The organism is uncultured Microbacterium sp. (genome assembly GCF_963521645.1).
GTDB lineage: Bacteria > Actinomycetota > Actinomycetes > Actinomycetales > Microbacteriaceae > Microbacterium.
In genome coordinates, this window is the sequence record NZ_CAUQVQ010000005.1 from 1 (window position 1) to 57,671 (window position 57,671).

Consider the following 57,671-nt stretch of genomic DNA (forward strand, 5'->3'; position numbering starts at 1 on the left):
AGTCCTCGACCTTCTCGATGCCGGGCTCGAGCACACCCACAGTGCGCTTCTTCTCGTCGACCTCGTAGTCGACGCCCGCCTCGAGCGTGCGCGCGATCTTCGCGAACTCGGCGAACCAGCGGTTGGCCTCGCCCGACGACGGTCCGGAGATGATCAGCGGTGTGCGGGCCTCATCGATCAGGATCGAGTCGACCTCGTCGACGATCGCGAAGAAGTGCTCGCGCTGGACCAGGTCCTCCTTGCGCCACGCCATGTTGTCGCGGAGGTAGTCGAATCCGAACTCGTTGTTCGTGCCGTAGGTGATGTCGGCGGCGTACTGCTCGCGACGCACAGCGGGGGTCTGGCCCGAGACGATGATGCCGGTCGTCATCCCCAGAGCGCGGTACACGCGCCCCATCAGCTCGGCCTGGTAGCTCGCGAGGAAGTCGTTGACCGTGATGACGTGCACGCCCTCGCCGGCGATCGCGTTGAGGTACGCGGGGAACGTCGCCACGAGGGTCTTGCCCTCACCGGTCTTCATCTCCGCGATGTTCCCGAGGTGGAGGGCCGCTCCGCCCATGATCTGCACGTCGTACGCACGCATGCCGAGAGTGCGCTTGGCTGCCTCCCGCACGGCGGCGAACGCCTCGGGCATGAGCTGGTCGAGGGTCTCACCTGCGGCGTAGCGGGCACGCAGCTCGACGGTCTCGTTGCGCAGCTCATCGTCAGTGAGCTTGGAGATGTCCTCTTCCAGGGCGTTGACGGCCTTCACCACCTGGTTCAGGCGACGGATGACCCGCCCCTCGCCGGCGCGCAGCAGCTTCTCAAGAGGATTGGCCACAGATGTCATCTCCCTGTCGATGGTTCCGGCAGCGCCACCGTTCGGGCGCGCACCAGGCATACCTTGTCATGTTACCGGCCCGTGACCTGCACGTCGCCTGCATGGCGGTCGCGCCGAAGTTTTCCGGGTATGTATATATTGATCGTCGACACAGGAGGTCGACATGTCAGTGCGCCAGAGTCTGCTCGCGATCCTCGCGCAGGGCCCCTGCTACGGATACCAGCTGCGCCACGAGTTCGACCGCCGCACAGGCTCGGTCTGGCCGCTGAACGTCGGGCAGATCTACAACACGCTCGAACGACTCGAACGCGATGGGCTCGTCGTCCGCAGTGGGGCCGACGAGCTCGGGCACGTCTACTGGGAGATCACCGACGCCGGTCGAGCGGATGCGGACCGATGGATGTCCTCCCCCGTGACGCGGACCCAGACGACGCGTGACGAACTCGCGATCAAGGTGGCCATCGCCGCGACCCTCCCCGGATCGGATGCCTCCGCCGTCATCGCCGCACAGCGCGACGCCTCCGTGGCGCATCTCGCATCGCTCCGCGGCGTGCGCTCGTCGCGAGACGACAGCAGTCCGGAGGGCCTCGCGTGGTCGCTCGTGATGGACTCGATGATCCTCGCCACCGAATCCGAGCTCCGCTGGCTCGATCACGTCGAGACCCGGCTGGGAGAGCACCCTCAGCACGCGCTCACGCTCGGACTCGCCGTCGATCGCCCCAAGCGCGGTCGCCCCGCGGGAGTGGGCAGCGCCGCATCCGCCTGATCCGTTCGCCTGGAGCGGATGCACAGCCAGTCGCCGCGCCCGGGAAACTAGGATCGACCTATGGCAGGCATATGGGGCAGACGCAAGCGCGAACAGGAAGCACTGGCGGCACAGGACGCCGATCTGGCACGCCGAGCGGAGCAGTCCCTGGTCGCCGCCGATGAGCGGATCCGGTCGACGTCCGACGAACTCGTCTTCGCCGAGGCGGAGCTGGGCGAGTCACTCACCGGAGACCTCCGCACGGCGCTCAGCGCCGTGCGCACGCATCTGCGTGAAGCCTTCCAGCTGCACCAGCTCAACCACGACGAGATCCCGGACACGCCGGAGGAGCTCCGGACGAGGAACGCGCGCATCATCCAGCTCTGCGAGTGGGCCCAGGATCTGCTCGACGAGAAGACCTCCGAACTCGCCGAGTCCATCGCCAAGGTGCGACGCGCACCCGAGATCATCGCGCAGGTCAGAGCCGACGCCGCCGCGCTGAGCCAGCGCATCCCGCACACCAACGAGACCGTGGCGCGCCTCTCCGAGCGATACTCCGACTCGGCGATGCATCAGATCACGGCGAGCGCCGCCGAGGCCGAACAGCTCATTGCGTTCGCCACGCACGGCGCGGACGTCTCGGAGCGCCGCCGGGCCGCGAAGCAGAACGAAGAGGCCAATCTGGCGCTCGAGACGGCGACCGAGGCCACACGGCGCGCCTCGTCTCTGCTCGACGCCGTCGAAGACTTCGAGATCGAGTCCCTTCGTGCCGAGTCGACCCTGGCAGAGGTCGTCGCCGACTCTCGCAGCGACCTCGTCGCCGCGAGGACCGCGCCGCAGACTCCGGCAGTCACCTCGGCCGTGGCGGCGCTGCAGCAGGCTCTCGCCGCACTGACGCCGGCGGGGACCCCCGGCGATCCGTTCGCCGAGCTCTCCCAGCTGCGCACGGCGAACAGCGCCCTCGACGACGCCATCGCGAAGGCACGGCACCGGGCTGAGAATCCGCTGCCCAGCATCCAGCAGGTCCAGCACGCGATCGATGACGCGGATCGGCAGCTCGGTGTCGCCCGTGGCCTGATCGCGGGGCATCGCGGGTGGATCGGAGCAGACGCGCGGACGCGTCTGGCCGAGGCGGAGCGCCTGCGAGTCGATCTGTCCGACCTCCTCCCCGCGGAGGACACGCGTGAGCAGGCCCTCGTGAGCGCGCGCCGCGTGGCGCATCTCGCCTCGGAGGCCCTGCAGCTGGCCCAGCGCGACATCGACTCCGCCCGCCCGCAGGACGACGGCTGGGGCGGCGGCGGCAACGGATGGGGCGGCGGCGGATGGGGCGGCGGTCGCCGCGGAGGCGGCGGCGGCGACATCGCCTCCGGAATTCTCGGCGGCCTCGTGATCGGCAGTCTTCTCGACGGGATGTTCGACTGAGGACGAGCGCACATGCCGACGGCCCGGCCCCTCTCAGGGGCCGGGCCGTCGGTGTGTTCCGGTCTCAGGACGCGAGGGCCTCGGCAGGCGGGGCCTGCGTGCTCAAGGCGATCACGCCGTAGTCCCATCCCTTGCGTCGGTAGACGACGCTCGGGTGATCGGAGCGGACGTCGACGAACAGGAAGAAGTCGTGCCCGACGAGTTCCATCCTGTCGACCGCCTCTTCGACGGTCATCCATTCCGCATCGAAGCTCTTCGTACGGATCACGACGGGAGAGTATGCCTCATCCTCGTCGTTCTGCACCGGCACGCTGCCTGTCGCCACCGCGTGCAGCACGTCAGCCGAGGCAGGCTCGACGTCGATGCCCTCGATAGCACCGCTGCCCTTCTCGAAGTGCGCGCCACGAGGATGCTGTCGTCCGTCGACACGCTTCTCCTTGGCTCGTCTCAACTGCTCCGACATCTTGTCGACCGCGAGGTCGAGGGCCACGAACTTGTCGCCGTCCGTGGCTTCAGCCCTGACCACCGGTCCCTTGCCGATGAGTGTCAGCTCGACGGTCTCATCGGGCACCCTGCCATTGCGGTACACCCGGTGAGTCACCTTCACGTCGAGCCGTTGCGCTCGAGACGCGAGCGTCTGGACCCTGGCGATCTTCTCCTCGACAACGGTTCGGAAGCGATCGGTGATACCCACTCCGACGCCAACGATGCTTGTTTCCATTGCTGCCTCCTTGTCCCGGTCCTCCCGGCCAAGGGCGGACCGTGGTCGCCTTAGATCCCCCACCGTAGTCGGCCCGAGTGCGGATGTCACGGGTCATTTGCTCCGTGTCCCCGATGCGTTCGCGATGCGTTCACTGTGACGTGGTGTGACCGCCAGCACGGCGGCGGCGATCACGTGGTATCCGGCTCGCACGGACGCGGCAGCCGCCTCGTCGAGAGTGGCGCCGGTCGTCATGACGTCATCGACGATCAGCGCCTTTCTGTCGTGACCGCTCCGACGCGGACGCATGGTCCCTCGCACGTTGGACACGCGCGCCGCAGCATCGAGTCCCCGCTGATCGCCTCGGGCTCCCCGCTGCACCAGGGCTCGAGTCACGACCGATCCCGAGCGCTCGAGCAACAGCTCGGGAACGCGGAAGCCCCTGCGCCGGAAGGCGGAGGAGGAGGTCGGCACCGGCACGATCGCGACCTCCCGACGCGAATGGGCCCCGGCGAGGAGCGCGGCGTCGACGGCTGCGTCGAGCGCAAGACCGAGCGGAGTCGCGAGCAGCGTCTCGCCGCCGTCCTTGAGACGGCGGATGCAGTTCGCCGCCGTGGACTCGAACGTCATCGCGGCGAACACGGGCAGCCCGGCCGGCGTCGTCCGCGCGATCACGCTCGGCTGCAGATCGGCGCGGCAGCTGTCGCACAGCACGGTCTCGGCCTCGCCGCACCCCGGGCACGAGGCGGCGAGCAGCAGGGCGAGCAGCTCTGAAGACAGAGTGCGCAGTCTCGAGGGATGCAGCATGCTCAGATTCTGCGTCGCCGACTGACGATGCGTCCTGCGCCCGCTGCGATGTCCACGGGGAAGACGCACTTCCCGATCGCAGCGCCACGTGTGCAGAAGCGCTGTCAGCGACCGGCGCGGGTGGCGAGGATGATCACCCCGTCCGTGAACTCGCTCCAGGCGGATCCGCTTCGCGCGTAGAGCGATCCCTCGGCTCCGAGCACACGGATGCCCGCAGCCGACCGAGAGCCCGCGATCGACACTGCTCCGCTCGGGGCGGACTCGGTCGTCCCGGTCCCGCCCACGAGCTGCGTCAGGACGACCCTGTCCTCTCTGTCGACGAGGAGTCCCAGGCGGTCGGCTCCGAGCCACACCAGCCCCGCGGAGGGTCCGTCGAGCTGCGCCACGCGCTCGGTCTCCCCCAGCCTGATCGGCACGCCGGAATCATCGCGGACGACCGCCGACACCGTGACCCATCTCTGGCCGCCGATCACGACGACGGCGGCGACTCTCGCGCCGTCCGACGACACCCGCACGGCAGACACCTCCGACGCCTCCGGCCAGGCGTCCGCTATGGGATGCGACACCACGTCGTCCCCGATCGCGAGCAGCGCCGAGGGCGCGTCGGCGGGGACCGACCATGTGTAGTCGTAGGGGTCGAGAGACGGGCGCACCAGAAGCGCACGCGCGTCCAGCTCATCGACGCGCCCATCGCCGGCGATGTAGACGTGACCGTTGCCCAGCTGCATCGCCGCATGCGAATCGTCACCCGCGACGTCGATGGCGAGGATGGGCTGGGATATCCCGAGGATCTCTTCGGATATCCCCGGGATCGGAGCGATCTGGTTGCCGACGATCGTGCCGAATTCGCCGTCCTTCAACACGATGCCGCCGCTGTCGGACGGAGTGTCGACGACCTCGACGATTCCTGCCTCGAGCGCGCGGCCGTCGACCGTGAACCGCACCTGATTGATCTGGACACCGGCCTGTGCGAGCGTCTCCTGCAGCTGAGTGCGCATGCGCGCGAGAGTCGTCGCATCGAGACTGAGCGCCTCGCGGTTCAGCGCCACGTCGGCGACCTGTTCGGCGTCGATCGGAACCGCGTCCCGCGCCATCTGAACGTCCGGGGGGAATGCGCTCTGCACGGCCGGGTCGAGCCACGGGCTGGGGGCGCCGCCGATCAACGACTGGGTGATCGTCGTCGCGATCGTGACCCGCCGTGGGAACCAGCGCACATCGGGAACCAGGCGTTCCCACGCCTGGTCGTAGTACTGCAGTGCGTAGTCGCCGTACACGCGTGGGAATCGCGATTCGTCGATGACGATCCCGTCGGGCGCTTCGGAGATCCGCCACTGCCCCTCGGCGAGGGTGACGACGAACGCGGAGTTCGAGGCGCTGACGGCCTGCGAGAACAGGCCCGTCCCGTCGACGCTCGCGACCTGATCGAACTGCACCCGTACAGACGCGACATCACCGTCGGCGGTCTCCGCGTCCTCATCCAGATCCGAGGTGAACGAGCGGGTGTCGGCGCTCACATCGATCGACACCCCCGTGTTGGGGCGCCAGGTCGCGGCCATCTCCGGCGTGAGGAACTCCCGTGCCGTCTCCCAGTTGTCCGCCGGCGTGATGGCGGCCTCCATGAATCCTTCGACGATCGCCGCAGGACCCGCTCCGTCGATCGGCCCGGACGCGAGCGGCAGGAGGTCCGGATCCTCCGGGGATGCGCCGAGCGCCAATCCCGACTGCACGTCACCGGTCGTCGGCAGTCCCGTGCAGGCTGTCACGATCAGCAGAGATGCCGCCGCGGCGATCGCTCCGAGCACACGTCGAACGCGGAAGGTCATTCCAGGCTCCGTTCGTCGAACAGCTCCGCGGGCACGTCCGCGAGCCGGATCGGCTGAGTCGCATCGCCGAGTTCGTCCAGCGGCTCCTTCGGCTCCAGCGGGATGGGCGAGGGTCCGTCGATCGCACCGTCGCGACGAGGAAGGGTCAGCACGAAATTGGTCCCCACGCCGAGCTCGGACCACACGGCGAGAGTCCCGCCGTGCAGCATCGCGTCTCCGAGCGCGATCGACAGCCCGAGACCGGTGCCGCCGATGGTGCGCTGCCGGGAGGGGTCGGCGCGCCAGAAGCGATCGAAGACCCGTTCCACATCGGCCGGATCCATGCCGAGACCGAAGTCGTGCACGCCCGCCGCGACCGCATGCTGATTGCTGTCGATCGTGACGACGATCGGCCGCCCCTCGCCGTGCTCGATCGCGTTGCCGACGAGATTGCGCAGGACACGGCGCACGCGCCGCGGATCCATGTCGACGGGCGAGTATCCCCCCGGGGCGACGAGGCGCAGTTCGCTGCCGCGTTCGTCGGCGAGGGGCTTCATCTGCTCGATGATGTCCTCCGCGACGTGGGCGAGGCTCGTCGCCTCCAGCTCCAGCTGCACCGATCCGGCGTCGTAGCGACTGATCTCCAGCAGGTCCGAGAGGAGCGTCTCGAACCGCTGCACCTGGGTGTGCAGGAGCTCTGTCGTGCGCGCCGTGGTCGGATCGAACTCGTCGCGCTGATCATTGAGCATGTCGGCGGCGAGGCGGATGGTCGTGAGCGGTGTGCGCAGCTCATGCGAGACGTCGGAGACGAAGCGCTGCTGCACGAGCGACAGCTCCCCGAGCTCCTTGATCTGCGCCTCGATGCTGTCGGCCATCGCGTTGAACGATCGCCCGAGCGTCGCGATCTCGTCTTCGCCGTGCACGTCGATGCGCACGCCCAGATCTCCGGACGCGAGCCTGGCGCTGGTCTCCGCGGCCTCGACGATCGGCGTCGAGACCGAGCGCACCACGATGAAGGAGATGATCGAGACGATCGCGACGAGACCGATCCCGGCGATCCAGAGGGTGCGCTGCACGAACGTGAGCGTGTTGTCGGCATCGGCGAGGTCGTAGGCGAAGTACACCTCGAAGGGTCCGGCCTCCGGGACCTGCAGCTGCTGCCCCACGATGATGCCGGGCACCGCACGTCCGCCGATGTCGAGGGAGACGGACTGCCAGGACTGCCGGTCGTCGAACTGGACCACCCGGTTGCGCAGCGCGGGGCTGATGGTGTTCAGGCTGAGCCCGGCCGTGAAGCCGTTCAGCGAGACGGCATCCGCATCGGCGTCCTCGACCCGTATCCCCGCGAAGCCTTCGGCCGTCGAGTAGCGACGCAGGTCCGCCTGCACGCTGTCCCAGAGCTCCTGCAGCGCGACGGGATCGTCGCTCAGCGCAGCGGAGTCGAGCGTCATCTGCGCCAGGTTCACCGAGCGCACGCCGTCTTCGAGCGCTTCGTTCTTGCGGGACTCGAAGAGGTCGTTCTGGATGACGAGAGCCATCGTCACGCACGTGATGAGGATGGCGGTCGCCGTGAGCAGAAGAGTGATGCTGAGCGTGCGGAATCGCAGCGATCGCCGCCACAGAGCGCCGAGGACCGTCGGCCAGCCGCGCCAGTCGCGAAGCACCGCGACCGCCGTGGTGGTCGCTGTCGTCGCGGCCATGATGCGCCTAGCCGGCGCTGCCGGCGCGATAGCCGACGCCGCGCACCGTCATCACGATCTTCGGGTTGTCGGGGTCGAGCTCGACCTTCGCGCGCAGTCGCTGCACGTGCACGTTCACGAGCCGCGTGTCGGCCTTGTAGTGATAGCCCCACACCTGCTCGAGCAGCATCTCGCGGGAGAAGACCTGCTGCGGCTTGGATGCGAGCGCGACCAGCAGCTGGAACTCCAGCGGCGTCAGCGCGATGGGCGAGCCGTCACGGCGCACCTCGTGCGCATCCACGTCGACCGTGAGGTCGCCGACACGCAGCTGCTCACCGACCGTCTGCGGCGTCGGCCGAAGCCGGGTGCGGATCCGCGCGACGAGTTCCTTGGGGTTGAACGGCTTGACGATGTAGTCGTCGGCGCCGACCTCGAGGCCTCTCACGACGTCCGCGGTGTCGCTGCGGGCGGTGAGCATGATCACGGGGACGCCCGACTCCGCACGGATCCTCGTGCAGATCTCGATGCCGTCCATACCCGGGAGCATGAGATCGAGCAGCACGAGGTCGGGCCGCTGGGTGCGCCATTCCTCGACCGCCCGCGCACCGTCAGCGCAGAACACCGGCTCGAAACCCTCTGTGCGGAGAACGATGCCGATCATCTCGGCGAGCGCGATGTCGTCGTCGACCACAAGAATACGTGAGGTCATAACTGTTACCTTATGGCACTCAGTACCACGAGCCTCATGTCTGCGCTCCGCCCGAGTGTTGTGACACGATGGGAGCGCACGACGGAGGGAGTGCCGGTGACCGGCCAGACGTGGACCCCTGCCCCGAAGAAGGGCATCATCCCCCTGCATCCTCTGACCTTCGGGATGCTGTTGAGCAGATCCTTCGCCGCGTTGCGCCACAATCCGAAGGTGCTCTTCGGGTTCGGCGTCGTGATCCAGCTGGCGGTCGTCGTGCTGAGCGCGGCCGTCATGGGATTCGTCTTCGTCACGACCTTCACGAGACTCGATTCGCTCTCCCCTGCGTCCGCCGACTTCGAGGCGGTCTTCGCCGGCACGATCGCGATGAACATCGTGGCGGGACTCGCCGTCGGCCTCGCGTCGATCGCGTTCACCGCACTCATGCAGGGAGTGGTCGCTGCGGAGATCGGATTCGCCTCGATCGGGGTGAAGGCCTCGCTCGGTGTGCTCTGGCGGAAGATGATCCCCTCGTTCTGGAGGCTGGCCGGGTTCGCCTCGCTGTCCGTCGTCTTCATCTTCGGTGTGATCGTGATCGTCTTCCTCGTGATCGCGGGGTTCGTCGCGGGCGGCCTCGGCGGATCCGGCGAGGCGATCGTGGGCGTCGTCATCCTCATCGCGCTGATCGTGATCGCCACGATCCCGCTCGTCGTATGGCTGACGACGAAGCTCCTGCTCGTCCCGTCGATCCTGGTTCTCGAGCGAGCGACGCTCCGCGGTGCGCTCGTGCGCTCGTGGCGGCTGACTCGCGGCCGGTTCTGGGTCGCGTGGGGAGTCACGTTCCTGATCGGCGCGATCATGGGCATCGCGATGCAGCTCGTCAATCTGCCGGCGTCGATCATCGGTGCCATGCTCGGCAATGTCCTCGCCCCGACCGGGTCGATGGACTCGTCGGAGATCATCGGATTCCTGTTCGCGCTGTTGGCCCCGCAGATCCTGCTGCTCGTGCTCCAGGCGATCACGATCGTGGTGCAGAGCACCGCGGGGACCCTGGTCTATCTCGACAGTCGTATGAGGTACGAAGGACTGGATCAGGCCCTCATCAGTCACGTCGAGCGCCGCGATCTCGGCTGGACCGATGCGCAGCTCGGCGATCCCTTCGCCGTCGACCCCGAGCGGGCCGTCAGCAGCGCTCCCCCGCCTGCGCAGGTGCCGGAGTGGGCGCTCATGACGCAGGCCGGAAATGTCCCGGCGCACGGGTACCCCGCACCGTACCTCCCTCCGCAGCCCTACGCAGCCACGGAGCAGCCCACCCAGACATACCCGGCACCGCCCTATCCCGCGGCGTCGTATCCCGCACCGTCGTATCCCGCACCGCCGTATCCCGCACCGCCGAACGTCGCATCGCCGACGCACGCCGCGCCGCCTCCATACCCGGCCGCGCCTCTCCCCTCCGCGGGCCCGTTCACCCCGAGTGCGGACCCCGTCGCGCCGCCGCCCGTCGCGCCGTCATCCCCACTCGCTCCGCCACCCGCGACGGAGCGGGAGGAGTCCGCACCGCACCGTGACGGTTCGGCATGATCCCTCGTCTCGACGACGGACTGATCCCGGATGGCGACGAGGCGCGCCGGTGGGCCGAGGAGGAACTCTCCCACGCCCGGTACGCAGACGCGAAGCCCACCTGGTTCGATCTGGCGGCTCGTGACATCGGACGATTCATCGCCGACCTCTTCAGCAGCGACAACAGCGCCGGTGTGGGTCCGTCCGCGCTCATCGTGGTGTGCATCATCATCGTCGCGGCTCTCGTCACGGCCCTGATCATCTGGGGACGTCCGCGGCGTTCCCGGGCGCTGGGGCGATCGGTCGGATCCCTGCTGGGCGCAGAAGACGACCGCACGGCCGCTCAGCTCCGGGCCGACGCGGAGCGGAGCGCGCGTGCGGGTGACTGGGATGAGGCCACGGTGCTCCGCTTCCGAGCACTCGCTCGCGGTCTGCTCGAACGCGATCTCATCGATCCGGCTCCTGGCGCCACCGCGCAGTCGATCGCCCGGGAGGTCTCGAGGGTGTTCCCCGCCGAGGCGACGGCCGCACAGGCTTCTGCCGCATCCTTCGACGATGTCCGCTACCTCCGTCACCCGGCGAGCGGAGAGAGCTATGCGGCGCTCGCGGCGACCGACGACCGACTCGCGGCCGCAAGACCCGAGCTGGTGGGCTCGTGACGATCGCGACCGAGAACGCGTCCTCGTCGTCCACCGCGGAGCAGACCACACGCGCCCGACGTCTGAAGGCCCTCGGCGGATGGGCCATCGTCGGCGCGCTGGTGCTCGTCGGGGTGTTCGTGGCCACGCAGGTCGGCGTGCAGATGCCCGACAGAAGAGGCGCGCTCGACCCGGAGGGCGTCGGAGATTCGGGCACGATGGCCCTCGCGGAGATACTCGACGATCAGGGCATCGACGTCGAGGTGCACAGATCGCGGTCGGATGCACTCGCAGCGATCGACGACGACACGACCCTCGTGATGGCGAATCCGTTCGCGCTGAGCGACGAGGCCGTGACGGATCTGATCGAGCCGGCGGACCGCGTGGTGTTCCTCTCCTCGAGCACCCACCTGCTCGCGCTCCTCGGCATCGGAACGAACGCAGCGCCCGACTCCTCACCGGTCTCCGCCGCGTGCGACGTCGCAGAATTCGCCGAAGTCGGGTCGATCCGGCCGGACCGCCTGTTCACCCCGTCCGACGGCGTCGAGGCGTGCTTCGGCGACGATGAGGCCGCCGCAGTGCTGGTCGACGAGCATGACGGCACCACGCGGACGGTCGTCGAGGGCGCTCGACTGTTCAGCAACGCCTATCTCGCGGAAGACGGCAACGCTGCTCTGGGGCTCGCTCTGCTCGGACAGTCGGAACGAGTGGTCTGGTACGTGCCGAGCTACGCGGACTCCGACATCGAGGGCGAGATGCCCGAGACCCTCGGCTCGCTCACACCGCCGTGGGTCACGCCGGCGATCGTCCTGCTGATTCTGACGGGCCTCGCCGCGGCGCTGTGGCGCGGGCAGCGATTCGGACCGCTCGTCGAGGAGACACTCCCCGTCACCGTGCGCGCCTCGGAGACCATGCTCGGGCGCGCGCGCCTCACCGCCAAGGCCGGCGACGCCGCGCACGCGGGGGCGGCACTCAGGGACGGCAGCCTTCGACGCCTCGCCCGTCGACTCGGCCTGGCCGAACGCGCCGAACCCGCCGAGGTCGCTGACGCGGCCTCGGATCGCCTGCGCATCCCCCGCGGTTCGCTGCACGAGCTGCTCGCGGGACACCTGCCCGCCGACGATGCGGCGCTCGTCGACTTCGCGCGCCGCCTGAGCGAACTCGAACACGCGGTCGACGCCGCGGCCCACGATACGAAGGGGCGAGAATGACCGCCGACGTGCACGTCAGAACGGAAACCGAGGACATCGCGTGACAACTGAGAACCACACCGACGCCGACCTGCGCCAGGCGATGCATCGAGTACGCACCGAGGTCGACAAGGCCGTCGTCGGCCAAGCCGGCACCGTGACAGGACTGCTCGTCTCACTCCTCGCACGCGGCCACGTGCTCCTCGAGGGCGTTCCGGGCGTCGCCAAGACGCTCGTCGTGCGATCGTTCGCCCGCGCCCTGGGCCTGGACACCAAGCGCGTGCAGTTCACGCCCGACCTGATGCCCGGTGACGTCACCGGTTCGCTCGTGTACGACGCGCGCACCGGCGAGTTCGACTTCCGAGCGGGTCCGGTGTTCACGAACATCCTGCTCGCCGACGAGATCAACCGGACGCCCCCCAAGACCCAGGCCGCGCTGCTCGAGGCGATGGAGGAGCGTCAGGTCTCGGCGGACGGTGAGAGTCGAGCGCTGCCCGACCCGTTCCTCGTCGCGGCGACCCAGAACCCGATCGAGCACGAGGGCACGTACTCGCTCCCGGAAGCACAGCTCGACCGGTTCCTGATGAAGCTGGTCGTCGGGATGCCGGAACGCGAGGCCGAGGTCGCCGTGCTGCGCAGACACGCCTCGGGGTTCTCACCCCGCGAGCTCACCGGAGTGGAGGCCGCGGTGAGCGCCGACGAGATCCGCGCTGCGCAGGAGGCGGCCGCACGGGTCGAGGTCACGGATGACGTGTTGGGCTATGTCGTGGACCTCGCGCGCGCCACGCGGCAGTCGCCCTCGGTCGAGCTGGGTGCGAGCCCGCGTGCTTCCACGGGGCTTCTCGCGGCGGCGAAGGCCTGGGCGTGGTTGAACGCCTCGTCCGCCGTGACGCCCGATCACATCCAGACCATGCTCGTTCCGGTGTGGCGGCATCGACTGCAGCTGCGCCCCGACGCGCAGATGGAGGGCGTGTCAGCCGACGCCGTGCTCACCTCCGTGGTGCAGCAGACCAGGGTGCCGATCTAGGTGTTCGTCACCGGCCGTCTCGCCGTCGCCCTCGCCGTCGGTGTCGTCCCGCTGGTCCTCACGGGACTCGCGGGGTACCCGACCTACCCCGTGCTCGGCGGATGGGTGGGTCTGTGCATCGCGCTCGTCGTCCTCGACATCCTGTTGGCGCCGAGCCCGCGCGCGGTCACGGTCAGCCGCGGTGTGCCCGCGCGGGTGCGTCTGGGAGAAGCCGTGTCGACGAGCCTCGCGGTGCACAATCTCGGCGCGCGGACCCTGCATGCGGTGATCCGCGATGCCTGGCAGCCCACCGCAGGCGTCGGCAGTGCCCGCCAGCGCGTCACCGTGCCGCCCGGGGAGCGTCGGCGCGTGGTGTTCGCCCTGCAGCCCCGGCGACGGGGAGAGCTCGTCAGCGAGTTCGTCGTGATCCGCTCGCGCGGCCCGCTCGGCGTGGCCGGCCGTCAGGCACGTCATCGTGTACGCGGCGCGATCCGCGTCCTCCCGGCATTCTCCTCGCGCAAGCATCTGCCGTCGCGCCTCGCCCGCCTGCGGGAACTCGACGGGAACACGAGCATCCAGGTACGCGGACAGGGGACGGAGTTCGACTCGCTGCGCGAATACGTCCGCGGCGACGATGTCCGCTCGATCGACTGGCGCGCCACCGCACGAGCCGGAACCACGATGCTGCGCACGTGGCGTCCCGAACGCGATCGTCACGTGGTGATCATGATCGACACCGGACGCACCGCCGCCGCGCGCGTCGGCGACGGCACGCGGGTCGACGCCGCACTGGAGGCCGCCCTGCTTCTGGCCGCCCTCGCCGCCCGGGCCGGTGATCATGTGCACCTTCTGATGTTCGACCGCGTCGTGCGCGCGCGGGTCACCGGGGTCGACGGCGCCGCGCTGCTGCCCGCGCTCACCGACGCGATGGCTCCCGTGCATGCGCGTCTCGTCGACACGGACTGGCCGAGCGCGTTCGCGGCGGTGCGCACTCTCACCACCCGCCCCGCCCTGATCGTCGTGCTCACGGCCCAGGACGCCGCCGAATCCGCACGCGGCTTCCTCGGCGCCTTCCCCGACGCGACGAGGGCCACGTCGATCCTCGTCGGCTCGGTCACCGACGACGGGATCGCGACGCTCGCTCGTCAGCGGGGGTCGCGCGAGGACGTCTATCTGGCGGCCGCGGCGGAACGGACCATGCGCGATGCGGAGAACGTCGCAGATGCGATCCGTCGCGCCGGCGGAGAGGCCATCGCAGCCGACCCGGAGTCGCTGCCGCCCCGCATCGCCGATCGGTACCTCGAGCTCAAGGCCGCCGGCCGGCTCTGAGGCGCGTGCGGTCAGCCTGCGACGAGGCGTGGCGTACCGGCCTCGTACTCCGTCAGGTCGCCGGTCTCGCCGCGCCGATACGCTCGGCCACCGACGACCAGCATGTAGATCAGGAAGGCCGCGAGGGCTGCGGCTCCGATGCCGATCTTGATCGGCCACGGGAGCGCCCAACCGGTCACGAACCCCTCGACGAGACCCGCGAGGAACAGCGCGAAGACGAGCCCGATCGCGACGGTGGCGAGAGAACGTCCCTCCGCGGCGAGCGAGTCGCCGCGGGAGCGCTCGCCCGGCGCGACCCATGACCAGAAGAGGTGCAGACCGCCCGCGGCCGCGACGAAGATGCACGTCATCTCGAGCATGCCGTGCGGCAGGATGTAGAGGAGCATGACATCCGCCTTGTCGTGCGCGGCCATCACGGCGCCGGAGGTCCCGAGCCCGATGGCGTTCTGCACCAGGGCGTTGATGGGCCAGATCCCGGTGATGCCGAAGAGCACGCACTGCAGTGCGATCCACGCGTTGTTCGTCCAGACCATGCCCATGAACACCGCTGCCGGGTTCTCGGTGTAGTAGCTCGTGAAGCTCTCGTCGGCGTACTGCGCGAGCGCGTCAGCAGGACCCAGTGTGGCGACGAGGGCGGGATCGGACGATATCCACGCCGCGGTGCCCACGGCGACGGCGATGAATGACACGGCGATCACGAGCGTCGTCCATCGCAGGCGGTAGAGCGCCGCGGGAAGCTGCTGCGAGAAGAACCGAGCGGTCTGAGTGAGGATGCTGTCCGATGCGCCGGTGAGGCGGAGCCGGGCTCGTACCAGGATCGTCGAGAGGTAGGCGCCCTGCGGCGAGTCCCCCACGGACGTCTTGATCTCCGCGAGATCCGCCGAAGCGGCCCTGTACCGCACGATCAGCTCGTCGACACCTGCGCCGTCGAGACGGGCGCGGCTGAGCTCATCCAGCCGCTCCCACTCGGCCCGGCGTGCATCGCTCAGCGCATCGGCATCCACCTGATTTACTGTACTCATGTCTGCGCCGCTCGATACGTCCGACGAGGTGCTGTCCGGTGAAGCCGTCGCCATCGATGTGCAGCCGATCGGCTTCGTGCTCCGGGCCGCGGGAGCGATCATCGATCTGCTCGTCGGACTCGGGGTGTTCCTTCTCACTCTCTTCCTGCGCGTCTGGCTGGCGGACATCGGGGTGTTGGACGAGACGACGGATCGGATCGCGCTGGTCGTGTCGATCGTGGTCAGCTTCGTGGTCCTGCCGATCACGATGGAGGTGGCGCTCAAGGGCCGCAGCCTCGGCAAGCTCGCGGTCGGCGGACGCATCGTGCGGCTCGACGGCGGTGCCACCGGCTTCCGCCACGCCTTCATCCGAGCGCTGCTCGGCGTTCTCGAGATCTACATGACCCTGGGCAGCGTGGCGGTGCTCGCGGGAGCGTTCACCGCGCGATCGCAACGGCTGGGCGACATGGTCGCAGGCACGTACAGTCAGCGAGTGCGCACGCCGCGACTCGCTCCGAGCGTGCCGGTGATGCCGCCGATGCTCGCGGGGTGGGCCGAGATCGCTGATGTGGCACGGCTTCCCGACCGACTCGCCCGCCGGATCTCGCAGTTCCTGCAGAGCGCGCCGCGGATGGTGCCCGCGGCGCGCGACCGGGTCGCACGCGCCCTGTGGGAAGAATCGGCAGCCTTCGTGGCCCCCATTCCCGCGGCCCCGCCGGAGCAGATCCTCGTCGGCATCACGGTGCTGCGTCGGGAGCGGGAGAGGCGCGCGCTGGATCTCGCGGATCGGCGTGCCGAGAAGCTGACAGGTCGCCGCATCGGAGTCACGCCCGAAGGGCCTCGTGCCTGATCACCATCCAGCCCGCCGGGACTGAGAGACGATCCGAGTGCGGGGCGCAGAGATCGTGCGCGTTCGGATGGTTCGCGCTGCCGAGCGGGCCGAGGGCCGCCATCTGATCGCCGTAGTCGTACGTGAGCGTCGCCACCGCCTCGCGGGCGCAGCCCACCTTCGAGCAGAGTCTTCCATCCATCCACGCAAGGCTACGGCCACGACCGCGTCGATTCCGCACGCCGCGCCGACCCGTCTCGGGGACAGCGCCTAGACTTTCGCTATGCCTCGCCGCTCCCCCGCCCCCGCACCTCGTCGGGGCGCGCGCCACGGGCGCCATGGGCGCATCGGGCGCAGCGAAGTCGTGCGACCGCCGCTCGCCCCGCTGGACGGCCGCATCGATCGATTCGACCTCACCGTGGGCACCGCTGTCGAGTTCCTGCGCGGGACCTGGCCCGAACTGCAGGACGTGCGGTTCGAGATCGGGGCGATGCCCGCGTTCGACACCGCGGACGAAGTGCCGCGCTGGTATCTGGACCGCGAGCGCCGCAGGATCGTCCTCTTCCGCCTGCCCATCGAGCGGCTGCTCCCACCCGGACACGACGACGGAGCGCACCGTCGGATGGCGATCGAGAGCGCCGTGTTCCGAGCCGCTGCGGAGTACGTCGGTCGCGAGCCGTGGGAAGGCGGCGGGCACGACCACTGAACCGGCTCCGCCGGACGACCGCCGCCCGCGGAGTCAGGGGTAGACGGTGATGCTCTGCTGGGCCCCTGCGGCCGGCCACACGGGCCACGCCGCGAGCGCACCGGGGGCGGTCATGGCGACCTGCGCGTGCACCGGTCCCGACGGGGTCAGCGTGTACACGGCCTGCGTGTCGAGGTCGACCGCGACCGAGGAACCGGCGGGAACCACCGACTGCACCGGGTTGCCGCCATCGGTCGGCTCGAGCTGGACGGTCGTGTCGGTGTCCTCGTCGTTCACGAGGATCACCGAGGCAGCAGGCCCGGCCGGCACCGCGACCAGCACCGCATCGTCGAACTCGGGTGCCGGCGTCACCCAGGAGAAGTCTGACTGCGGCCCGCCGCCGTCCTGCACGCGAACGCCTGCCAGCAGCGGCTCATCCGAATCCACCTCGACGCTGTACACGCCAGGATCGAGGTCGGACAGGGACAACTCGAGCGGCTGCTCGGCGGTCAGCGCGACCGTGAACTCGCTGGCCGCGGCTGTGCCTCCCACCGCGCGCACCGTCACGGTCGCCTGCGCGTCCGCCTCGGGCGAGAGCATCCGGAGAACGGCCATCCTCGAGCTGTCGCCATCGCTCTCGAAGACCTCGACCCCGGGAATCACGGGTCGCTGCTGAGGCGCTGCGACAGCATCCTGCAGATCGACGCCGACGGGATCGAGGACACGCGTCTGCGAGGACTGCAGCACCGCACGCACGGGCGACCCTGTCGCGGTGACGCGCACGACGGGAAGGTCGGAGCCGGACGCGAGCGATGTCAGAGGCAGCGCGAGCTGGGACTCCGCCGGCACAATCACCGAGGCCGTTCCCCGCACGGAGCCGAACGCGACCAGTGACACGGTGGAGGGGACCGCGCCGGGGTTGGTCAGCACGATCAGATCCTCGGCACCTGTCTCGACGGTCCCGCCCACCAGCCACGACTCGGTCGCCGCTGGCCGGCACGGAGCTGCGGCAAATCCGGAGAGGTCGGCTTCGGCGAGGCTCACCGACTCGGTCGCACCGACGAGCGGGGCGATGCGTCCCTCGACCTCGCCCGTCAGCTTCTGCACTCCGCCGCTGCCCTGAAGGTCGTCGACGCTCAACAGGGACGACTTCGGCGCTCCCGTGGAACCGTCCACCGTGAGCTGCGGAGATGCCGCGGGCTCCATCTGCAGGGAATCGGTGACATTCCTGCCAATCGCGCGGAAGTCGCCGTTGCACACCAGCACGGTGTCTCCCGGCAGCGGAGCGATGTCCGCCCGCGCTGCCTGATGAGTGACCGTCGGCCACGGCGCGGGGATGGCCGCCACGACGCCCACGACGCAGGCCGCCGCCACGACGGCCCCGGTGAGCAGACGCGCGCTCGTCGCGACGACTCGGAACGTGCGGGTCTCAGTCATCGGCTCTCCTCCTCGCTGTCGCTCTCCGTCCGGGCCGAGGCGGAGACCGGAACTCCCGTGGCCTCGTCCTGGACATCGGGGTCGTCGCGCCTCTGCTGCTGCTCGGGCGGTGAATCGGGCGCGATCTGCGGCGAGGCGACCGCGGTGGCCCCCGTGTGATCGTCGTCGCGTTCGTCGATGTGTCGCGGCAGCACGAGCGGCTCGTCCGGAGCCCGCCCGACGATCCGCGACCGCGACCGCGATGCCCGACGCGATGCCCTGGTCGGCAATGACAGCAGCAGCGCAGCGAACACGAGCACCAGCTGCACCGTCACGACGAGCCGCGCGGTGGCCTGCTCCCCCGCGGACAGCGTCGCGCGGTCCGCCGGCTCCGCTTCGAGCCGGTACAGCACTCCCCTGTCGGTCGAGCCCGCCTGAACGAACCCGGCCCGCTGATCCAGCGCGGTGACGGAGGCGGTGTGCAGCGTGCGCGCACGATCCGACTCGTCGCCCGAGAGCTGCGCCAGGAGCACATACCCCACACCGAGCTCACCCAGAGCGTCCGCCGCGTCGAAGTCACGAGCGGAGAGCAGGTCGACTGCGAGGGTCGTGATGTCGGTGCCGTGAATCTCTGTGGCGGTGGAGAGGATGGTCGCCTGTGCGCTGAGCGTCTCGCTCGCACCCCACGCGACCTCTGCGGAGAGTCCGCCGTCGTTCTGCGGCGTCAGGACGAGCGTTCCGATCGGACGGTCGTCGACGGCCTGCGCCGCGATATACGCGGGCAGCGAGGATTCGGGGCCCTCTGTCAGGACCGTGCGATCGAGGTGGAACGCGGCGAGAGCGGGAACAGCGCATGCCGCCACCGCCAGACCGGCGATCGCCGCACTGACGAGTCGGGCCCGAGGCATGGTCAGGGCGGTGTCGAGAGTGACCAGCGCCGCTCCCGTCAGACCGATCCAGGCGAGGCTCAGCCCCGCGCCGGGCCAGATCGCCACGCCCGCGCCCTGAGCGAAGGACACGGTCACTCCGACCGCGAGGAACGCTGTCGCGAGGCCGCTCACCGTGACGATGAGGAGCGTGACACCTGCCTTCCATCGCGGAGCCACAGCGGCGAGCAGCGCGAGGATCGCGAGCGGGGCGAGCAGCACACCCGCCCACGGTGCGACAGCAGGGCCGACGACGGCGTCCCACCCGGCGAAGTCGCTCGCGGGGAAGCCGGAGGCGAGCGCGAGTCGACCGGCGGCGTCGGCGGCGGCCTGCGGGCCGGCCCAGATGAGTCCGGGATCGGCGAGAACCGCGATGAGGCTGCCCCGCGAGATCTGCCAGACGACGAGCGGCGCGAAGAGGACGACCGCGGGCACCGGCACCCACAGCAGTCGGACCGCTCCTCGGAAGCGTGCGCCACCGAGCGTGATGCCGAGCGCGACGATCCACAGCAGGAGCAGTGCGGGTGCGAGGGAGGGCGAGCACGCGGTCACTGCGGCGAAGAGCAGGGATGCGGTGCCCGCGGCACCCCAGGACCGGTGGGCGACCACAGCGGCATGGAACAACCAGGGCAGCAGCAGGTGCACGAGCACACCGGCGGGACGACCGTCCACGAGCGCGGTCAGGAACGTCGGCGCGAGCGCCCACACGATCCCGGCGAAGATGCGCAGGCCCGCTCGATCGGTCACCCGCGTGGCCGCGAACCACGCGCCCAGAACCGCGAGCGGAAGAGCGAGGATCCAGAGCAGGACGAGCGCGAACGACGGGCCCGCGGGCCACAGCGATCCGAGCACGGCGAGCACGGCCGAGAATGGGTCGGCCGGGCCGACGACGCCCACGCCGAGCCCACGGAGCCCCCACGCGGCGTCGCTCCACAGCCCGGCGACCGTGGTGCGCAGCGGCAGGAGTCCCCCGCCTCCGATCACCGGCCACGCCAGCAGGCTCGTGAACGCCGCCACGCTCACGACGAGCGCCCCCAGCACGACCCAGGCGCCGCCGCCCGAGAAGAAGTGCAGTTCGCCGGCCGCGCCGCGCTCGCTTCCGTGGCCGTCGTCCAGTCGACGGCGCAGGTCGTGGTGGCCCACGCGCAGCGGCGCGATGCTCGACCAGCTCGACGAGCGGAACGATGCGATGGCGCTGCGCGACCGCGCGATCGCTCCCACTCGGAGCATCACCGTGACGGCAGCCGCCCATTCGGGCACGACCGCTTCCGGACGTTTGCCGACGAGATCCGTGATCGATCGCCACAGGGCCAGCGGAAGCAGAGCGATCCAGTGAAGGGGCAGCGCGACCGCGGGGGCATAGGCGAGGCGACGGTGCAGCTGCGCCACGCGGGTGACGTACGCGCGGCGGCCACGGCCGGCCGGGAGCGCGGCCGGACCGTCCGGCGACACCGAGACACGCGCGGACGGGACCAGGACGACGCGACCGCCGCCGAGGCGCGCGCGCACGCCGAGGTCGAGGCCTTCGTCGGCGCCGGCGAGCGCCGCGTCGGGTTGCAGGTGGTCGCGGACTTCACCGCGGATCAGGAGTCCGCGCACGTCGGCCGCGAGGGCATCGTCACTGCCGTCGTGCTGACCCTGATCGAGCTCACCGGCCGCGAGCTCGACCGAGCGTCCCAGAGTCGTCATGCTCACCCCGAGGGACACGATCTCGCGATCGTCGTCGGTGTGGACGAGCTTGGGCGCGACGATCGCGGCCGAGGGCGAACGCTCGAGCGTCCCGACGAGACGCTCGAGGGCTCGCCGGTGCGGCGCGGTGTCATGGGCGAGCAGCCACACCGCGCTCCCCTGCGCCACCCGAGGAGCGGCGAGTCTCACGGCATCCGCGAACGACGTGGCGCCCCGGGCTTCGATGATGCCCTCGACGGCCGCTGCGACCGCTTCGCTGTCTCTCGCGGTCGTCGCATCACCGCACATCACCAGGGTGATGGCGGACGGGGGCGTGCTCTGGGTGCGCAGAGCATCCAGAGTGCGCAAGAGCTGCGCGCGAGCGGAAGAACCGGGGCGCGCCACGACGATGGCATGAACTCGGGCTGGCATGACCTGGTCAGCCTATGCGGGGTGTGACGGACGCCGGAGCAGTGGACCCGGCGTGGCCCCGAAGCGGTGCGATCGCCCGTCAGCTCGCGCGGCGCTTGAGCTTGCGACGCTCGCGCTCGGAGAGGCCGCCCCAGATCCCGAACCGCTCGTCGTTGTTGAGCGCGTACTCCAGGCACTCGCCCCGCACGTCGCACGATGTGCAGATGCGCTTGGCGTCTCGGGTCGACCCGCCCTTCTCGGGGAAGAAGGCCTCGGGATCCGTCTGCGAGCACAGAGCGTCGGTCTGCCAGGCGAGAGCGTTGTCATCATCCGACTCCGGCTTCCGGACTCCCGGAACTCCGAGGTTGATCGGATCGACGAACCAGTTCTCTGGCACTTCGGAACGGTAACCCGTCATCTCGATCTCCAACCCCTTGTTCCGCCCCCTCGGCGGGCCGTGCATGACTAATTACACCCGTGTCATTCGCTCCGGTCAAGTCGCGGATCGTAAACCCTCAATCCGATCTTGAAGGTTCTTGACCGCATCACGGCGTGTCGCGCGGTCTCTCAGGCGCCGCGCGGCACACCGGGAGCCGCGACGAAGACCTCGCCGATCCCTGTCAGGATGATCTCGTCCTCGTCGTCGCTCGCGAACACGGCAGCCCCGACCGCGATGGCGATCGCCTCGTCCGCACCGCCGCGCACGCTCACCCGGCCCTCCGTCGCGAGGATCATCGTGGGTCCGGTCACGGGGATCGCGACATCCGCGCCGGTGAGGACGACACGACGCAGCGAGAAGTCGTCGATGGGCACCTCGTAGTCGATGACCGGCCCCGCCTGCTCGGGGCGCAGCACCGGAACCTCACCGGGGGTCGCGTCGACGATCGACAGCAGTTCGTCCACATCGATGCGCTTCGGGGTGAGACCGCCGCGGAGCACGTTGTCGCTCGCGGCCATGATCTCGACGCCGAGCCCTGCGATGTACGCGTGGAGGAGGCCCGCCCGGAGGAAGATGCCCTCTCCTCGGCGCAGCACCACGTGGTTCATCAGCAGAGCGACCACGACTCCGGGATCCCCTGGGTAGACGTCTGCGATCGCGGAGACGGCACCGAGCGTCGTCTGCCACTCCCGGGCACCCTCCGCCGCGCTCACCGCGCAGATGATGTCGTCGACCGCAGGCTGAGCGTCGCCGGAGAGGAGCCATCCGAGCGTGTCGCGCAGCGCGTCGTCACCGCTGCCCAGCCGCTCGGAGAGAGCCGTGACCCCCGGGTTGACGTCCAGAGATCCGAGCAGCCGCAGAGTGTCCCGGACCGGCCGGAGCCCGCTCAAGGACTCGAAGCGGTCGCTCAGCGCCACGATGAGCTCCGGCTTGTGGTTGTCATCGCGATAGTTGCGCGCAGGGTCGTCCGCGGCGAGTCCCGCCTCACGCGCCCAGCCCGCACGCGCCTGCTCGATCGTCGGGTGGACCTGGATCGACAGCGGAGAGGCCGCTGCGAGGAGCTTGAGCAGATACGGAAGCGTTCCGCCGGTCACCGCGTCGAGTGTGCTGCCGCCCCGCACGTCGGCGGGGTCGCCGGGATGATCCCCGAACCACACCTCGGCCTCCGGAGCCGCGGCAGGCGCGCGACCTTCGAGCTCGGCGAGGAGGGTCTGCGACCCCCAGGCGTAGTCACGGGGCACATTCGAGAGGCTGAGGAGCATGCCTCCAGCGTATTGGCACACGACGCCGCGCTGGGATCGCCCGCGGTCAGGCGTACCGGCCGCGGCGCGCGGTAGCCTGAACGCGATGGCGCAGTACACGAAGCACCCTGTCTCAGCCCCTCCTCGCGCTCCCGAACGCGAGTCGACGGGGCATCTGCTGCTGCGCGGCTACATCATCCTGGTGCTGGTCACGACGTTCGCGCACTCGGCGGTGTACAACCTGGTCGGCGAGATCGGCGCTGTCGTCACGCTCGCCGTCTTCCTGCTCGCCACTCTGGCCATCGGCATCCCGATGGTCTCGCGCGGTCGACCGCAGCGATTCGCCTGGCGCCGACTCCCCTGGGCTGCGATCGCCTACACGGTGCTCGCCCTCGTGTCCGTCGCCTGGTCGCAGTGGCGGGGCGCGACCGTGCTCACCTGGACGCTCCTCGCGGCAGTCACCCTCACCGCCCTGTTCATCGCGCACGTTCTCACCTGGCACGAGATCGTGAGGGCGCTCGCATCGGCATTCAAATGGATCCTCGGCCTGTCGCTCGCGCTCGAACTGTGGGTCGCACTGGTCGTCCACGGACCGATCCTGCCGAACTTCTTCGAGCGCCCCGACGGCGACATCGATCCGCACTGGTACTGGGTCAGGGGAAACCTGTTCGACGGCGACCGCATCCAGGGCATCGTCGGCAATTCGAATCTGCTCGCGATCATCAGCCTGTTCGCGCTGATCACGTTCGGAGTGCTCTTCGCCTCTCGCGTGCGCTGGCGCACGACTCTGGCGCTGTGGTCGCTCCTCGCCGCCTTCTTCTTCATCCGGGCGGGATCGGCGACCGCTTTCGCGTGCGCGGCAGCCGCCCTCGTGGTTCTCGTCGTCGCCCTGCTCATGCGGCGCACGACCACTCCGGGTGCGCGGACCCGGCTCTACGTGATCTCGATCGGAGGCGCCGCGGTCATCGGCGCCGCTGCATGGTTCCTGCAGGAGCCGCTGCTTCGCATGCTCGGCCGCAGCGCCGATCTCACCGGACGCTCCGACAAGATCTGGGAGAAGGTGCTCGAGCGCGCCGCCGAGCACCCGCTCTTCGGCAACGGGTTCTCGAGCCCCTGGGTGCCCTTCGACCCCGCTTTCGCCGGATGGATCGAGGATCACGGCATCACCGTCTTCCATGCGCACAACATGTGGCTGGACGTGCTCATGCAGCTCGGAGCGGCCGGCGTCGCGCTCATGGCGATCGCCTATCTGAGCCTGCTGTGGCGGTCATGGTTCTTCGCCGTCGACCGTCCGCGATGGGACCTGCAGGCGGACAGGACATACTCTCCCCTGACTCTGCTGCCCAGCCTGTTCACCGTGGTGCTGCTGGTGCAGGGGTTCTCCGAGTCGACGCCGATCATGCTGTGGGGGTGGATGCTCCTCATCCTGCTGTCGTTCAAGATCAAGGCGGTGCCGCTCGTCGGCGTCGGTGAGCGCGAACGGGTGATCGAGCACGGCGAGAGAGCGCGGCGGGTTCCGTGACGCCGGGACGACGTCTCGGGCGGCTACTCGGCTCTGCGGAGTTCGCGCGCGCCTTCACCATCGCCGTCCTGGCAGCGGTCTTCGGGTCGTACCTCATCGAGCGGATGACATCGCGCGTCACGCTCGCGACGATCATCGGCGGTCTCTGCCTGCTCGGCCTCGGCATCCTGTGGGTGCGCCGCGCAGAGCTGTCGGCCCTGCGGATCGCCCCCTCCTCCCTGCTCGCGTTCCTCGCATGGGCGCTCGTGAGCCTCGTATGGACGACGGACAAGAGCGACTCCTTCCTCGGCTGGCTCGAGCTCCTGTGCTTCGCACTGCTCGCGATCACCGTCGGCCATATCCGTGACACGCTGCAGACCGTGCGTGCACTCGGCGACACGCTGCGCGCTCTGCTCGCGCTCTCCCTCGCACTGGAGATCCTCTCGGGGGTGCTGCTCGACATCCCCTTCGTCTTCCTCGGCATCCAAGGGGATCTGGCTGTCGGCGGTCCCATCCAGGGGATCTTCGGCAGTCGCAACATGCTCGGCTTCGTCACGGTCATCGCACTCATCACGTTCTTCGTCGAGTGGCGGTCGCAGTCTCTGAGCGCGCGTGTCGCCGTCCCCTCCATGGGTCTCGCCCTGCTGCTCGCGTTCCTGTCGGCCTCGCCGACCGTGCTCGTGCTCGCAGCCGCCGTCGGCACCGGCGCCGTCGCGCTCATGATCGTGCGGCATGCTCCCCCGGAGCGTCGATCGGTGGTGCAGTGGGTTCTCGGAGTCCTGGTCACGCTCGCGCTGTCCGCGGCATTCCTGCTCAGGCACTCGATCATCGCGCTGATGAACGCGGGCTCCGACTTCTCGATACGCGCGACGCTCTGGAACAAGATCCTCGACTTCGTCGCGCTGAAGCCGATCGAGGGATGGGGGTGGTTCGGGTCGTGGGCGCGGGGCGAGTACCCCTTCACGTTCATCAACTTCCAGCTGGGCGACCGGCACCAGAGCGCCCTGAACGCCTACTTCGACGTGCTGCTGCAACTCGGCACCGCAGGACTGGTGCTGTTCCTCCTCCTGGGCGGAATCGCCCTCGTGCGCTCCTGGCTCGTCGCCAGCGTGCGACGTTCCGTGGTGTACGCCTGGACGCCCCTGATGCTGGTGACCCTGGCCGTCGAGTCGATGTTCGAGAGCTTCACGATCGTGGGCGCGGGATGGTTCATGCTCGTGCTGTGCGCGCTTCGAGCGGGACAGGCACGGTCCTGGCGCGAGAACATCGATGCGGCGAACACCGGCGCGATCCCCACGCTGCGCTCGGAGCACTGAACCCGCCCCTCGCGCCCTCGGAGGATTCCGAACTGCGCCAGGTAGGCTGGTGCTATCTCGCGGCGACCCGCGGGGCCCACAGCTTCCGGAGATCCCACCTCGTGACACACGTCCCCTTCGACCCGGCGTCCGCGACGATCGTCATCGTCACCTACAACCGTTCGCATCTCCTGACCGGACTCCTCGAGAGCATCGCGGCCATGGATCCCGCGCCGGGACACGTCGTGATCATCGACAACGCCTCGTCAGACGACACCACCGAGGTCGTCGAGTCGTTCCGTCCGCGACTGGCCACTGAACTCGTCTACCGCCGCCTCGAGACGAACACTGGCGGTTCGGGTGGATTCAGCGAGGGCATGCGCACCGCCTACGAGCTCGGATCCGAATGGATCTGGATGATGGACGACGACGTCGAGGTCGTGCCCGACGGGCTCGCGAAGATGGGCAAGTGGGCTCCGCGCTTCAAGAGCATCCAGGGACGCCGCTACGACTACGACGGCAGCGAGTTCTACTGGCAGTACCGCATCGCGGAGCGCATGGGCATCCCCATCCCGTTCGCCCCATCCGGGTTCGACGCCTCGGGATACAAGGAGATGAACAGCGGATGCTTCGAGGGGATGTTCATCCACCGATCGATCGTGCGGCAGATCGGTCTCCCCGACCCTCGCTTCTTCATCTACTGGGATGACCAGATGTACGGCTGGCTCGCGTCGCGCAGGACGACCGCCGTCATCGTCGACGAGTTCGTGCTCCGTCGCACGCGCGAGATCAAGCAGTGGGACATGGGCATCCGCCACATGAACGCCTCCAGCAACGCGTACCGCTTCTACATCATGCGCAACCGTGCGTACATCAAGAACTACTATCGCGTGCACCATGTGTACAACCCGGTCCTGTTCGGCCTCGGCACCGCGATGACCTTCGCCAAGGAGCTCATCCGCCTCGTGTTCGTCGAGCGGACCGTGCGAGGTACGAGCAACCTGTTCCGCGGGCTGAAGGAAGGCGGTCGGATCAGTCGCGACCGCACCTGGCAGCCGATGGCGCCTTTGGAGGGCTGAGACGCATGACTGACGAGCAGCAGCCGGAACTGCGCTGGGCACCACTGCCCCCGAAGCCGAGCAACCGTGGCCGGATCTGGCTGATCGTCGGTCTGGTCGTGGCCGCGCTCATGGTCGCCGGGGTACTGCTGCTGTTCCTCCTGCCGCGCGGCGAGTCCCCCGATCCGTCGGCGAGCGGCACACCGTCACCCACGGCCTCATCCACCCGGACCCCGACTCCGACGGACACTCCGAGCTCGACGCCGTCTCCCACACCGTCCGACACCGCGTCGGCGACACCTGCGCCTGAGCCGACCCAGACGCCGATCACGACTCCCCCGCCGCCGCCGGACCCGAGCATCGGGGTCTTCCGCGACACGGTGCAGGGCTGGCTGGACGACGCGCTGACAGGTCTGGACATCGTGAGCGAGAGCAGCGGGCAGGAAGCCGTCGATGTCGTCGACACGCTGCAGAACGATGCACAGCGGCTCTCGGAGTCGGCACCCCCGGCCTCGATCGAGTCCGACTGGCACGCGGCGGTGGCGGACTACGCCCAGGCGCTCAGCGATCTCAGGGCGGCAGTCGCATCCGGTGGCGACTCGTCGGGCGCAGCGTCGTCCGCCCAGTCCGCCGTCGGCACCGTGCGGAGCCTCGTCGGGCTCTGAGCACGGCGAAGCGCTCGCTCAGGAGTTGTAGTCGTCGTTGTAGCGATCGAGCACGTCGGCGATCGGTGCATCCAGCACGAGCGACCCCTTGTCGAGGTACAGGCCACGGGTGCAGAAACGGCGCAGGTCGCGTTCGTTGTGACTGACGAAGAAGAGCGTGCGGCCTTCGGCGAGCAGTTCGTCGATGCGCTTGTAGCACTTGTCACGGAAGGCCTTGTCGCCCACCGCCAGCACCTCGTCGACCAGCAGGATCGGCTCGTCGAGCTGTGACACCACCGAGAACGCGAGGCGCACCTTCATGCCGTTCGAGAGGTGCTTGTAGGGCGTGTCCTCGAATCCGGCGAGCTCGGCGAACGCGATGATCCCGTCGTAGCGTCGCGCGATCTCCGCTCGGCCCATCCCGTGCAGGCCCGCCGTCAGGCGCACGTTCTCGCGCACCGTCAGGTCACCCACGAATCCTCCCGTGATCTCGATCAGCGGGGCGACTCCCCCGTTGACCGAAACTGTGCCCTCGTCGGCGAGGAGCACTCCGGCGACGAGGCGCAACAGCGTGGACTTGCCCTGGCCGTTGCGTCCGACCACTCCGATCGACTCGCCCTGCTGCACCGAGAAGCTCACGTCTCTCAGCGCCCAGAACTCCCCCGGACGCGACCGTCGCGATGCTCCCGCGAAGAGGTCCTTGAAGCTGCGACGCCCCCGGCGATTGCGGCGGAAGCGGACGCCGAGTCCTGACGCCTCGATTGCAGCCGGCATCACAGCTCCTTCAGTACGGGGCGCTCGAGGGCGCGGAAGGTCCACATGCCGAGCGCCAGGATCAGGACGCACATGATGGCGCTGATCAGCACGGGCACGGGATCCCACAGATCCGGGAAGAACCCGACGCGGTACAGCGTGAAGATGCCGGCCAGCGGATTTAACGCGCCGATCGTGTGGAACGGCGCCGGGAGGTCGCGGAAGCTGTAGATGACCGGGGATGCGTAGAACAGCGCGCGCAGCACCAGCGCCGTCGTGCGCTCCAGGTCGGTGTAGAGCACGCACAGCGGCGCGACCAGGAGTCCCAGACCCACGAGGAGGACCACCTGCATCACCATCGCGACCGGGAACCACAGCAGCCCCCAGTTCACGGTGGCTCCGCTGAACACCGCGAACAGCACGAGCACGGGCAAGGAGAACAGGAACTCGATCCCCTTGCTGAGGACGATGCGGTTGACCCAGATCGACCGCGGGATCGAGGTGGACTTCACCAGACGCGAGTCCTTGCGGAACGCGCGTGTGAAGTCGCCCACCGAGGAGTTGAACCACACCCACGGCAGCAGCGCGACGATGAGGAACACGATGTACGGATCCTCGCCGACGCTGCGCTGGAACACCTGCGTGAACACGAACCAGTAGATCGCGCTCATCACCAGCGGGTCGAGTACCGACCACAGGTAGCCCAGGAGGCTCGTCGCGTAGCGCACCTTCAGGTCGCGCGCCGACAGCAACCACAGCGAGTGCGCATACCGCCGGGGCGTGCCGGGCTCCCCGACCGTCGAACCGCTCATGTGACTCCTGTTTTCAGACCGCGCGTCCCGCCCGCGGACGGGATTCAGCCCTGCTGGACGCTCTCGAAGGTCTTCCGCCACTGCTCGGGCGACGTGACCTTCGGCGTGCCGACCGCGTAATCGGTCGAGAGCTTCTTCCACCGGCGCGCGAGCCCGAGGTTCAGGCGGATGCTGCGCCAGAGGAAGCGGTGCATCAGTGCACGATCGCGCTGATACCACGCCACACCGAGACCATCGGGAGACGTCACGAGCGCGGAGTCGATGTCGGCGAACCGCCACCAGTTGATGTCCTGTGCCGGGATGATGCGCTCCGGGTTGCGACGGCTGCCCGGCGACTGCTTGATGACGAGCTGTCGCACGCCCACCCGCGCCGCCAGGACGAGCGCGGCGATCGGGTTGGTCGGCTTGCGGACGCCACCGAGGATCGCGACGGACGAGCGTCGGATCGGGGGCAGTGCCGAGAGGTCCTCGACCACCTTGGAATCGATGTACGCGGTGCGCATCTCGCGGATCTCCGTCTGCTTGCCGGGAAGCATGTCCGGAAGGGCCCCGGGCCCGCGCATGACATCGCGCAGCGCCTCGTGCCGCAGACGCACGGCCGAGTACTGCAGCATGAAGAGGAGCTTGATGTCGCCCAGGAACGAGTGCAGCGGAAGGATCCCGCCGTTGGGCACGTGGGAGTGGAGGAGCCCCGTGATCACGCGGTTGCGGTGGATGAAGTACTCCTCCCACGTGCGCGTGGGGTCCTTGTCGTGCCAGGCCATGTGCCAGACCGCGACGCCGGGAAGACAGACGGTCGGGTAGCCGTGCTCGCGCGCGCGGAGCGAGTACTCGATGTCGTCGAACTTCAGGAACACCGGCAGCGAGAGACCGATCTCGCGCAGGATCGCGGTGGGGATGAGGCACATCCACCACCCGTTGAAGTCCGCACCCAGGTAGCGGTGCAGCTCGGGCGTCTCGCGCAGCGGCTCCTCGGCGAAATCGTGATCGTACTCGCTCGCGCCCGACGGACGCATCCACGACTTCCGCTGGTCCCACACCTCGCCCTGCGTGTACAGCACCGAGCGGTCGTCGAGGTGGAGCATCCCGCCGCCGACGATCGTCGGCGTCACCGCGAAGTCGCCGAAGCGGACGGCGCGGACGATGGCCTCGGGCTCCGAGATCGCATCGTCGTCGAGGAGCAGGACGTACCGGCTCTCCTCCGACGAGAGGGATTCCAGCATGGCGCGGGAGAAGCCGCCGGATCCGCCGAGGTTCGGCTGGCGGAGGATCTCGAGCTTGTCGCCGAGCTGTGCTGCGGCCTCGGCGAAGCCGGGCTGGTCGGAGACGAGATCGGTGCCCTGATCGACGACGATGACACGGTCGAGGACCTCGTGGACGTGCTCGTTCTGACCGACGGCGATGATCTGGTTCAGGCAGTACGACGGACGGTTGAAGGTCGTGATGCCGACGGTGGTCTTCCCCGGGGTCCACCCGTCCGGGACGGCCACCTGCCACTCGGCGCTGACCAGCGTCGCATCGGAGTTGCCCGCGGCGATGTCGAACCAGTACGAGCCGCCGTCGATGAACGACGTGATCGGCAGGTCGAAGGCCACGGTCTCGTCGGAGAAGGACTTCGAGGCCAGGGCCGAGGCGCGGCCGCGCGCACTCGACTTGTAGACCGAGATCAGCCCCTTCCCCTCGACCGTGGCGACGAGGCGCACCGAGCGGACCTTCGTCCCGTGCTGCCAGTAGCTGGCCGGGAAGGCGTTGAAGTACGTGCTCAGCGAGACACGTCGGTGAGCGTAGACCTTGATGCTGCGGCGTCCGACGATCTCGTACGCCTCGCCGGGCTGCGAGCCGTCGCCGGAGCCGGTGTCGACGTACAGCGCCGAGACCTCGGCGACGCCCTCGGTCGGGAAGACGGTGTGATTGACGGCGACGAAGCCCGTGCTGGTGTTCTCTGTCATTTCGCTTCCCGTCAGGCCAGGTCGTTGTTCCACATCGACAGCGCCGAGCCGATGGCCATGTGCATGTCGAGGTACTGGTAGGTGCCGAGGCGTCCACCGAAGTGCACGTCCTGCTCGCCCTTGGTCAACTCGCGGTACGCGAGCAGCCCGGACCGGTCGGTCGGCGTGTTGACGGGGTAGTACGGCTCGTCGTCGCGCGTCGCGAAGCGAGAGTACTCGCGCATGATGACCGTCTTGTCCTTCGGATAGCGGTCTTCGCGCTCCGGGTGGAAATGACGGAACTCGTGGATGCGCGTGTACGGCACGTCGGCGTCGGCGTAGTTCATGACGGGCGTGCCCTGGAAGTCGCCGGTGAGCAGCACCTCCTCTTCGAAGTCGAGCGTGCGCCACGACAGCTCGCCCTCGGCGTAGTCGAAGTAGCGGTCGACCGGGCCCGTGTAGACGACGGGCACCTGACCGACCGTCGACTTCTTGTTGAGCGGCTGCGACTCGTCGAAGAAGTCCACATCGAGCTTGACCTCGATGTTCTCGTGATCGGCCATCCGCTCGATCCACGCGGTGTAGCCGTCGGTGGGCAGCCCCTCCCACCGATCGTTGAAGTAACGGTTGTCGTACGTGTAGCGCACCGGGAGGCGGCTGATGATCTCGGCGGGCAGGTCCTTGGGGTCGGTCTGCCACTGCTTCGCGGTGTAGTCGCGGATGAACGCCTCGTAGAGGGGGCGACCGATGAGGCCGATCCCGCGCTCCTCGAGATTCTGGGCGTCCTTCGGGTCGAATTCACCGGCCAGCTCGGTGATGAGGGCACGCGCCTCGTCGGGCGAGTGCGCCGCGTTGAAGAACTGGTTGATCGTGCCGAGGTTGATGGGGAGCGGGAACACGACGCCGTTGTGGTTCGTGTACACGCGGTGCACGTAGTCGGTGAACGTCGTGAAGCGGTTGACGTACTCCCAGACGGTGGGGTTCGAGGTGTGGAAGAGGTGAGCGCCGTAGCGGTGCACCTCGATCCCGGTCTCCGGCTCGTTCTCGCTGTAGGCGTTGCCTCCGATGTGGTGACGACGGTCGATCACCGTCACCTTGCGGCCTGCGGCAGCTGCGCGTTCAGCGATGGTGAGGCCGAAGAAGCCCGACCCGACGACGAGGAGATCCATTGATGCAACTTTCCTGATGCTGACCGACAAGACATTCGGCGCACCGGCAGAGGCACGCGCCTCCACATTTTAGCTGGCGAGACTTGCGATCATGCTGAGGGCAGGGCCACCTGTGCGGATTCGGCGAGAATTCGATCGAGGAAGGGGGCGAGCGTACGTGCGTAGGTGCGGGAGAGATGGTTGTCGTCGATGTACACCGCGATGTTGCCGATCGTGGCCCGACACATGTCCCACGGGCAGAGCCACGGGGTGAAGTCGACGACCGTGACCACGTCCGAGAACGCGTCGGCGGGGTTCTCCGCCGCGAGGACTTCTTCTCGGGGCACATCGCACGCGCTCGTGGCATCGGTCGCGCACTCGTACATGTCGAACGAGAACCGGGGGTTGTCCCGCACCCCTATCACGGGTATCTCGGCATCGCGGAGGGCGTCGACGGCTTCGTCGATGCCGTCGAGCAGACGCTCGGGCTCATCGGCGTCTGCACGTGTCATGACGATGTACACCGCATCAGGGCGGATCTCGGCGGCGTAGTCGAGCGAGGCACGCACCCACGGTTCGCAGGACGCCTGCGACACATTGCGCGACTCCTCGAACAGGCCCACCGTGCATCCGCCTCGCAGCAGGGTGAGCACGGCGAGGTCGCGCTCCTCCGAGAGCGCGATCAGCGGGGCGGAGAGCTGTTGCGCGTGCGAGTCACCGATCACGAGCACCCGCGCAGCGGCCTCATCCGCATCGACGCTCTGATTGCAGGAGTCCTTCAGGACCTCCGCGGACGGTTCGAAGCGCCCTTCGCACGCAGGCCCGACGGCAGCCCACTCCGCGCTCAGCTCGGTCGCCAGCGGGATCATCGGCGCGTCGGTGCCCGCGATGTCGAACGCCGACTCGACCTGAGTCGCCCCGGGATAGTCGGAGTCCTCCGCCGTGGCCGAGAACTCGGCGGCGCGCTGCTGCTCGGTCCATCGCCATCCGCCCGTCGCGCCCGCGACGAGCACGACCGACGCCGCCACCACGGCGACGCCACGCAGGGCCGTCGCCCGATCGTTGCGCGAGGGACCACGCAGCGGGCGTTCGACAGCTCGGGACAGCAGCCGCGCGCACAGGAGCGACAGCGCGATGATGAGCAGCCCTTCCCCCATGCCGACGCGGTCGGTGTCGGTGGCGATCATCCACATGACCAGGATCGGCCAGTGCACGAGGTACAGCGCATACGCGTCACCCGACAGCGAGGACAGCGGCTTCGAGGCGAGGAGTGCCTCGGGCCCACCACGTGTCGGCGCGGCTCCCGCGACGATGACGGCGGCCGTGCACAGCACGGGCCAGAGCGCGAGGTATCCGGGGAATCCGCCCCGCACGTCGAGCACTATTCCGCAGAGGACGATACCCGCGAGACCCGCCCAGCCGAGTACGGCGCGCAGCACGGCAGGGAGCCTGACGATCGGCAGCACGAGAGCGAGGAGCGAGCCGGCCGCGAACTCCCACAGTCGGGTGCGGGTGTCGAAGTACGCGAACGCCTGCGCGTCGCGGGTCTCCACGATCGAGAACGCGAGGGACCAGACGAAGATGACGAGGAAGACCGCGATCAGGGCCGGGCGGACCAGATGGCGTCGATCGCGCAGGAGAAGCGCGACGATCCCGATCAGCACGGGCCACAGCAGGAACACCTGGCCCTGGATCGACAGCGACCAGAAGTGCTGCAGCGGACTGGTCGCCGCGCTGTCCCGGGCGTAGTAGTCGACCTCCGAGAACGCCAGCTGCCAGTTCTGCACGTAGAAGAGGCTCGCCAGGGTCTCCGTCCAGATCCTCGGCCACTGCGTCGGGGGCATCAGCGCAGCGGCCGCACCGAGCACTGCGAGCAGCGTCACCGCAGCGGCGGGAACCAGCCGACGGAAGCGGCGGGTCCAGAACGAGCCCAGCGCCAGCGGAGTGCCCTCGATCGCACGACGGGCGAGCGATCCGGTCAGCAGGAACGCCGAGATCATCAGGAAGACGTCGACGCCTCCCGACACTCGCCCGAGCCAGACGTGATACACGACGACGAGCACGATCGCGAGCGTGCGCAGGCCGTCTATGTCGCCGCGATATCTCTGCGACACCGTCGACGGCGGGGCAGCCGTTCCTGTCGTGGGCACTCCGAACACCTCGTTCAGACGTCGTCGGGCAAGGGGCCTCCCCCGTTCGGGCGAAGGGAGACTCCCTACCGACACTAGCTCAGGATCTCGGAATACCGGCTGGTCGCGGGGTCACGCGGTCACGGGGCGGCGGACGCGTTCAGCGCGTGGTGGATGACCTCGCGCAGCGGATCGCTGAGGGTCTCAGCATACGAACCGCTCAGATGATCGGCGTCATAGTAGACCGGCACGCCGCCGACGGCCGCGAAGCACTCTCGCGCATCACACAGGAGCGACGTGAGGTCAGCACGCCACACACCCGGCATTGACGTCGATGCGGCGAGCGCGACAGGATCCGGTGGCATCGCCTCCTGCCTCGGGACGGCGCACTCCCCCGGCTCGGAAGCGTTGAGCACGAGGCAGTCGAGGTCGCGGACGTCTCCGTTCGACGGCGTGTCAGCGATCGCCACCACCGAGGCACCCGCGTCGGTCCAGCGCGCCCATGTGCGCCGCAGCCCGTCGACGAACTGCTCGTCGTGCTCGCGGCCGCTGCCGTCGTCGACGAGCTGCTGTCGGGCCGCCATCGACGTCACGATGAGATCCGGGCTGTCGGCCACCAACTGCTCGGTGAGTGCCGCTGCCCAGTCACGGCAGCGCGTGTAGTCCACGGGACCCCACGCGGCGTCGAAGCCGATGAAGGCCACGTCGGCGGGCGGGCACCCGGGGAAGGAACTGATCGTGAGCCGCCAGCCCTGATCACGCGCGATCGGGAACAGTGCGGCCTGCCACTGTTCGGCGTGGGAGTCGCCCACCAACCACACGCGGGGTCCGCGTCCATCCTCCGAGAAGTCGCACTCGCGGGTCGTCTCGCGGCCGTCGAACACGAGTCGGGAGCTGAGGTCGCCGCACTCGGGCGCGAGTTCGAAATACGCGTCCGACCTCGTCACCACCGGATCGGACACGGCGACCGACGGATCGCATGTCGTGGTGTCGGCGAGCGCAGCTGCTCCGTGGCAGACCCCGCCCTGAGGCCCTGAGTCCTCGGCGACGGCTTCCCGAGCCGACGCTGCCAGCAGCAGCGTCGTCGCGACCAGCGCCACGACGGCCATCATCGCCGCCCCACCGAGATACGCCCGGCGGACCGGACGCCACCACGGGGCGCGCTGCGCCGGGCTCTCGATCCATCTCCGGCTCGCCCATGCGAGCAGAAGGGCGACCGCGAGGATGCTGAGACGAGACCACCACGACAGCGGCGCGCCGATCACGAACGGCGTCAGCACGATGAGGGGCCAGTGCCACAGATACAGCGAATACGACACGTCTCCGAGCCACTGCACGGGACGAGAGTCCGTGACGGAGGACACGAGGAGCAGTGGAGCGCGGCGCCCCGTGCCGGCGATGATCACGGCAGCGGTCGCGAGAACCGGGAGGAGCGCCGCAACACCGGGATACGGAGTCTGCGGGCCGAACGCGAAGGCGGCCACCCCGATCCCGGCGAAGCCGATCAGGGCGAGGGCCGATGCCACCAGTGCATTGAGCCGGCCGAACACGGAGAGGGGGATCAACGCGATCGCCGCTCCCGCCGCGAACTGCCAGCCTCGCGTGAAGGTCACGAAGTACGCCTGCGCGGGTGAGGCGGCCGTGTAGATCACCGCGGTCGCGAAAGAGAGCACGGCGACCGTCGCGACCATACCCAGCACGAAACGCCTGCGACCGCCGAGCACTCCTCGTGCGGCGGCGACCGCGGCCGCACCGACGACCAGGAGCGGCCACACGAGGTAGAACTGCTCTTCGACCGACAACGACCAGTAGTGCTGCAGAGCGCTGGCGGCCGCGTTGTGCGCCGAGTAGTTCACCGAGAGCGACGCGAGCGTCCAGTTCTCGACATAGAACACGCTCGCCAGTGCCTGCAGCGCGTTGTCCGTCCAGCGCGTGAACGGGAGCAGCGCCCACACGCCGATCAGCGTCACGAGGATCACGAACAGCGCGGCAGGCAGGAGCCGCCGGATCCGCCGTGCATAGAACGCCGACAGGCGCACTCGGCCGGTCCGGTCGAGCTCCGACAGCAGGTGCCCTGTGATCAGGAAACCGGAGATGACGAAGAAGACGTCGACGCCCACATAACCGCCGGTGATCCGCTCGGGCCACAGGTGGTTGAGCACCACGAGGCCGATGGCGACGGCGCGGAGAGCCTGGATGTCGGTGCGGAACCCGCCGGTGCGCGCCGACGCCCGAGAGATCGAGACCGCCGGAGCGGGCGCGGTCACGTCGTCAGATACTCCTCGAGCTGCTCGCTCGCATCGCGTGGCTCGAAACCGGTCGACTCCAGCTTCGAGAGATCCAGCAGGCTGTTGAGAGGACGGGGGGCGACGGGACCCGCCGCACTCGCGAAGTAGTCCTCCGTGCTCACGCCCGTGACCCGCGAGCGATCGGCCCCGGTGATCGCGAAGATGTCGCTCGCGATCTCCTTCCACGTGCGCGCATCGCCTCCGCCGCTGACGTTGTACGTGCCATAGGCCGCACGGGTCGACAGCAGGTGCACGATCGCTCGTGCGATCTCGGATGCGAACGTGAGGCGTCCGCGCTGATCGTCGACGACCTTCGGATCGATGCCGCGCTCGGCGAGCGACGCCATGGTCCGGACGAAGTTCTTCCCCTCGCCGATCACCCAGGAGGTGCGCAGGATGTAGTGGCGGGGGGCGGTGCTCACGGAGAGGTCGCCCGCGGCCTTCGTCTGCCCGTACACGCCCAACGGGCACAGAGCGTCGTCCTCGCGGTACGGACGCTCGGCAGTGCCGTCGAACACGTAGTCGCTCGAGACGTGGACGAGGGTGACCCCGAACTCTGCGGCGATCGCCGCCAGTCGCGCAGGCCCTGCGGCGTTCGCGATCCATGCGTCTCGACGCCCGTCCGCGGTCTCCGCAAGGTCGACGGCCGTGTAGGCGCCCGCGTTGATGATCGCCTCGTAATCCCGCCAGCGTCGGGCCGCACGCACGTCGGGGTCTCCGAGGTCGAACTCGGCGCGGGTCGCCCACTCCACGTGTGCGGCGTCGCCGAGCTCGTCGCGCAGAGCACGCCCGAGCTGGCCCCCCGCACCCACGACCAGGATCTTCTTCGCGGCGATCGGCGACACCTCCGCCAGACGAGGGTGCGCGAGGTCCTTCGCGGAGATCTCCACGTCCGCCAGCGGGATCGGCCAGTCGATGGCGGCGGTCTCGTCGGCGAGGTTGAGGAACGAGTACGACGCGTCCGGCGACCAGTGGTCGTTGACGAGGTACGTGTACGCCGTGTCCGGTTCGAGCGTCTGATACGAGTTGCCGACACCACGAGGCACGAAGATCGCCTTCGAGGGGTCGATCTCCGCGGTGTAGACGGCCCCGAACGTCGGCCCTTCGCGCAGGTCCACCCACGCGCCGAAGATGCGCCCCGTCGCGACCGAGACCCACTTGTCCCACGGCTCCGCATGGATGCCGCGCGTCGTGCCGACCGCGTCGTTGAACGAGATGTTGTTCTGCACCGGTCCGAAGTCGGGCAGGCCGAGCGCGGTCATCTTCTCGCGCTGCCAGTTCTCCTTGAACCAGCCGCGGGAATCGCCGTGCACGGGGAGATCGAACACCACGAGGCCGGGGATGCCGGTCTCGGTGGCGCCGAGCTGCTTGCCGAAGTCGATGTCGCCCACGGTCTGCTACTGCCCCTTCGACGCGTAGAACGCCTCGGTGGAGTCCTTCGACGGCGCCCACCACGACTCGTTGTCCCTGTACCACTGGATGGTGGCAGCGAGACCCGACTCGAAGTCCTCGAACTGCGGCGTCCAGCCGAGCTCCGTGCGGAGCTTCGTCGAGTCGATCGCGTAGCGCAAGTCGTGGCCGGCCCGGTCGGTGACGTGATCGTACGCGTCGCGCGGCTGACCCATGCCCTCGAGGATGAGCTCGACGACGTCCTTGTTGTTGCGCTCGCCGTCGGCGCCGATCAGGTACGTCTCGCCGATGCGCCCCTTCTCGAGGATCGTCAGGACCGCCGAGGAGTGATCGTTGGCGTGGATCCAGTCGCGGACGTTCTCGCCCGCGCCGTACAGCTTGGGGCGGATGCCGCGGATCACGTTGGTGATCTGACGCGGGATGAACTTCTCCACGTGCTGGTACGGGCCGTAGTTGTTCGAGCAGTTCGAGATCGTCGCCTTGACGCCGAAAGACCGCACCCAGGCGCGCACGAGCAGGTCACTGCCGGCCTTCGTCGACGAATACGGCGAGGACGGGTTGTACGGCGTCTGCTCGGTGAAACGCTCGGGGTCGTCGAGCTCGAGATCTCCGTACACCTCGTCGGTGGAGATGTGGTGGAAACGACGGTCGTGGCGACGCGCAGCCTCGAGCAGCGTGTACGTGCCGATGATGTTGGTGTCGAGGAAGGGGCGCGGGCTGTGCAGCGAGTTGTCGTTGTGCGACTCGGCTGCGTAGTGCACCACGGCATCCGCCTCGCCTGTCAGCCGATCCACGAGTTCGGCGTCGGTGATGTCGCCGTGCACGAACTGCACGCGGTCGTCGGGAAGGCCCGCGAGCGAGTCCCGATTGCCGGCGTAGGTCAGCGCGTCGAGAACGGTCACGTCGTAATCGGTGTTGTCGACGACATAGTGCACGAAGTTCGATCCGATGAATCCGGCACCTCCCGTCACGAGCAGGCGGGTCATGCGTTCCCTCTCTTGAGCAGTTCCAGCAGGTAGGCGCCGTAGCCGCTCTTCACGAGCTTCTCAGCCCGCTCGCGCAGCTCGTCGTCCGTCAGGAAGCCCTGGCGCCACGCGACCTCTTCGGGCACGCCGATCTTGAGAGACGTGCGCCGCTCCATCGTGCGCACGTACTCGGCGGCATCCGTCATCTGGTCGAACGTGCCGGTGTCGAGCCAGGCGGTGCCGCGAGGCAGCACCTCGACCTGCAGCTTGCCTCGATCGAGGTAGGCGCGGTTGACATCGGTGATCTCGTACTCGCCACGCGCCGAGGGTGCGAGGTTGCGAGCGATCTCGACGACGTCGTTGTCGTAGAAGTACAGACCCGGCACCGCGTAGTTGCTCTTGGGCTCAGCGGGCTTCTCCTCGAGCGACACCGCGGTGCCGTCGGCGTCGAACTCCACCACGCCGTACGCCTCGGGCTCGGCGACCCAGTAGGCGAAGATGGCTCCGCCGTCGATGTCGCCGAAGCGCTGCAGCTTGTTGCCCAGGCCGGGTCCATAGAGCAGGTTGTCGCCGAGCACCAGCGCCACACTGTCGTCGCCGATGAAGTCGGCTCCGATCGTGAAGGCCTGCGCAAGACCGTCCGGAGACGGCTGCTGGGCGAAGGTCAGATTGATCCCGAACTGGGAGCCGTCTCCGAGCAGTCGCTCGAAGTGCGCGGCATCGTGCGGGGTCGTGATCACCAGGATGTCCCGGATGCCCGCCAGCATCAGCGTGGACAGCGGGTAGTAGACCATGGGCTTGTCGTAGACGGGAATCAGCTGCTTCGACACACCCAGAGTGATGGGATGAAGTCGAGTTCCGGAGCCGCCCGCGAGAATGATGCCTTTCACCCCAACATCGTGCCACATCCCGGCTGCGAGGTTCGGCCACGGCGATTCACGACTTGCTTCACACCAATCACAGTGGCATCATCTGTTTCTTTCCGTCACAATGGCAGAGTGACCCGCCCCACGTCCTCACGCTCCCGCCTGCGCGCGCTCCTCGCGAGCACCGCCGCCGTCACCTTCGCCGTCTCGCTCCTCGTGTCGAGCCCGGCGAGCGCCTCGGCCCCTGCGGCCGATGCGTCAGTCGCGGCCGGTGTCTCGGCGACAGCGCCCGCCGCCCGTGCCGCCGCCCCCGTCAAAACGCTCATCACCGACGGCTTCCGCGCCGGCAAGATCATCTCGAACGAGGTGTTCTTCGACAGCTCGACGATGAGTGCAGCCAGCATCGACTCGTTCTTCCGCTCCAAGGTGGCGTCGTGCCGCTCCGGATACGTCTGCCTCAAGGACTACCGCCAGAACACCCCCAACCGCGCGGCCGACCAGTACTGCAACGGCTACCAGGGCGCGGGCAACGAATCCGCGGCCACGATCATCTACAAGGTCGCGCAGTCGTGCGGCATCAATCCCCAGGTCTTCATCGTCATGCTCCAGAAGGAGCAGAGCCTGGTCACCCACACGTGGCCCAGCGACTGGCGCTTCAGCATGGCGCTCGGCCAGGGCTGCCCCGACACGGCACCGTGCGACCCCGCGTTCGCAGGCTTCTTCTATCAGATCTACGGTGCCGGTCGGCAGATGAAGATCTACACCGAGGGTCGCTACTTCACGTACTACGCTCCGGGCAAGACCTGGAACATCATGTACAACCCGAACAGCGCGTGCGGTCGCGGCCCCGTGTACGTCGAGAACTCCGCCACCGCGGCGCTCTACTACTACACCCCGTACCAGCCGAACGCCGCGGCGCTGCGCGCCGGCTACGGCTCGGGCGACAGCTGCTCGGCCTACGGCAATCGCAACTTCCACAACTACTTCACCGACTGGTTCGGCAGCACCCAGAACCCGGCCTCCTCCCTCGTCCGTGATTCCGGCACAGGACAGATCTTCCTCAGCTCCGGCGGGGTCAAGCACTACATCACGACGCCCTCCGACCTCAATGTCCTGACCAAGCGCCTCGGCGCGGTGCGGACCGTGAGCTCGGGATACATCTCATCCCTGACCTCCGGCAACAGGTTCATCCGCCTCGTGCGCGACGCGCGCGACGGAGCGATGTATCTGCTCCAGCCCGACGGCACGAAGCATCACTTCTCATCCGCCGCCCTCATCACCCGGTACGGCATGAGGACGGACGACTACACGCCGCTGACCCCCGCGATCCTCAACGCGTATCCCACAGGACAGCCCATCGGCGACTACTTCCGGTCCGAGGACTCCCCCGACTACTACAAGTGGGAGAACGGGCAGCGACGGCACATCGCCAACGGACTCGCATGGCAGCTGGAACGGGGCAAGGCGAAGGACTACGTCGCGGTCTTCCCGGCCGGCAACGCCGCCTTCCCGGCGCCCGGACGGGCGTTCCTCGCACCCGGCACCCTCGTGAAGGAGAACTCCCGCGACGAGGTCTACATCGTCGGCCAGGGAGCGGACCTGACGCACATCCCGAGCTGGGAGATGAGCGCGGACGCAGGCATCACGGCGTACCAGCCGGTCGTGAACGGCACCTTCGCCGGATACAGCAGGACGACCGCACTCGCCCCCCTGTTCACGTGCGGGACGCAGACCTTCGTCGTCGACGGTGGGAAGATCACCGCGGTCGCGAATCCCGGTCGCACGGGGAAGGGCCCCGCGCTCCCCGGTTCCGTCTGCTCGGTGCTGCCCCGGAGCGGTACCACGTTCTCGAACCCGGTGTTCGTCAAGACGCGGAACGCCGACCCCATCTACTCGCTGGAGAACGGTCAGCTCCGCCATGTCCAGTCCGCCCAGCGCCTGCTGGAGATCAGTGGCGGCAACCCCCCGTACACCGCGACGTGGTCGTCGGCGACCGTCGACGCGTTCCCGAAGGGCACTCCGTATATTCGCGAAGGTGCCTTCGTGACGTTCGGCAGCGAGACCGTGTACATGATGCGCGGCGGACAGCTTCGCCACGTCCCCACGCAGCAGCTGCTGATCCAACTCGCCAACGGCCAATGGCCGATCGAGATCATCAGGCGCAACGCTCAGGACCTCGCCCTCTACAAGGTGGGCGCGCCACTGGGCTGAGTCTCAGGCGCGACCGTTCCGCCCCCATAGAATGAGAGTATGAGCTCGTCGCTGGACCGTGTCCTGGTCATCGTTCCCGCCTGGAACGAAGAGCGGAACGTCGGCAGGACCGTCGAGGAGATCCGCAGTGCGCTGCCCTCCACGGACATCCTCGTCGTCGACGACGGGTCGACCGACGCCACGGCGGACGTCGCCCGAGATGCCGGTGCCGATGTCCTGCAGCTCCCCTTCAACCTCGGAGTCGGAGGGGCGATGAGAGCGGGCTACGTGCGCGCTCAGCGCGGCGGGTATGAGGCGGCCATTCAGGTCGACGCCGACGGGCAGCACAACCCCGTCGACATCGTGCGCATCATCGATGCCCTCGATCGCGCCGACATCGCGATCGGCGCGCGATTCGCGAACGTCGGCGACTACAAGAGCCGCGGCCCCCGTCGCTGGGCGATGGTCGTGCTCGCCAAAGTGCTCTCGCGGGTCGCCAAGACTCCTCTCACCGACGTCACGAGCGGATTCAGGGCGGGCAATCGACGGGCGATCGATCAGTACGTCCAGTACTACCCGGCGGAATACCTCGGCGACACGATCGACAGCCTGGTCGCCGCGGTGCACACCGGTCTCACGGTCACGCAGGTGCCGGTCGCGATGCGGCCGCGCATGCACGGGGCCCCGAGTCAGGGTTTCTTCGGCTCGACCGTCTACCTCATGCGCTCGGTGATGGCGCTCGGCCTCTCGATCATGAGACGACCCCAGGTCCGACGACACGACGGAGAACGCGCATGATGGTCACCGGAGCGATCGGCCTCGCCGTCGTCATCCTCGGAGTCGTGCTGGCGCTGCTGCTCAAGCGTCAGCTGCGGGAGAAGTACGCGATCATCTGGCTGGTCATCGGGCTCGCCGTGCTCCTGCTGGGCATCTTCCCCCAAGCGCTGCTGTTCATCACAGCGTCCCTCGGCTTCCAGGTGCCCGCCAACCTCCTCTTCACGCTCGCGATCTTCCTGCTGCTCGCGGTCTCTCTGCACCTCTCGTGGGAGCTCTCGCAGGGCGAGGAGGAGATCCGTCGACTCGCCGAGGAGGCAGCGATCGGCCGCCTCGAGCGAGAGAAGCACGCCCGTCGGATCGCCGAGCTCGAGCACGCCATCGACGAGTTGCGCGCCGGCGACCGACGTCAGAACGACTGAACGCGGCGCCGCACCAGCGTGCGTCCCCGCACCGCTGCGCCGGCGAACCAACTCGCAAGATACTCGATGCGGAATCTCCCGACCACCTCTCCTCGGGCGACGGCATCACGTAGGAGGCGCCGGAGCGGGCGGAAGCGTCGACGGGCGGAGAAGTACGGAATCAGCTCCTCCGCAGACGCGGAACCCGTGCCGGTCCGTTCGAGCAGGACGTCCGTGATCAGCTGACGCCAGCCGACGTTGAGCCAGAACACCATGCGGACGAGCGCCGCCGGAGTCCGAGCTCCCTCGTACTTCTGGGCGAGGGTCATCACCGTGCGCACCGACTGCAGAGGCCGGAGGGGTCCGGTCATCCCGCTGGGGTCGCCGAACACGTTGCCCGCGTGCTGCACATAGTCCTGCAGCACGTCGGACAGCATCCGAGTGCCCGCTCCCGCGCCCGCCACGACGGCGAGCCAGTGATCGTGGGCGGCCGTGCGGGTCGACGCGACGGGGAACGGGAGCGCGCGCGACAGGATCTCGGTGCGGAAGGCGAAGGCGGAACCACTGAACTGATTGTTGAGCACGTTCGACACGAGGCCGTGGTCGTGTCGAGACGTCTCCCCCAGCACGCGTCCGGACGGCTGCTCCACCAGGCGCGCCTGCCCGCTCACGAGATCGACCCGGTCGAGGTGCGGCAGCAGCGTCTCGAGCTTGTGGGGATACCACTCGTCGTCCTGGTCGCTGAGAGCGATCCAGGCAGCGCGCGGGTCCACCCCGCGGATCCCGTATTCGAAGTTGAGGTAGAAGCCCCGACGATCCCCGTCACCGATGACCCGGAACCTCGGGTCATCCCGTGTGATCTCCGCGACGAGCGACCGCACAGGGTCGGGATCGCCGTCGACGGAGATGACGCATTCCCACTCGGTGACGGTCTGCGCGCGGATCGACTCGAGCTGCCGCCGGAACAGCTCGGGATCGGGAAGGTAGGCCGCGAGGACGATGGATCCGAATTCCTGACGCACGCCGAATCTCCCTCTGCTGACGACCCCGTCCAGTCTATGTGGCGGCGCCTCCCAGCCCGAGCGGATAGGGTATTCCAGTCGGGATCGAGGAAAGGCGACGAGTGGAATCTGTCTGGGCGATCATCTCGACCTTCCGACCCGACGAAGATCTGCTGTCGGCATTCGACTCGATCGCGAATCAGGTGGCCGGCGTCGTCGTGGTCGACGACGCGAGCGGAGCGGATTCCTCGGCGATCCTGTCGGCTCTCGCCGAGCGCGGTGCGGTCGTCGAGTCGTTCACCGAGAACTCGGGCATCGCCGCCGCGTTGAACCGTGGATACGAACTCGCCCTGCAGCACGGAGCGTCCAAGATCCTGTCGTTCGATCAGGACTCCCACATAGACGGCGACTACGCCCGGAACATCCTGGCCGCATACGACGCCGCGACGGCGCAGGGCCATCGCGTGGGTCTCGTGGTTCCGGAGCACTTCGCCGATGTGCGGCAGGCATACACCGAGATGGCCGACGGCACGCTGCTCGCGAAGAACATCATCCAGTCCGGGATGCTCGTCGACACGGAGGTGCTCCGGGCTCTCGGACCGCTGCGTGACGACTTCTTCATCGACCTCGTCGACACCGAGTTCGAGCTCCGCGCCCGCTCCCGCGGGTATCTCACGATCGCCGCCCCGGGCATCGCGCTGGCCCACCAGCTCGGACGCCAGTATGCACGGCTTCTGCTGGGCCGCCCCGTGCGTCTCCCCGGCCTCCCGCCCGTCACCACGTTCAGCACGCCGTTCCGATACTTCTATCGGATGCGGAACCGCATCATCCTCAATCGCCTCTACCTGCGAAGCGCGCCGGGACAGATCCTGCGCGACACCGTCATCGACCTGCTGCATTTCGTCAACGCGCTTCTGGTGGCACGCCCGCGCGGCGCCTTCGCCCGCGTGCTCCGCGCCGGCGTCAATGCGGGGTTCAACAGGCGCATGGGACGCATGCCGTCCGCGGTCGCCGAACTCGCAGCCCGAGTCACCTGGAACGCGCCGCTGGTCGAGAGCGGCGTACACGGCGCAGATCCGCGGAGCACCCGATGAGGGCGGCACGATGAGGACTCCCCGGGGCATCGTCGCACTGCGCAGGCTGAGCGGCTTCACGGTGTCGGTCGCCATCACGGCGATCATCAGCGTGGCCGCGATCCCGACGCTGATCACGGCTCTCGGCGCCGGCGCCTGGGCACAGATCGGCGTGGCGCAGACCTTCGTGCAGTTCGCCGCGATCTTCGTCGGCTTCGGATGGAGCGCCACCGGCCCCGCGCACGTCGCGAGCACTGCGCGTCCGCGACGTCATGCTCTCTTCATCGAATCCGTGCGGTCGCGACTGGTGCTCGCGCTCGTGGTCGCGCCGTTGACCTTCGCGATCCTCACGGTGATGCTGCGGGGTGACGCGCTGATCGCGGGCCTGGGAACGATCGCCTACCTGCTTCCCGCACTCGGGGGCACCTGGTTCTATGCCGGCGCGGCGAAGCCCGCGCGTCTGCTGGTGCAGAACACGCTTCCGACCGCTCTCGGCACGATCGCCGGCATCGTCGCCGCCCACATCACCCATCAGGCGTGGGCCTTCCTCCTTCTGCAGGCGATCGGCTCGCTCGTGGCCGCGACGTGCGACACGATCTACATCTGGCGACACACGCACCGAGACGCCGACGGCACCGAGACCCGCTCGATCCGCTCCGTGCTGGCCTCGCAGAAGCATGCCGTGATCACCTCGGGCACGAGTTCGCTCTACGTCACGCTTCCGGTGATCGCGATCAACGGGTTCCTGGGGGAAGGTCCCGCTCTCGCGACCTATCTGATCGCCGACCGCATGTTCCGGTTCGCGTCGATCGCCTTCCTACCCATTCAGCAGTTCTTCCAGGGGTGGGTTCCCGAGGTGCCCGCCGAGTTCGCGCGGCGCGCCAGGATCGCGACCATCGCCGGGATCGGCGTCGGTGCCCTCGGCGGTGCCTGCATCGCGTTCCTCTCCCCCGTATTCGGTCCGATTCTCGGCGCGAGTGAGATCGATGTCCCGCTCAGCGTCAGCGGACCGCTCGGGGTGGCCTTCGTGGGCATCGGCACGACAGCCGTCGTCGGATACGCGTGCCTGGTGGCCGTGGGGCGCACGCGAGCGCTGGCGGTCAGTACGGTCGTCGGCGCACTCGTGGGCGCTCCGCTCATCCTGCTCTCAGCGTGGGCCGGGTCGCTGTTCTTCGTCGCCTGCGCCGTCGCCGTCTCCGAGATCTGCGTGGCCGCGTACCAACTGCTCGCCCTCAGGTCCTCGCTCAGTTCCGGGGAAGCTCTCTCTGTGGGAGGGGCACCGGAGCTGACGCTGGACCCACCGATCCCGCGGCCGGAGGAGTCCGATGTCTGAACCCCGCACCGTCAGCGTCTGCATGGCGACGTACAACGGCTCGAGCTACATCGGCGAGCAGCTCACATCGATCCTCGCCCAACTCCGGCCGACCGACGAGGTCGTGGTCGTCGACGACGCGAGCAGTGACGCGACGGTCGAGATCATCGAGAGCCTCGGAGACGAGCGGATCGTCGTGCACCGAAACGGACGCAATCGCGGATACGTGGCGTCGTTCGCGCGCGCCATCGAGCTCTCCACGTCCGATGTCGTCCTGCTCTCGGATCAGGACGACATCTGGGTCGATGGACGGCTCGAGGCCCTCGTGACCGCGACGCGCGAGCACGCCGTGGTGGCATCCAACCTGATGCTGCTCGACTCCCGGCGTCCTCTCGCCTCACCGCTGACGGGTCGCCCCTGGCTGCTCTCCGCCGCTCACGACGGGCAGCGGCTGCGCAACGAACTGCGCATCCTCGCCGGGGACGCGCCGTACTTCGGCTGTGCGATGGCGCTGCGACGGGACGCTCTCGACCTCGTGATGCCGTTTCCGGACTACCTGCGCGAATCCCACGATCTCTGGATCGCGACGGCGGCGAACGCCGCCGGAGAGCTCGGGCACCTCGAACAGGCGACGGTGTTGCGCCGCGTGCACGACGACAACGCCTCGACGTCTCGTCCGCGCGGGATCAGCGCTGCTCTGCGCTCCCGTGCGTTGCTGCTCCGCCTGTGGCGGGAGGCCCGACGACGGGTCCGACGGCGCCGTCGTCGGTCCTGATCGCGGGACCGCCCGTCGGCTTCTTCGCGTGTCGCGCGAGGCGGATGAAGTGCCGTTCGACCAGCATCCAGCTCGCCCAGCCGAGCAGGAACGTGACGACGGTCGTGATCACCAGGTACACGCCCATCCCGAACGCCGCTCCGCCGACGATGACGACGAGCTGCTGAACGGGCCATGCGTAGATGTAGAACCCGTAGGAGACGTCATTGCGCGCGATCCAGGCGGGCTGCGGGATCACGGTCGACAGATACAGGAGCGCATAGCCGATGAGCGGCGCCGCGATCGGTCCTCCGGCGACCGGCACGAACACCATGAGGACCGCGGCGACGGGGATGCTCAGGATGCCGACGAGCGGAACCAGCCCCCAGCGCTGCACCACGAGATAGATCAGCGAGCCGCCGAGGAAGTACGGGAGCAGCCGGGTGAACAGGCCGAAGTCCCCGTCGAGGCCTCCGGTGATCCCGTTCGCGTAGGCGATCCGCACGAGCACGGAAGCCGCCCACAGCACGGCCACCACGGAGATCGACTTGCGATAGACCGCGAGTCCGCCGAGCACCCAGACCGTCAGATAGCACAGGAACTCGAAGTACAGCGTCCAGAGCGACCCGTTCCAGGTGTTCGGATAGGGCACGTCGGACAGCGACGAGCCGATCTGGTAGTAGTCGATGTGGAGGAAGAAGTTCCCCCAGATGTACTCGAGCGGCGTCGGGGCGGTCGTCAGATATCCGGCGAGAGATCCGTGGGTGAGCAACTGGGCGAGCGGGCCGAAGACGAACGCGGTCACGAGGAGGCACACCACGAATGCCGGGATGATGCGGGCGATGCGGTGGAGCAAAAACGTCCCCGGGTCGCTGCGGAAGCGCGATCGCGTGATCAGGAAGCCGCTGATGACGAAGAAGCCGATCACCGCCCACCCGCCGAGGTTCTCGCCGTTGAATCCGGGGCTGTCCGAACGGCCCACGACGTAGTAGCCGTGCGCGAACAGCACGAGGAACGCGAGGATCAGACGGAAGAGGTTGAGGCTGTTCTCCCGGTACGGGAACTCGGTCGACCGCAGCAGCGACCGACTCACTTCAGGAGGTTCCGCTTGCTCATCTCGTCGAGCGACCTCTGGTATCCGTCTTCCTCGACGGGCTCCGAGAGGACCCACTCGACGAACGCGGTGACGCCCTCCTGGAACGAGACGCGAGGCGTGAAGCCGAGGGTCTCGGCGAGGTGCGACGTGTCCGCGACGTTGTGACGGATGTCGCCGAGACGGTAGTTGCCGGACACGCGGGTCGGCACCTCGGTGCCGAACGCCGTGAACAGCGCCGACACGACCTCGTTCACGGTCGTCGCGACACCGGAGCCGACGTTGAACGTCTCCCCCGCGGCACGAGGATCGGTGGCGGCGAGGAAGGTGGCCTCGACGATGTCGTCGATGTAGACGAAATCGCGGCTCTCCTCTCCGTCCTCGAAGATGTTGATCTCCTTCCCCTGACGGATCAGGGTCGAGAAGATCGAGAGGATCCCGGTGTACGGGTTCTTGAGGGACTGACCGGGGCCGTACACGTTCTGATAGCGGACCGAGGTCCCCTCGATCCCGATGGTCGGCGCCACCGTCATGACGAGTGATTCCTGCATCTGCTTCGTGATGCCGTAGACGGAGGACGGATGCAGCAGCGCGCTCTCGTCCGTCGGCACGAGCCGGAGCGGTCCGGCGCCGGCGACGTGCACATCGAAGTCGCCCGCGGCCATATCGGCGTCCGCACGATGGCCGGGATACACCTGCCGTCCGTCTTCCGTGAGGTACGCGCCCTCTCCGTAGATGGATCGCGACGAGGCGATCACGACTCTGCGGACCGAGTTCTCCTCATTCGCCAGAATGTCCAGAAGCTTGGCTGTTCCTCCGACGTTCGCCTCGACGTAGCGGTCGATCTCGTACATCGACTGCCCGGTCCCTGTCTCGGCGGCCAGGTGCACCACGATCGTCGCTCCGCGGAGCGCCGATCGCAGGTCGTCCTTCGAGGTGACCGTGCCGACGACCACGTCGGCGATTCCGTCGAGAGATCGCAGCAGCGGCGACGTCTGTTCGGGAGCGTCTCCATGCACCTGCGGGATCAGCGAATCGAGCACCGTGACGCGGTGTCCGTCACGAGCGAACCGCGCCGCGAGCCGTGTGCCGATGAAGCCGGCACCACCGGTGATGAGCACGTGTTCGGACATACGGGAGCCTCCTGCGGGTGTGTCGGCGCGGCGATCGGGCGCGCCGTTCCGTGATCAGACGGCGAAGATGTGCGCCAGCGTCGATTGTAGCCCAGCGCGATTCCCGTGCCGGATGACACCGGGGAGCTCTGTGACGGCGTGCAGACGCGACATGAGCCGCACGCGCGCAGTGGTGCCCGTGCGCTGCCACCCCTTGTCGTGTGCGAGCTGTCGGGCGATCTCGTAATACGCGCGCTCATCGCGGAACCGCCGGCCGTCGAGCAGGGTCTTCTGCGACGCGCTCGAACCGTGACGTCGGTAGGAGAATGCGAGCTCCGGCACGAATGCGAGCGAGCCGCCCTCGAACGCGATGTCCATGAGCAGGGCGAGGTCCTGGATGATCGGGAGTCCGTCGCGGAAATCGATCCGCTGGAGCGTCGCCGTCCGGAACGTGAGCGACGGCCAGTAGAGCCAGTCCCCGCGGATGAGGCTCGTGGCCATGCGCTCACCGGCGAGAAGTGCGATCCCCTCGCCGCCGCGCGGTGCCAGGAGGCCCTGCTTCACGCGGTCGACGAGGGGACGGATCACGGTCCCGTTCTCGTCGATCACCTCCACGCCGGGCTGGATGACGTCGACGTCGGGCAGACGTTCGATCACTCGCTTCATGAGCCCGACGTAGTTGGGGTGCAGCAGGTCGTCGCAGCCGAGGATCGTGATGTGCGAGGTCGTGGCGCGGCGGATCGCCTCGCGGTAGTTCTCCGTGATGCCGAGATTCGTCTGGTTGCGGATGTAGGTGATGCGCTCGTCGTCGATGGCCGCGAAGTACTCGGGCACCGTCTCATCGGGATAGCAGTCGTCGATGACGATCAGACGCCAGTCCTGGTCACGCTGCGCGCGTACGGAATCGACCGTCTCCCGGAGGAGCGCAGGGTCTCCCCAGAACGGTACGAAGATCTCCAGGGTCATGCTCTTCCCTCCTCACGAACGCGCGATCCGCGGTCGTCGTCCGTCGTGCTCATCCGCAGAGCACGACCTTGTACAGCACGGCCTCCCCGACCTGATCGACCTTCTCGACGGACGGAGATGTCCGTAGTCGGTCCAGTCCTCTGTACGGGTGCTTGCCGTCGTTGATCTCCTGCGTTCCGAAGTCGAGCACGTACTCGACGCCGAGGTCGTCGAGCGCGGAACAGACCTCCGCCGACCCCGCCGGAGCGGAATCCAGCCGGTCGAGCAGCGTCGACATCTCGTCCGTGATGTCCATGAGCGTGTGCGGCATGACCACCTGACGATCGGCCAAGGCGTATGCCAAAGCGGTGCCCGTCCACGGGCTGCCCAAGATCACGGCGTCTTCGGGCACCTCGTCGTCGAGTCGCTCGATCAGCGCGAGCTCGTCCGAGGTGAGCAGAGGAGACTCGTCGGTCGTCGCGAACGACCCGTGCGCACTCGCCACCGCTTGACGCATGGCGCCCAGCTGCGGGACCACGACCAGGAGGAGCGCGGAGCCGATCACGAGAACGGCGCGTCGCAGGCCCGGCCTCGCGATCCTCCCGCTCCATCGCGACGCGATCGTCCAGAGGTGCGCACCGCCGACGGCGGCGAGAGGCACCCAGGCGAATGCCAGGAGCGCCGCGAGGCGGGGTGCGTTGTTGTACCAGGCGCCCGTCAGGATGTCCCGCTGCTCGAGGTACGGCAGCCCGGACACGACGATGTACAGTCCCGCAGCGGCGAGGAAGAACCCGACGGCAATCCAGTCCGTGGTCGACCTGCGCCGCAGGCAGACGACGAGACCTGTGATGACGAGGACCGCGACCACGAGATTGACCGGACCGAACCAGACCGAGGCCGTCAGCACCTCGCCGACAGCCTGCCCCACCGTCTCGGTCGGCAGCCACGAGCGTGCGTCGATGGGCGGGCGCAGGACGTACCAGGCCGCGAGCGCGATGGCGGTGTACGCCGCGGCGCACACGGTAGACACGATCTTCGCTCGCTTCGACGCGTGTCCGAGCAGCAGCCGCAGCCACAGGACGAGGAGGATCACGGTCGTGAAGACCAGGAGCGCGACGAATCCGCCGGGATGCGCGACTGCGATCGCGGGGATCGAGCCGAGAGCTCCGACCGCGAGCGGCCATCGCTCGCTCCACGACTCACGCGCCGCGGCCGAGACGATCAGGGCGAGCGGCACCCCGACCATGCTCAAGGACATCATGTACGGGAAGAGCACGCCGTATTCGACCAGCAGGAGGGGGAACGCGGGGATCGCGGCGCTGATGGCGGCGGCCACGACCACGTGGGCAGTCGATGATCCGAAGAGGACGCGAGTGAGGAGCAGGATCGACACGGGCCAGACGAGTCCGGCGAAGAAGATCATCACGGCGTTCGAGACGACCGGGATGCTCACGCCGGTCAGCTGCACGGCGAGCGACGCCACTGCATGCCAGCCCGACGGGTAGAACGGCAGTCCGCCGCTCTCGGCGCTGGTCATCGAGCCGATCGTGAGCGGCGACACGGATCCCGTGTCGAGGGCGTAGCGGATCGCGTTGAGATGGAAGATGTTGTCGAAGGTCTGCGAGATGTTGTCGGGCGCGCCGATCACGACCAGCAGCTGCGTCGCCAGTACGACGACTGCGGCCACGGTCGCCAGCAGCCCCGCACGGCCGAGACGTGCATCCACTCGCAGCGCCGACGCGGAGAACCACGGCATGAATCGCAGGACCACAGCGATCAGGGCGATGATCGCCGTCACTGCGAGCACCGGCAGCACACCCCAGCCGACGCCGACGACGGGGGCGGCGAGAGCGGCGAGGACGATGATCGTGGTTCCGGCGGGCGCGGCGAGCGCCCACGCCACGTGTCCCCGTGCACCGAGGAGCAGCGCGACGATCGCTCCGGGGACGAGGACGATACCTGCGGTGACGAGCACGGCCAGACCGAGGTCGATCCATCCCATGTGCGCAGCACCCTTCTGACAGCGCGACCGCATGTCGGTCGCCGGCGTCGATCCTATCGAGCTTCGCCTGAGCGCCCGCCGACACACCGCGCGCGGCCACGATCAGCATGCCGACGGCACGAGAACCTATGATTGGTGAGGCGTTCCACCCGAACCGGACGTCTGACGGAGGTGACGAGAACGCCCGTGTCTCACACATCAGTGCCCGATGAGCTGCGACTGACCCAGCCCGGCGGAAGCACCGGACTGCTCGACGTGTTCCGGCGCCGCTACCTTCTCAGCCTGATCGTCCGCAAAGAGGTGGGCATCCGCTACCGCGGTTCCGTGCTCGGATGGCTGTGGTCTTACGTCAAGCCGCTGATCCAGTTCCTCGTCTTCTTCTTCGCGCTCGGCGTGTTCCTCCGGTTGAACGACAGCATCGAGTACTACCCGATCTATCTGCTGTCCGGCATCACGGCGGTCACCTTCTTCAACGAGTCCTTCTCGAACGCCACGCGATCCCTCGTCGACAACGCGGCGCTCATCAAGAAGATCTACTTCCCGCGGCAGATGTTCCCCGTCGCGAGCACCATGGTCGCCGCCATCAACACCGTCCCGCAGATCATCGTCGTGGTCGTCATCGCCCTCTTCTTCGGGTGGACGCCGACGTTCGTCGGCATCGGCGCACTCCTTCTCGGGCTCGTGATCATCGCGCTTCTCGCGACGGGGCTCGGCCTGCTCTTCGGTGCGATCAACGTCACGTTCCGCGACGCGCAGAGCTTCGTCGAGATCATCGTGATGGTGTCGGTCTGGGCATCGCCGGTGATGTACCAGTGGCAGATGGTGCAGTCGAAGGTGCCCGAGTGGCTCTTCCAGCTGTACGCCCTCAATCCCATCACGGGAGCCGTCGAGCTGTTCCACTACGGCATCTGGCACGCGCTCGATCCCGCGAACGCACAGCCGCTGCCCTCGCTATGGCTCCACTCCCTCATCGCTCTCGCCGTGTCCATCGTCATCCTGATCATCGGCGAACTCGTGTTCCGCCGACTGGAGGGTCGCTTTGCCCAGGATCTCTGACACGCCTCGCATCCTCGTCGAGGACGTGCACAAGCACTTCAAGCTCCGTCACACGCACTCGATCAAGGAGACGTTCGTGGCGGCCATGCGGCGCAAGCCGCTCACCACCGACTTCCAGGCTCTCGACGGCGTGTCCTTCGGGATCGGGGAGGGCGAGGCTGTGGCTCTGCTCGGCTTCAACGGCTCCGGCAAGTCGACGATGCTCAAGCTGATCTCGGGAGTCCTCCGCCCCGACGAGGGGCAGGTGCGCACGCGTGGTCGCGTCGCCGGACTCATCGAGGTCGGCGCCGGGTTCCACCCCGACCTCTCCGGACGCGAGAACATCTTCCTGAATGCCGCGATCCTCGGCATGTCCAAGCAGGAGACCAAGGACCAGTTCGATTCGATCGTCGAGTTCAGCGAGATCGAGAAGTTCATCGACACGGAGGTCAAGCACTACTCCTCCGGCATGTTCCTCCGCCTCGCGTTCTCGGTCGCGATCCACACGCATGTCGACGTGCTGCTCATCGACGAGATCCTGTCCGTCGGCGACGAGCCCTTCCAGCGCAAGTGCCTCGCGCGGATCCGCGAACTGCACGCGCAGGGCAAGACGCTGGTGGTCGTGAGCCATGATCTGAACATGGTCTCGGACCTGTGCGAACGCGGAATCCTGCTCCAGGACGGAAAGATCCGCTACGACGGTCCGAGCAAGGACGCCGTCGAGCTGATGCGCGTCTGACGTGGAGCCGCGGCTCACAGATCGGCGTGCAGCCCCCACACCCGTTCGGCAGCGCCGAGCCAGGAGAAGGCGCGCGAGCGGTCGGCCCCGAGCACGCTGAGCCGCCGGGAACCGGCGCCGAGAGCGTCGACGACCGCCTCAGGGATGTCGCCGACGGCGACGATCGCCCCGCCATCGGCGATCACATCACGGTGCACGGGGCTCTCGACCGCGATCACCGGAACGCCGAGAGTCATCGCCTCGACGGCACGCCACGGCCACGCGTGCACCTCGCTCGTGGCGACGAGGGCGGATGCGCCGGCGAGGACCGCGGCACGATCGTCACGCGACAGAGCGCCGCGCATGTGAGCGCGCGATTCGGGGAGGCCAGCGGCCACCGCGATCTCCGCGACACGCGGCTCCGTCCCCTCCGCGACGTCGAGGACGACCGCGTGCACGCCTGCCGCGACTGCCGCCCGGAAGCCCGCCTCGAGGGATCGCTCAGACCCCGTCAGGGCGAGGAACCCCTGCGGCAGCGACAGCGCTCCTCGTCGCGCGACGGCGTCGAAGGGCACGATGAAACCGCTCGGGGCAGCACCGGCGATCACGCGGATGCGGTCGCCGAGCTTGGCGATCTCGCCGAGTCGCGCAGCCATCGCATGCGAAGGGACGACCACCGCATCCGCGTGCTTCACGGCGCGCTTCAGCATCGCCCGCTGCCAGGAGACGGCGGACTTGGAGAGCACCCCCGGGGCATCCCAGGCGAGCAGGTCCCACGATGTCACGGTCGTCTGATCGTGATCGTGCACACGATCGTGCCGCACGAGCGGGGCCATCAACGTCGACGAATGGATGAGCCCTCCCCCGACGCCCTGCGTCAATCCGAGCTGCCAGGAGCCGGCCAGCTCGCGGCGGGCCAGCGGCAGTCGCCGCACTGCGGCCAGACCGTTCACGGAGGGCTCCGCACCGGCGGGCACGATCGCTTCGACATCGCATCCCGCCGGCGCCGTGCGCACGAGTCCGTCCGCGAGTTCGAGGGACGCGGCTGCCTGATCGGGATCGACGACGTGCGTCAGCTGATCGAGGACAACACGCAGCCGAGCACTCATGCCACAACAGTAACGGCCACCGTGTCGGGAGCGTCGGAGGATCGCGGCGACGACGCGGATCGACCGCCGTCTAGGCCGGGATCCTGCTTCATGCTTGAATGCTCACGTGAGTGACGGACGACTTCCTGTGAAGCGCCGATGGCTGAAATGGACCATCGGCACGATCCTGACGCTGCTCGTCCTCGCGATCGGGTGGGTGACCGTGCGCGGCATCGGAGCCGTGAACGATCTGCAGCAGGTCGCCTCGTCGTCTTCCGAGCTCAAGTCGGCGATCGGCGAGGGCGATCTCGACGGAGCGGAGTCGCTCGCGAAGAGCATCGCCCATCACGCAGGCTCTGCCCATGGGCTCACGTCCGATCCCGTGTGGCGCGCGTTCACGGTCGTCCCGTGGCTCGGGCCCAACTTCGCGGCCGTGAGCGAGATCTCGGAGATCGTCGACGACATCGCCGGCGACGCGCTCGTGCCCGTGCTCGACGTGGCGGGCGAGATGGACCTCGCGAGCCTCGGGTTCTCGAACGGGGCGATCGATCTCGCGCCGTTCCAGCGGATCGAACCCTCACTCGCGGATGCGAGCGCGACGCTGACCGCGGCCGAATCCCAGGCGCTGCGCATCGACGCCGACGGCACGCTCCCCCCTCTCGCCGATGCCGTGCGCGAGATGCGGACCGCGGTGACCGAGGCCGCGACGGTCGTCGGATCCCTTCACGGGGCTGCCGCTCTGCTTCCGAGCATGCTGGGAGGCGAGGGACCGAGGAACTACGTCATCGCGATGCAGAACAACTCCGAACTGCGATCATCCGGCGGCATCATCGGAGCCATCGCGCTGCTGCACGCGGAAGGCGGTCGTATCAGCCTGATCCAGCAGGCATCGACTCTGGACTTCCCCGCCCTCGACGTGGCTCTCCCGCTGAGCGAATCGACCACAGCGCTCTTCGAGGACCGCCCGGGGCGCTATCTGCAGAACATCACGAGCATCCCCGACTTCACCGAGGCGGGTCCGATGATCGCCGGCCGCTGGCAGGACCGCTTCGGAACTCCGGTCGACGGCGTGATCGCCGTCGACGCCGTCATGACCGAGCACCTGCTCGCAGTCACCGGCCCCCTCCCGTTCGGACCGTTCACGGCCGATGAGGACAACGTCGTGAGCCTCCTGCTCTCCGAGATCTACGCGGCCGTTCCCGACCCTGCCGTTCAGGACCAGATCTTCGCTCAGGCCGCGAGCACCATCTTCGGCGCGGCGCTCTCCGGCGGCGACCCGAGGAAGCTCGTGGGGGCGCTCGCGACTTCGGCCGAAGAGGACCGCATCCGCATCTGGAGCGCGCACGAGGACGAGGAGAGGATCCTCGCAGCGAGCAGTCTCGGCGGGACCCTCCCCGCCGACGACACCGAGGTGCACGTGGGTGTCATCATCAACGACGCGACCGGGGCGAAGATGGACTACTACGCCGAAGCCGACATCGCGACCGCCGTCGGGATCTGCGACGGCGAGCCGACCACCCAGGTCCGCGTGACCTGGAAGAACGGCGTCACGGCAGCCGAGGTGGGGTCTCTCCCCCCGTATGTGACCGGTGGAGGGTACTTCGGAGTCGACCCCGGCTCCCTGCGCACCCTCGTCATGGTCTACGGCCCCGAGGGGGCGACGCCCTCGCACATCGACCGTGACGGCGAGGAGGAACCGGTGCAGACCGCTCGTCTCGGCGATCGCACGGCCGTGCAGCACGACGTGCTGCTGGAACCGGGAGAATCGACGACGATCACGGTCGAATACACCGGGACGGGGGCCGGTGAGCGCCTGACCTCGGTCGAGCACACACCGATGGTCGGCTCCCCCGAGATCACTCGTGAACAACTGCGTTGCGCATCGTGACTTTGGTTCCGCGATGATGTAGTGTCATCCCCACTGGGGAATATCTGGGCTCAGTGATCCTGTCGTGGGGACGGGATGAGCTCACACAGTCGAACGCAGGGGTGTGTTCGAGTGTGATTCCGCGTGTATTTCTGGGGAGAATCATGCTGAAGAAACTGGCTGCAATCAGCCTTGCCGCCGGCGCGCTCGTGCTCATGGCACCTGCTGCCGCGACTGCCGCACCGGGCGACTCCGACTCGTATGCGGACACGCCACGCGTCGCGGTCGGGGAACCGATCATCGACACCTGCGAGGTGTCCACCGTCGTCTTCGGCGAGGGATACTTCCAGCCGTCGGAGAACGTCGGCGTCTCGGTGTCGGGTCTCGACGCCGGAGCCTCCGCGGTCTCGGGCAACACCGCGGCTGCCGACGGCAGCCTGATGGTCACGTTCCGTCCGCCGGCCGATGGGGAGGGATCGTACGCCCTCGCCTTCAGCGGCACTCGGTCGT

At 68.2% G+C, this 57,671-nt stretch carries 50 protein-coding genes (1 of these 50 running past the window's edge); 23 read left to right on the plus strand and 27 right to left on the minus strand.

Features of this window, described 5'->3' with window-relative positions:
* On the minus strand, positions 1-820 hold an 820-nt coding region (locus tag RWO82_RS02485), incomplete at its 3' end, for a DEAD/DEAH box helicase (RefSeq protein WP_399540700.1).
* Between the two features lie 163 nt (positions 821-983).
* On the opposite strand from RWO82_RS02485, the gene RWO82_RS02490 reads away from it, so the two are divergent.
* On the plus strand, positions 984-1,586 hold the full coding sequence (locus RWO82_RS02490) for a PadR family transcriptional regulator (protein ID WP_314422851.1): 603 nt from the start codon (positions 984-986) through the stop codon (positions 1,584-1,586).
* A gap of 60 nt (positions 1,587-1,646) precedes the next feature.
* Complete coding sequence (locus tag RWO82_RS02495; protein WP_314422855.1) at positions 1,647-2,987, plus strand: hypothetical protein; 1,341 nt, start codon at positions 1,647-1,649, stop codon at positions 2,985-2,987.
* 64 nt (positions 2,988-3,051) lie between these two features.
* On the opposite strand, the gene hpf is transcribed toward RWO82_RS02495, so the two are convergent.
* From hpf to mtrA, 5 genes are all read right to left on the minus strand, one after another.
* Positions 3,052-3,708 (minus strand): ribosome hibernation-promoting factor, HPF/YfiA family, encoded by a 657-nt coding sequence (hpf, locus tag RWO82_RS02500; protein WP_314422858.1) that lies wholly within the window; start codon positions 3,706-3,708, stop codon positions 3,052-3,054.
* A 93-nt stretch (positions 3,709-3,801) separates the two neighbouring features.
* Entirely contained in the window at positions 3,802-4,494 is a 693-nt protein-coding gene (locus RWO82_RS02505) for a phosphoribosyltransferase family protein (protein ID WP_314422861.1), read from the minus strand.
* Positions 4,495-4,598: 104 nt separating this feature from the next.
* Entirely contained in the window at positions 4,599-6,317 is a 1,719-nt protein-coding gene (locus RWO82_RS02510) for a GerMN domain-containing protein (protein ID WP_314422864.1), read from the minus strand.
* The gene (gene mtrB / locus RWO82_RS02515) at positions 6,314-7,996 is read right to left on the minus strand and encodes an MtrAB system histidine kinase MtrB (RefSeq protein ID WP_314422867.1); all 1,683 of its coding nucleotides are present in this window, start codon (positions 7,994-7,996) and stop codon (positions 6,314-6,316) included. The genes RWO82_RS02510 and mtrB overlap by 4 nt, the downstream gene beginning before the upstream one ends.
* A gap of 7 nt (positions 7,997-8,003) precedes the next feature.
* Positions 8,004-8,684 carry an MtrAB system response regulator MtrA gene (gene mtrA / locus RWO82_RS02520; RefSeq protein WP_201469383.1) on the minus strand — a complete coding sequence of 227 codons (681 nt, stop codon included), beginning with the start codon at positions 8,682-8,684 and terminating at the stop codon, positions 8,004-8,006.
* A gap of 96 nt (positions 8,685-8,780) precedes the next feature.
* On the opposite strand from mtrA, the gene RWO82_RS02525 reads away from it, so the two are divergent.
* The 5 genes from RWO82_RS02525 to RWO82_RS02545 all read left to right on the plus strand — a co-directional run bounded on the left by RWO82_RS02525 (position 8,781) and on the right by RWO82_RS02545 (position 14,383).
* Positions 8,781-10,241 (plus strand): hypothetical protein, encoded by a 1,461-nt coding sequence (locus RWO82_RS02525; protein WP_314422872.1) that lies wholly within the window; start codon positions 8,781-8,783, stop codon positions 10,239-10,241.
* The gene (locus tag RWO82_RS02530; RefSeq protein ID WP_314422875.1) at positions 10,238-10,879 is read left to right on the plus strand and encodes a DUF4129 domain-containing protein; all 642 of its coding nucleotides are present in this window, start codon (positions 10,238-10,240) and stop codon (positions 10,877-10,879) included. The genes RWO82_RS02525 and RWO82_RS02530 overlap by 4 nt, the downstream gene beginning before the upstream one ends.
* The gene (locus tag RWO82_RS02535; RefSeq protein WP_314422877.1) at positions 10,876-12,069 is read left to right on the plus strand and encodes a DUF4350 domain-containing protein; all 1,194 of its coding nucleotides are present in this window, start codon (positions 10,876-10,878) and stop codon (positions 12,067-12,069) included. Before RWO82_RS02530 ends, RWO82_RS02535 begins: the two co-directional genes overlap by 4 nt.
* Before the next feature lie 82 nt (positions 12,070-12,151).
* Positions 12,152-13,075: a MoxR family ATPase gene (locus RWO82_RS02540; RefSeq protein ID WP_314423023.1), complete on the plus strand. Its 924-nt coding sequence runs from the start codon at positions 12,152-12,154 to the stop codon at positions 13,073-13,075.
* Positions 13,076-14,383, plus strand: a complete 1,308-nt coding sequence (locus tag RWO82_RS02545; RefSeq protein ID WP_314422880.1) for a DUF58 domain-containing protein — start codon at positions 13,076-13,078, stop codon at positions 14,381-14,383.
* A gap of 11 nt (positions 14,384-14,394) precedes the next feature.
* Here the strand turns inward: RWO82_RS02545 and RWO82_RS02550 are convergent, their stop codons facing one another.
* A complete protein-coding gene (locus RWO82_RS02550; RefSeq protein ID WP_314423025.1) occupies positions 14,395-15,387 on the minus strand; it encodes a stage II sporulation protein M in 993 nt (330 codons plus the stop codon).
* Positions 15,388-15,403: 16 nt separating this feature from the next.
* On the opposite strand from RWO82_RS02550, the gene RWO82_RS02555 reads away from it, so the two are divergent.
* A complete protein-coding gene (locus RWO82_RS02555) occupies positions 15,404-16,234 on the plus strand; it encodes an RDD family protein (protein ID WP_314422883.1) in 831 nt (276 codons plus the stop codon).
* On the opposite strand, the gene RWO82_RS02560 is transcribed toward RWO82_RS02555, so the two are convergent.
* Entirely contained in the window at positions 16,209-16,415 is a 207-nt protein-coding gene (locus tag RWO82_RS02560; protein ID WP_314422886.1) for a DUF3499 family protein, read from the minus strand. The two genes, RWO82_RS02555 and RWO82_RS02560, sit on opposite strands and share 26 nt — an antisense overlap.
* Positions 16,416-16,577: 162 nt before the next feature.
* Between RWO82_RS02560 and RWO82_RS02565 the strand changes: the two genes are divergently transcribed.
* Positions 16,578-16,919, plus strand: coding sequence for a metallopeptidase family protein (locus tag RWO82_RS02565; protein WP_314423028.1), 342 nt, complete (start codon positions 16,578-16,580; stop codon positions 16,917-16,919).
* A 33-nt stretch (positions 16,920-16,952) separates the two neighbouring features.
* On the opposite strand, the gene RWO82_RS02570 is transcribed toward RWO82_RS02565, so the two are convergent.
* The 4 genes from RWO82_RS02570 to manA form a co-directional block, all read right to left on the minus strand.
* Entirely contained in the window at positions 16,953-18,335 is a 1,383-nt protein-coding gene (locus RWO82_RS02570; protein WP_314422888.1) for a DUF5719 family protein, read from the minus strand.
* Entirely contained in the window at positions 18,332-21,340 is a 3,009-nt protein-coding gene (locus RWO82_RS02575) for a glycosyltransferase (RefSeq protein ID WP_314422891.1), read from the minus strand. Before RWO82_RS02575 ends, RWO82_RS02570 begins: the two co-directional genes overlap by 4 nt.
* Positions 21,341-21,419: 79 nt before the next feature.
* The gene (locus tag RWO82_RS02580) at positions 21,420-21,737 is read right to left on the minus strand and encodes a WhiB family transcriptional regulator (RefSeq protein ID WP_201469374.1); all 318 of its coding nucleotides are present in this window, start codon (positions 21,735-21,737) and stop codon (positions 21,420-21,422) included.
* 149 nt (positions 21,738-21,886) lie between these two features.
* The gene (gene manA, locus RWO82_RS02585) at positions 21,887-23,020 is read right to left on the minus strand and encodes a mannose-6-phosphate isomerase, class I (protein ID WP_314422895.1); all 1,134 of its coding nucleotides are present in this window, start codon (positions 23,018-23,020) and stop codon (positions 21,887-21,889) included.
* 85 nt (positions 23,021-23,105) lie between these two features.
* Here manA and RWO82_RS02590 point away from each other — a divergent pair, with 85 nt between their 5' ends.
* The 4 genes from RWO82_RS02590 (at position 23,106) to RWO82_RS02605 (ending at position 27,518) form a co-directional block, all read left to right on the plus strand.
* A complete protein-coding gene (locus RWO82_RS02590) occupies positions 23,106-24,521 on the plus strand; it encodes an O-antigen ligase family protein (protein WP_314422898.1) in 1,416 nt (471 codons plus the stop codon).
* The gene (locus tag RWO82_RS02595; RefSeq protein ID WP_314422901.1) at positions 24,518-25,816 is read left to right on the plus strand and encodes an O-antigen ligase family protein; all 1,299 of its coding nucleotides are present in this window, start codon (positions 24,518-24,520) and stop codon (positions 25,814-25,816) included. Before RWO82_RS02590 ends, RWO82_RS02595 begins: the two co-directional genes overlap by 4 nt.
* Before the next feature lie 101 nt (positions 25,817-25,917).
* Positions 25,918-26,874: a glycosyltransferase family 2 protein gene (locus RWO82_RS02600; RefSeq protein ID WP_314422903.1), complete on the plus strand. Its 957-nt coding sequence runs from the start codon at positions 25,918-25,920 to the stop codon at positions 26,872-26,874.
* Between the two features lie 5 nt (positions 26,875-26,879).
* A complete protein-coding gene (locus tag RWO82_RS02605; protein WP_314422905.1) occupies positions 26,880-27,518 on the plus strand; it encodes a hypothetical protein in 639 nt (212 codons plus the stop codon).
* An 18-nt stretch (positions 27,519-27,536) separates the two neighbouring features.
* Here RWO82_RS02605 and RWO82_RS02610 read toward each other — a convergent pair whose 3' ends face one another.
* The 9 genes from RWO82_RS02610 to rfbA form a co-directional block, all read right to left on the minus strand.
* Positions 27,537-28,271, minus strand: a complete 735-nt coding sequence (locus RWO82_RS02610) for an ABC transporter ATP-binding protein (RefSeq protein ID WP_314422908.1) — start codon at positions 28,269-28,271, stop codon at positions 27,537-27,539.
* On the minus strand, positions 28,271-29,062 hold the full coding sequence (locus RWO82_RS02615) for an ABC transporter permease (protein ID WP_314422911.1): 792 nt from the start codon (positions 29,060-29,062) through the stop codon (positions 28,271-28,273). Before RWO82_RS02615 ends, RWO82_RS02610 begins: the two co-directional genes overlap by 1 nt.
* A gap of 44 nt (positions 29,063-29,106) precedes the next feature.
* Positions 29,107-31,011, minus strand: coding sequence for a glycosyltransferase (locus RWO82_RS02620; protein WP_314422914.1), 1,905 nt, complete (start codon positions 31,009-31,011; stop codon positions 29,107-29,109).
* A gap of 11 nt (positions 31,012-31,022) precedes the next feature.
* The gene (glf, locus tag RWO82_RS02625) at positions 31,023-32,159 is read right to left on the minus strand and encodes a UDP-galactopyranose mutase (RefSeq protein WP_314422917.1); all 1,137 of its coding nucleotides are present in this window, start codon (positions 32,157-32,159) and stop codon (positions 31,023-31,025) included.
* 89 nt (positions 32,160-32,248) lie between these two features.
* The gene (locus RWO82_RS02630; RefSeq protein ID WP_314422921.1) at positions 32,249-34,288 is read right to left on the minus strand and encodes an acyltransferase family protein; all 2,040 of its coding nucleotides are present in this window, start codon (positions 34,286-34,288) and stop codon (positions 32,249-32,251) included.
* A gap of 119 nt (positions 34,289-34,407) precedes the next feature.
* A complete protein-coding gene (locus RWO82_RS02635) occupies positions 34,408-36,534 on the minus strand; it encodes an acyltransferase family protein (RefSeq protein WP_314422924.1) in 2,127 nt (708 codons plus the stop codon).
* Positions 36,531-37,946: a bifunctional dTDP-4-dehydrorhamnose 3,5-epimerase family protein/NAD(P)-dependent oxidoreductase gene (locus tag RWO82_RS02640; protein WP_314422927.1), complete on the minus strand. Its 1,416-nt coding sequence runs from the start codon at positions 37,944-37,946 to the stop codon at positions 36,531-36,533. The genes RWO82_RS02635 and RWO82_RS02640 overlap by 4 nt, the downstream gene beginning before the upstream one ends.
* Positions 37,947-37,952: 6 nt before the next feature.
* Entirely contained in the window at positions 37,953-38,951 is a 999-nt protein-coding gene (gene rfbB / locus RWO82_RS02645; RefSeq protein WP_314422929.1) for a dTDP-glucose 4,6-dehydratase, read from the minus strand.
* Positions 38,948-39,820 (minus strand): glucose-1-phosphate thymidylyltransferase RfbA, encoded by an 873-nt coding sequence (rfbA, locus tag RWO82_RS02650; protein WP_314422931.1) that lies wholly within the window; start codon positions 39,818-39,820, stop codon positions 38,948-38,950. The genes rfbB and rfbA overlap by 4 nt, the downstream gene beginning before the upstream one ends.
* 108 nt (positions 39,821-39,928) lie before the next feature.
* Between rfbA and RWO82_RS02655 the strand changes: the two genes are divergently transcribed.
* From RWO82_RS02655 to RWO82_RS02665, 3 genes are read left to right on the plus strand one after another with little or no spacing between them, the layout of a single operon-like run.
* Positions 39,929-42,007: a hypothetical protein gene (locus RWO82_RS02655; protein ID WP_314422934.1), complete on the plus strand. Its 2,079-nt coding sequence runs from the start codon at positions 39,929-39,931 to the stop codon at positions 42,005-42,007.
* Between the two features lie 39 nt (positions 42,008-42,046).
* Complete coding sequence (locus RWO82_RS02660; protein ID WP_314422937.1) at positions 42,047-42,784, plus strand: glycosyltransferase family 2 protein; 738 nt, start codon at positions 42,047-42,049, stop codon at positions 42,782-42,784.
* Positions 42,781-43,182, plus strand: a complete 402-nt coding sequence (locus RWO82_RS02665) for a DUF2304 domain-containing protein (RefSeq protein WP_314422940.1) — start codon at positions 42,781-42,783, stop codon at positions 43,180-43,182. Before RWO82_RS02660 ends, RWO82_RS02665 begins: the two co-directional genes overlap by 4 nt.
* Here RWO82_RS02665 and RWO82_RS02670 read toward each other — a convergent pair.
* Complete coding sequence (locus RWO82_RS02670) at positions 43,170-44,183, minus strand: glycosyltransferase (protein WP_314422943.1); 1,014 nt, start codon at positions 44,181-44,183, stop codon at positions 43,170-43,172. The two genes, RWO82_RS02665 and RWO82_RS02670, sit on opposite strands and share 13 nt — an antisense overlap.
* A 101-nt stretch (positions 44,184-44,284) precedes the next feature.
* Between RWO82_RS02670 and RWO82_RS02675 the strand changes: the two genes are divergently transcribed.
* From RWO82_RS02675 to RWO82_RS02685, 3 genes are read left to right on the plus strand one after another with little or no spacing between them, the layout of a single operon-like run.
* Positions 44,285-45,256: a glycosyltransferase gene (locus tag RWO82_RS02675; protein ID WP_314422945.1), complete on the plus strand. Its 972-nt coding sequence runs from the start codon at positions 44,285-44,287 to the stop codon at positions 45,254-45,256.
* 10 nt (positions 45,257-45,266) lie between these two features.
* Positions 45,267-46,568, plus strand: a complete 1,302-nt coding sequence (locus RWO82_RS02680) for a hypothetical protein (protein WP_314422947.1) — start codon at positions 45,267-45,269, stop codon at positions 46,566-46,568.
* The gene (locus RWO82_RS02685) at positions 46,561-47,322 is read left to right on the plus strand and encodes a glycosyltransferase family 2 protein (protein WP_314422949.1); all 762 of its coding nucleotides are present in this window, start codon (positions 46,561-46,563) and stop codon (positions 47,320-47,322) included. Before RWO82_RS02680 ends, RWO82_RS02685 begins: the two co-directional genes overlap by 8 nt.
* Here the strand turns inward: RWO82_RS02685 and RWO82_RS02690 are convergent.
* Genes RWO82_RS02690 through RWO82_RS02705 form a run of 4 tightly spaced genes read right to left on the minus strand, consistent with a single transcriptional unit; the run spans position 47,234 to position 52,453 of the window.
* Positions 47,234-48,394, minus strand: coding sequence for an acyltransferase (locus tag RWO82_RS02690; RefSeq protein ID WP_314422952.1), 1,161 nt, complete (start codon positions 48,392-48,394; stop codon positions 47,234-47,236). The genes RWO82_RS02685 and RWO82_RS02690 overlap by 89 nt on opposite strands.
* The gene (locus tag RWO82_RS02695) at positions 48,391-49,527 is read right to left on the minus strand and encodes an NAD-dependent epimerase/dehydratase family protein (RefSeq protein ID WP_314422955.1); all 1,137 of its coding nucleotides are present in this window, start codon (positions 49,525-49,527) and stop codon (positions 48,391-48,393) included. Before RWO82_RS02695 ends, RWO82_RS02690 begins: the two co-directional genes overlap by 4 nt.
* A gap of 54 nt (positions 49,528-49,581) precedes the next feature.
* A complete protein-coding gene (locus RWO82_RS02700) occupies positions 49,582-50,472 on the minus strand; it encodes a glycosyltransferase family 2 protein (RefSeq protein ID WP_314422958.1) in 891 nt (296 codons plus the stop codon).
* A 49-nt stretch (positions 50,473-50,521) separates the two neighbouring features.
* Positions 50,522-52,453 carry a DUF6541 family protein gene (locus RWO82_RS02705; RefSeq protein WP_314422961.1) on the minus strand — a complete coding sequence of 644 codons (1,932 nt, stop codon included), beginning with the start codon at positions 52,451-52,453 and terminating at the stop codon, positions 50,522-50,524.
* Between the two features lie 186 nt (positions 52,454-52,639).
* On the opposite strand from RWO82_RS02705, the gene RWO82_RS02710 reads away from it, so the two are divergent.
* Both RWO82_RS02710 and RWO82_RS02715 read left to right on the plus strand, forming a co-directional pair.
* The gene (locus tag RWO82_RS02710; RefSeq protein WP_314422963.1) at positions 52,640-53,509 is read left to right on the plus strand and encodes an ABC transporter permease; all 870 of its coding nucleotides are present in this window, start codon (positions 52,640-52,642) and stop codon (positions 53,507-53,509) included.
* Positions 53,493-54,227: an ABC transporter ATP-binding protein gene (locus RWO82_RS02715; protein ID WP_314422966.1), complete on the plus strand. Its 735-nt coding sequence runs from the start codon at positions 53,493-53,495 to the stop codon at positions 54,225-54,227. Before RWO82_RS02710 ends, RWO82_RS02715 begins: the two co-directional genes overlap by 17 nt.
* 14 nt (positions 54,228-54,241) lie before the next feature.
* On the opposite strand, the gene RWO82_RS02720 is transcribed toward RWO82_RS02715, so the two are convergent.
* On the minus strand, positions 54,242-55,315 hold the full coding sequence (locus RWO82_RS02720) for a glycosyltransferase (RefSeq protein WP_314422969.1): 1,074 nt from the start codon (positions 55,313-55,315) through the stop codon (positions 54,242-54,244).
* Between the two features lie 106 nt (positions 55,316-55,421).
* On the opposite strand from RWO82_RS02720, the gene RWO82_RS02725 reads away from it, so the two are divergent.
* Both RWO82_RS02725 and RWO82_RS02730 read left to right on the plus strand, forming a co-directional pair.
* The gene (locus RWO82_RS02725; RefSeq protein WP_314422971.1) at positions 55,422-57,182 is read left to right on the plus strand and encodes a DUF4012 domain-containing protein; all 1,761 of its coding nucleotides are present in this window, start codon (positions 55,422-55,424) and stop codon (positions 57,180-57,182) included.
* A 143-nt stretch (positions 57,183-57,325) separates the two neighbouring features.
* Positions 57,326-57,671 carry the 5' portion of a hypothetical protein gene (locus RWO82_RS02730; RefSeq protein ID WP_314422974.1) on the plus strand. Its footprint extends 233 nt past the window's final position, so 346 of the gene's 579 nt are visible here — the first part of the coding sequence; the start codon lies at positions 57,326-57,328; its stop codon lies off the right edge, out of view.

Coding starts and splice junctions, on each gene's coding strand:
- RWO82_RS02490 (WP_314422851.1), top strand. CDS start 984: ATGTCAGTGCGCCAGAGTCTGCTCGCGATCCTCGCGCAGGGCCCCTGC.
- RWO82_RS02495 (WP_314422855.1), top strand. CDS start 1,647: ATGGCAGGCATATGGGGCAGACGCAAGCGCGAACAGGAAGCACTGGCG.
- hpf (WP_314422858.1), bottom strand. CDS start 3,708: ATGGAAACAAGCATCGTTGGCGTCGGAGTGGGTATCACCGATCGCTTC.
- RWO82_RS02505 (WP_314422861.1), bottom strand. CDS start 4,494: ATGCTGCATCCCTCGAGACTGCGCACTCTGTCTTCAGAGCTGCTCGCC.
- RWO82_RS02510 (WP_314422864.1), bottom strand. CDS start 6,317: ATGACCTTCCGCGTTCGACGTGTGCTCGGAGCGATCGCCGCGGCGGCA.
- mtrB (WP_314422867.1), bottom strand. CDS start 7,996: ATGGCCGCGACGACAGCGACCACCACGGCGGTCGCGGTGCTTCGCGAC.
- mtrA (WP_201469383.1), bottom strand. CDS start 8,684: ATGACCTCACGTATTCTTGTGGTCGACGACGACATCGCGCTCGCCGAG.
- RWO82_RS02530 (WP_314422875.1), top strand. CDS start 10,238: ATGATCCCTCGTCTCGACGACGGACTGATCCCGGATGGCGACGAGGCG.
- RWO82_RS02540 (WP_314423023.1), top strand. CDS start 12,152: ATGCATCGAGTACGCACCGAGGTCGACAAGGCCGTCGTCGGCCAAGCC.
- RWO82_RS02555 (WP_314422883.1), top strand. CDS start 15,404: ATGTCTGCGCCGCTCGATACGTCCGACGAGGTGCTGTCCGGTGAAGCC.
- RWO82_RS02560 (WP_314422886.1), bottom strand. CDS start 16,415: ATGGATGGAAGACTCTGCTCGAAGGTGGGCTGCGCCCGCGAGGCGGTG.
- RWO82_RS02570 (WP_314422888.1), bottom strand. CDS start 18,335: ATGACTGAGACCCGCACGTTCCGAGTCGTCGCGACGAGCGCGCGTCTG.
- RWO82_RS02575 (WP_314422891.1), bottom strand. CDS start 21,340: ATGCCAGCCCGAGTTCATGCCATCGTCGTGGCGCGCCCCGGTTCTTCC.
- RWO82_RS02580 (WP_201469374.1), bottom strand. CDS start 21,737: ATGACGGGTTACCGTTCCGAAGTGCCAGAGAACTGGTTCGTCGATCCG.
- manA (WP_314422895.1), bottom strand. CDS start 23,020: ATGCTCCTCAGCCTCTCGAATGTGCCCCGTGACTACGCCTGGGGGTCG.
- RWO82_RS02590 (WP_314422898.1), top strand. CDS start 23,106: ATGGCGCAGTACACGAAGCACCCTGTCTCAGCCCCTCCTCGCGCTCCC.
- RWO82_RS02605 (WP_314422905.1), top strand. CDS start 26,880: ATGACTGACGAGCAGCAGCCGGAACTGCGCTGGGCACCACTGCCCCCG.
- RWO82_RS02610 (WP_314422908.1), bottom strand. CDS start 28,271: ATGCCGGCTGCAATCGAGGCGTCAGGACTCGGCGTCCGCTTCCGCCGC.
- RWO82_RS02615 (WP_314422911.1), bottom strand. CDS start 29,062: ATGAGCGGTTCGACGGTCGGGGAGCCCGGCACGCCCCGGCGGTATGCG.
- RWO82_RS02620 (WP_314422914.1), bottom strand. CDS start 31,011: ATGACAGAGAACACCAGCACGGGCTTCGTCGCCGTCAATCACACCGTC.
- glf (WP_314422917.1), bottom strand. CDS start 32,159: ATGGATCTCCTCGTCGTCGGGTCGGGCTTCTTCGGCCTCACCATCGCT.
- rfbB (WP_314422929.1), bottom strand. CDS start 38,951: ATGACCCGCCTGCTCGTGACGGGAGGTGCCGGATTCATCGGATCGAAC.
- RWO82_RS02660 (WP_314422937.1), top strand. CDS start 42,047: ATGAGCTCGTCGCTGGACCGTGTCCTGGTCATCGTTCCCGCCTGGAAC.
- RWO82_RS02665 (WP_314422940.1), top strand. CDS start 42,781: ATGATGGTCACCGGAGCGATCGGCCTCGCCGTCGTCATCCTCGGAGTC.
- RWO82_RS02680 (WP_314422947.1), top strand. CDS start 45,267: ATGAGGACTCCCCGGGGCATCGTCGCACTGCGCAGGCTGAGCGGCTTC.
- RWO82_RS02685 (WP_314422949.1), top strand. CDS start 46,561: ATGTCTGAACCCCGCACCGTCAGCGTCTGCATGGCGACGTACAACGGC.
- RWO82_RS02695 (WP_314422955.1), bottom strand. CDS start 49,527: ATGTCCGAACACGTGCTCATCACCGGTGGTGCCGGCTTCATCGGCACA.
- RWO82_RS02700 (WP_314422958.1), bottom strand. CDS start 50,472: ATGACCCTGGAGATCTTCGTACCGTTCTGGGGAGACCCTGCGCTCCTC.
- RWO82_RS02705 (WP_314422961.1), bottom strand. CDS start 52,453: ATGGGATGGATCGACCTCGGTCTGGCCGTGCTCGTCACCGCAGGTATC.
- RWO82_RS02720 (WP_314422969.1), bottom strand. CDS start 55,315: ATGAGTGCTCGGCTGCGTGTTGTCCTCGATCAGCTGACGCACGTCGTC.